General features: G+C 71.8%; 52 protein-coding genes and 1 pseudogene (2 of these 53 cut by a window edge). 31 read left to right on the top strand and 22 right to left on the bottom strand.

Features of this window, described 5'->3' with window-relative positions; translation table 11 throughout:
• Together RMT89_RS13865 and RMT89_RS13860 are read right to left on the bottom strand one after the other, a co-directional pair.
• Positions 1-1,546, bottom strand: the 5' portion of a protein-coding gene (locus RMT89_RS13865; protein WP_315884042.1) for a phospholipid carrier-dependent glycosyltransferase. The gene continues 119 nt to the left of window position 1, outside the view; 1,546 of the gene's 1,665 nt are visible here — the first part of the coding sequence; the start codon lies at positions 1,544-1,546; its stop codon lies off the left edge, out of view.
• Positions 1,547-1,641: 95 nt separating this feature from the next.
• The gene (locus RMT89_RS13860; RefSeq protein ID WP_399498097.1) at positions 1,642-2,175 is read right to left on the bottom strand and encodes a hypothetical protein; all 534 of its coding nucleotides are present in this window, start codon (positions 2,173-2,175) and stop codon (positions 1,642-1,644) included.
• Positions 2,176-2,513: 338 nt separating this feature from the next.
• Between RMT89_RS13860 and RMT89_RS13855 the strand changes: the two genes are divergently transcribed.
• A complete protein-coding gene (locus RMT89_RS13855) occupies positions 2,514-3,635 on the top strand; it encodes an ROK family transcriptional regulator (protein WP_315884032.1) in 1,122 nt (373 codons plus the stop codon).
• 61 nt (positions 3,636-3,696) lie between these two features.
• Here RMT89_RS13855 and RMT89_RS13850 read toward each other — a convergent pair whose 3' ends face one another.
• Entirely contained in the window at positions 3,697-3,846 is a 150-nt protein-coding gene (locus RMT89_RS13850; RefSeq protein ID WP_315884031.1) for a hypothetical protein, read from the bottom strand.
• 60 nt (positions 3,847-3,906) lie between these two features.
• On the opposite strand from RMT89_RS13850, the gene RMT89_RS13845 reads away from it, so the two are divergent.
• The 5 genes from RMT89_RS13845 to RMT89_RS13825 all read left to right on the top strand — a co-directional run bounded on the left by RMT89_RS13845 (position 3,907) and on the right by RMT89_RS13825 (position 9,348).
• Positions 3,907-5,238, top strand: coding sequence for an extracellular solute-binding protein (locus tag RMT89_RS13845; RefSeq protein WP_315884030.1), 1,332 nt, complete (start codon positions 3,907-3,909; stop codon positions 5,236-5,238).
• 152 nt (positions 5,239-5,390) lie between these two features.
• Positions 5,391-6,368, top strand: a complete 978-nt coding sequence (locus tag RMT89_RS13840) for a sugar ABC transporter permease (protein WP_315884029.1) — start codon at positions 5,391-5,393, stop codon at positions 6,366-6,368.
• Positions 6,369-6,404: 36 nt separating this feature from the next.
• Positions 6,405-7,283: a carbohydrate ABC transporter permease gene (locus RMT89_RS13835; protein WP_315884028.1), complete on the top strand. Its 879-nt coding sequence runs from the start codon at positions 6,405-6,407 to the stop codon at positions 7,281-7,283.
• Between the two features lie 6 nt (positions 7,284-7,289).
• Complete coding sequence (locus RMT89_RS13830; protein WP_315884027.1) at positions 7,290-9,119, top strand: hypothetical protein; 1,830 nt, start codon at positions 7,290-7,292, stop codon at positions 9,117-9,119.
• 22 nt (positions 9,120-9,141) lie between these two features.
• The gene (locus RMT89_RS13825; protein ID WP_315884026.1) at positions 9,142-9,348 is read left to right on the top strand and encodes a hypothetical protein; all 207 of its coding nucleotides are present in this window, start codon (positions 9,142-9,144) and stop codon (positions 9,346-9,348) included.
• A 783-nt stretch (positions 9,349-10,131) separates the two neighbouring features.
• Here RMT89_RS13825 and RMT89_RS13820 read toward each other — a convergent pair.
• The 5 genes from RMT89_RS13820 to RMT89_RS13800 form a co-directional block, all read right to left on the bottom strand.
• A complete protein-coding gene (locus RMT89_RS13820; RefSeq protein WP_315884025.1) occupies positions 10,132-10,353 on the bottom strand; it encodes a hypothetical protein in 222 nt (73 codons plus the stop codon).
• 233 nt (positions 10,354-10,586) lie between these two features.
• A complete protein-coding gene (locus RMT89_RS13815) occupies positions 10,587-11,072 on the bottom strand; it encodes a glycosyltransferase (protein ID WP_315884024.1) in 486 nt (161 codons plus the stop codon).
• A 111-nt stretch (positions 11,073-11,183) separates the two neighbouring features.
• Positions 11,184-11,477, bottom strand: coding sequence for an SHOCT domain-containing protein (locus tag RMT89_RS13810; protein ID WP_315884023.1), 294 nt, complete (start codon positions 11,475-11,477; stop codon positions 11,184-11,186).
• Positions 11,478-11,489: 12 nt separating this feature from the next.
• Positions 11,490-11,933 carry a DUF6325 family protein gene (locus tag RMT89_RS13805; RefSeq protein ID WP_315884022.1) on the bottom strand — a complete coding sequence of 148 codons (444 nt, stop codon included), beginning with the start codon at positions 11,931-11,933 and terminating at the stop codon, positions 11,490-11,492.
• Between the two features lie 4 nt (positions 11,934-11,937).
• Complete coding sequence (locus RMT89_RS13800) at positions 11,938-12,678, bottom strand: nucleoside/nucleotide kinase family protein (protein ID WP_315884021.1); 741 nt, start codon at positions 12,676-12,678, stop codon at positions 11,938-11,940.
• 467 nt (positions 12,679-13,145) lie between these two features.
• Here RMT89_RS13800 and RMT89_RS13795 point away from each other — a divergent pair, with 467 nt between their 5' ends.
• The 3 genes from RMT89_RS13795 to prcB all read left to right on the top strand — a co-directional run bounded on the left by RMT89_RS13795 (position 13,146) and on the right by prcB (position 16,514).
• Positions 13,146-14,645 (top strand): hypothetical protein, encoded by a 1,500-nt coding sequence (locus tag RMT89_RS13795; protein WP_315884020.1) that lies wholly within the window; start codon positions 13,146-13,148, stop codon positions 14,643-14,645.
• Positions 14,642-15,586 (top strand): lysylphosphatidylglycerol synthase domain-containing protein, encoded by a 945-nt coding sequence (locus RMT89_RS13790; protein ID WP_315884019.1) that lies wholly within the window; start codon positions 14,642-14,644, stop codon positions 15,584-15,586. The genes RMT89_RS13795 and RMT89_RS13790 overlap by 4 nt, the downstream gene beginning before the upstream one ends.
• A 73-nt stretch (positions 15,587-15,659) precedes the next feature.
• Entirely contained in the window at positions 15,660-16,514 is an 855-nt protein-coding gene (prcB, locus tag RMT89_RS13785; protein WP_315884018.1) for a proteasome subunit beta, read from the top strand.
• Positions 16,515-16,516: 2 nt separating this feature from the next.
• On the opposite strand, the gene RMT89_RS13780 is transcribed toward prcB, so the two are convergent.
• From RMT89_RS13780 to sthA, 3 genes are all read right to left on the bottom strand, one after another.
• Positions 16,517-17,476 carry a hypothetical protein gene (locus RMT89_RS13780; protein WP_315884017.1) on the bottom strand — a complete coding sequence of 320 codons (960 nt, stop codon included), beginning with the start codon at positions 17,474-17,476 and terminating at the stop codon, positions 16,517-16,519.
• Between the two features lie 11 nt (positions 17,477-17,487).
• Entirely contained in the window at positions 17,488-18,960 is a 1,473-nt protein-coding gene (locus RMT89_RS13775; RefSeq protein WP_315884016.1) for an APC family permease, read from the bottom strand.
• A gap of 346 nt (positions 18,961-19,306) precedes the next feature.
• On the bottom strand, positions 19,307-20,710 hold the full coding sequence (gene sthA, locus RMT89_RS13770; RefSeq protein ID WP_315884015.1) for a Si-specific NAD(P)(+) transhydrogenase: 1,404 nt from the start codon (positions 20,708-20,710) through the stop codon (positions 19,307-19,309).
• A 120-nt stretch (positions 20,711-20,830) separates the two neighbouring features.
• On the opposite strand from sthA, the gene RMT89_RS13765 reads away from it, so the two are divergent.
• Positions 20,831-21,961, top strand: coding sequence for a sulfite oxidase (locus RMT89_RS13765; RefSeq protein WP_315884014.1), 1,131 nt, complete (start codon positions 20,831-20,833; stop codon positions 21,959-21,961).
• A gap of 16 nt (positions 21,962-21,977) precedes the next feature.
• Here the strand turns inward: RMT89_RS13765 and RMT89_RS13760 are convergent, their stop codons facing one another.
• Entirely contained in the window at positions 21,978-22,181 is a 204-nt protein-coding gene (locus RMT89_RS13760) for a hypothetical protein (RefSeq protein WP_315884013.1), read from the bottom strand.
• A 192-nt stretch (positions 22,182-22,373) separates the two neighbouring features.
• On the opposite strand from RMT89_RS13760, the gene RMT89_RS13755 reads away from it, so the two are divergent.
• Positions 22,374-24,614 (top strand): MMPL family transporter, encoded by a 2,241-nt coding sequence (locus tag RMT89_RS13755; protein WP_315884012.1) that lies wholly within the window; start codon positions 22,374-22,376, stop codon positions 24,612-24,614.
• Between the two features lie 2 nt (positions 24,615-24,616).
• Here the strand turns inward: RMT89_RS13755 and RMT89_RS13750 are convergent, their stop codons facing one another.
• The 3 genes from RMT89_RS13750 to RMT89_RS13740 all read right to left on the bottom strand — a co-directional run bounded on the left by RMT89_RS13750 (position 24,617) and on the right by RMT89_RS13740 (position 27,012).
• On the bottom strand, positions 24,617-25,573 hold the full coding sequence (locus tag RMT89_RS13750) for a beta-1,3-glucanase family protein (RefSeq protein WP_315884011.1): 957 nt from the start codon (positions 25,571-25,573) through the stop codon (positions 24,617-24,619).
• 5 nt (positions 25,574-25,578) lie between these two features.
• Complete coding sequence (locus RMT89_RS13745) at positions 25,579-26,514, bottom strand: GNAT family N-acetyltransferase (RefSeq protein WP_315884010.1); 936 nt, start codon at positions 26,512-26,514, stop codon at positions 25,579-25,581.
• Between the two features lie 72 nt (positions 26,515-26,586).
• Complete coding sequence (locus RMT89_RS13740) at positions 26,587-27,012, bottom strand: OsmC family protein (protein ID WP_315884009.1); 426 nt, start codon at positions 27,010-27,012, stop codon at positions 26,587-26,589.
• 209 nt (positions 27,013-27,221) lie between these two features.
• Here RMT89_RS13740 and RMT89_RS13735 point away from each other — a divergent pair, with 209 nt between their 5' ends.
• Both RMT89_RS13735 and RMT89_RS13730 read left to right on the top strand, forming a co-directional pair.
• On the top strand, positions 27,222-28,121 hold the full coding sequence (locus RMT89_RS13735) for a GNAT family N-acetyltransferase (protein WP_315884008.1): 900 nt from the start codon (positions 27,222-27,224) through the stop codon (positions 28,119-28,121).
• Between the two features lie 67 nt (positions 28,122-28,188).
• Entirely contained in the window at positions 28,189-28,512 is a 324-nt protein-coding gene (locus RMT89_RS13730; RefSeq protein WP_315884007.1) for a hypothetical protein, read from the top strand.
• A 10-nt stretch (positions 28,513-28,522) separates the two neighbouring features.
• On the opposite strand, the gene RMT89_RS13725 is transcribed toward RMT89_RS13730, so the two are convergent.
• Positions 28,523-29,404 carry a Gfo/Idh/MocA family oxidoreductase gene (locus RMT89_RS13725; RefSeq protein WP_315884006.1) on the bottom strand — a complete coding sequence of 294 codons (882 nt, stop codon included), beginning with the start codon at positions 29,402-29,404 and terminating at the stop codon, positions 28,523-28,525.
• 238 nt (positions 29,405-29,642) lie between these two features.
• On the opposite strand from RMT89_RS13725, the gene RMT89_RS13720 reads away from it, so the two are divergent.
• The 10 genes and pseudogenes from RMT89_RS13720 (at position 29,643) to RMT89_RS13675 (ending at position 40,789) form a co-directional block, all read left to right on the top strand.
• A complete protein-coding gene (locus RMT89_RS13720) occupies positions 29,643-30,548 on the top strand; it encodes an alpha/beta hydrolase (protein ID WP_315884005.1) in 906 nt (301 codons plus the stop codon).
• A gap of 103 nt (positions 30,549-30,651) precedes the next feature.
• Positions 30,652-32,145 (top strand): annotated as a pseudogene (locus RMT89_RS13715) (LuxR C-terminal-related transcriptional regulator); the annotation flags it as partial.
• Between the two features lie 211 nt (positions 32,146-32,356).
• The gene (locus RMT89_RS13710) at positions 32,357-33,634 is read left to right on the top strand and encodes a helix-turn-helix domain-containing protein (protein WP_315884004.1); all 1,278 of its coding nucleotides are present in this window, start codon (positions 32,357-32,359) and stop codon (positions 33,632-33,634) included.
• A gap of 195 nt (positions 33,635-33,829) precedes the next feature.
• Positions 33,830-34,612 carry an ABC transporter ATP-binding protein gene (locus tag RMT89_RS13705; protein ID WP_315884003.1) on the top strand — a complete coding sequence of 261 codons (783 nt, stop codon included), beginning with the start codon at positions 33,830-33,832 and terminating at the stop codon, positions 34,610-34,612.
• Positions 34,609-35,409 carry an ABC transporter ATP-binding protein gene (locus RMT89_RS13700; RefSeq protein WP_315884002.1) on the top strand — a complete coding sequence of 267 codons (801 nt, stop codon included), beginning with the start codon at positions 34,609-34,611 and terminating at the stop codon, positions 35,407-35,409. Before RMT89_RS13705 ends, RMT89_RS13700 begins: the two co-directional genes overlap by 4 nt.
• The gene (locus tag RMT89_RS13695) at positions 35,406-36,302 is read left to right on the top strand and encodes a branched-chain amino acid ABC transporter permease (protein WP_315884001.1); all 897 of its coding nucleotides are present in this window, start codon (positions 35,406-35,408) and stop codon (positions 36,300-36,302) included. Before RMT89_RS13700 ends, RMT89_RS13695 begins: the two co-directional genes overlap by 4 nt.
• Entirely contained in the window at positions 36,295-37,425 is a 1,131-nt protein-coding gene (locus tag RMT89_RS13690) for a branched-chain amino acid ABC transporter permease (RefSeq protein ID WP_315884000.1), read from the top strand. Before RMT89_RS13695 ends, RMT89_RS13690 begins: the two co-directional genes overlap by 8 nt.
• On the top strand, positions 37,422-38,693 hold the full coding sequence (locus RMT89_RS13685; protein WP_315883999.1) for an ABC transporter substrate-binding protein: 1,272 nt from the start codon (positions 37,422-37,424) through the stop codon (positions 38,691-38,693). Before RMT89_RS13690 ends, RMT89_RS13685 begins: the two co-directional genes overlap by 4 nt.
• 185 nt (positions 38,694-38,878) lie before the next feature.
• Entirely contained in the window at positions 38,879-39,736 is an 858-nt protein-coding gene (locus tag RMT89_RS13680) for a nuclease (RefSeq protein WP_315883998.1), read from the top strand.
• Between the two features lie 15 nt (positions 39,737-39,751).
• A complete protein-coding gene (locus tag RMT89_RS13675; protein ID WP_315883997.1) occupies positions 39,752-40,789 on the top strand; it encodes a hypothetical protein in 1,038 nt (345 codons plus the stop codon).
• A gap of 120 nt (positions 40,790-40,909) precedes the next feature.
• Here RMT89_RS13675 and RMT89_RS13670 read toward each other — a convergent pair whose 3' ends face one another.
• The 3 genes from RMT89_RS13670 to RMT89_RS13660 are packed head-to-tail and all read right to left on the bottom strand — an operon-like array spanning position 40,910 to position 42,856.
• On the bottom strand, positions 40,910-41,578 hold the full coding sequence (locus RMT89_RS13670; protein WP_315883996.1) for a peptidoglycan DD-metalloendopeptidase family protein: 669 nt from the start codon (positions 41,576-41,578) through the stop codon (positions 40,910-40,912).
• Positions 41,579-41,587: 9 nt separating this feature from the next.
• On the bottom strand, positions 41,588-42,322 hold the full coding sequence (locus RMT89_RS13665) for a peptidoglycan-binding protein (RefSeq protein WP_315883995.1): 735 nt from the start codon (positions 42,320-42,322) through the stop codon (positions 41,588-41,590).
• 45 nt (positions 42,323-42,367) lie between these two features.
• Positions 42,368-42,856, bottom strand: coding sequence for a hypothetical protein (locus RMT89_RS13660; protein WP_315883994.1), 489 nt, complete (start codon positions 42,854-42,856; stop codon positions 42,368-42,370).
• 244 nt (positions 42,857-43,100) lie between these two features.
• Between RMT89_RS13660 and RMT89_RS13655 the strand changes: the two genes are divergently transcribed.
• Together RMT89_RS13655 and RMT89_RS13650 are read left to right on the top strand one after the other, a co-directional pair.
• Positions 43,101-43,904 (top strand): BTAD domain-containing putative transcriptional regulator, encoded by an 804-nt coding sequence (locus RMT89_RS13655; RefSeq protein WP_315883993.1) that lies wholly within the window; start codon positions 43,101-43,103, stop codon positions 43,902-43,904.
• The gene (locus tag RMT89_RS13650; protein ID WP_315883992.1) at positions 43,823-44,719 is read left to right on the top strand and encodes a peptidoglycan-binding domain-containing protein; all 897 of its coding nucleotides are present in this window, start codon (positions 43,823-43,825) and stop codon (positions 44,717-44,719) included. The genes RMT89_RS13655 and RMT89_RS13650 overlap by 82 nt, the downstream gene beginning before the upstream one ends.
• A 145-nt stretch (positions 44,720-44,864) precedes the next feature.
• Here the strand turns inward: RMT89_RS13650 and RMT89_RS13645 are convergent, their stop codons facing one another.
• The 3 genes from RMT89_RS13645 to RMT89_RS13635 all read right to left on the bottom strand — a co-directional run bounded on the left by RMT89_RS13645 (position 44,865) and on the right by RMT89_RS13635 (position 48,569).
• Positions 44,865-45,326 carry a hypothetical protein gene (locus tag RMT89_RS13645; RefSeq protein WP_315884044.1) on the bottom strand — a complete coding sequence of 154 codons (462 nt, stop codon included), beginning with the start codon at positions 45,324-45,326 and terminating at the stop codon, positions 44,865-44,867.
• A 42-nt stretch (positions 45,327-45,368) separates the two neighbouring features.
• The gene (locus tag RMT89_RS13640) at positions 45,369-46,985 is read right to left on the bottom strand and encodes a phospholipase D-like domain-containing protein (RefSeq protein WP_315884041.1); all 1,617 of its coding nucleotides are present in this window, start codon (positions 46,983-46,985) and stop codon (positions 45,369-45,371) included.
• 372 nt (positions 46,986-47,357) lie between these two features.
• Positions 47,358-48,569, bottom strand: a complete 1,212-nt coding sequence (locus RMT89_RS13635) for a DUF2235 domain-containing protein (protein WP_315883991.1) — start codon at positions 48,567-48,569, stop codon at positions 47,358-47,360.
• Between the two features lie 186 nt (positions 48,570-48,755).
• Here RMT89_RS13635 and RMT89_RS13630 point away from each other — a divergent pair, with 186 nt between their 5' ends.
• The 6 genes in view from RMT89_RS13630 to RMT89_RS13605 are tightly spaced (at most 40 nt apart) and all read left to right on the top strand, a layout consistent with a single transcriptional unit that may run on beyond the window.
• On the top strand, positions 48,756-49,979 hold the full coding sequence (locus tag RMT89_RS13630; RefSeq protein WP_315883990.1) for a hemopexin repeat-containing protein: 1,224 nt from the start codon (positions 48,756-48,758) through the stop codon (positions 49,977-49,979).
• 8 nt (positions 49,980-49,987) lie between these two features.
• Entirely contained in the window at positions 49,988-50,326 is a 339-nt protein-coding gene (locus RMT89_RS13625; RefSeq protein ID WP_315883989.1) for a hypothetical protein, read from the top strand.
• A gap of 29 nt (positions 50,327-50,355) precedes the next feature.
• Positions 50,356-51,429, top strand: a complete 1,074-nt coding sequence (locus RMT89_RS13620) for a PQQ-binding-like beta-propeller repeat protein (RefSeq protein WP_315883988.1) — start codon at positions 50,356-50,358, stop codon at positions 51,427-51,429.
• A 5-nt stretch (positions 51,430-51,434) separates the two neighbouring features.
• The gene (locus RMT89_RS13615) at positions 51,435-54,332 is read left to right on the top strand and encodes a DUF6603 domain-containing protein (RefSeq protein WP_315883987.1); all 2,898 of its coding nucleotides are present in this window, start codon (positions 51,435-51,437) and stop codon (positions 54,330-54,332) included.
• 40 nt (positions 54,333-54,372) lie between these two features.
• Positions 54,373-56,895 carry a hypothetical protein gene (locus tag RMT89_RS13610; protein WP_315883986.1) on the top strand — a complete coding sequence of 841 codons (2,523 nt, stop codon included), beginning with the start codon at positions 54,373-54,375 and terminating at the stop codon, positions 56,893-56,895.
• Positions 56,896-56,926: 31 nt separating this feature from the next.
• Positions 56,927-56,938: the 5' end (the start) of a hypothetical protein gene (locus RMT89_RS13605; protein ID WP_315883985.1), read on the top strand. The gene runs 5,997 nt beyond the window's last position; only the first 12 of its 6,009 coding nucleotides appear in the window; its start codon is at positions 56,927-56,929; its stop codon lies off the right edge, out of view.

Here is a 56,938-nt window from a genome sequence, read left to right as displayed (position 1 = left end):
CGCGTACCTCCCGAGCCGGCACCGTTCGCGGATCGGCGGCCTCGATGCCGTAGAAGGACGGCACACCACTGCCCTTGTACACCAGCCAGATCCGCTCGCCCTCGTACCGCTCCCGCAGCCGGTCCGCCAGCCGGCCCAGGTCCTGCCCCCAGTCCACCGCCGCGTCGTGCAGCCGCTGATGGGTCTTCGCCGGCCCGCCGAACGCCTCGTTGGAGTACGGCAGGTAGTAGGGAAACGTCCGCAGCGAGCTGACCGCCACGAATGCCACCAGTGCCGCCGTCACCACCGCGGCGCGCACCCGCACCCGGCCGCTCCCGGCCACCAGTACACAGCCCGCCGCCACCGCCAGGAACATCGGCACGAACACCGCGTACCGCGTCCCGAAGTCCCGCGACCCCTGCATGGCCGCGGCCAGCAGCACCGCCGTGGGCACGAGCAGATACGGCGCCGCGGGCCGCAGCCGCCGTACCGCCAGGACCGCCACGGCACCCGCCAGCCACAGGGCCGACATCCCGAGCGGGGTCTTCACCAGCAGCGCGGCCGGCAGGTAGTACCAGAGCGAGCCGGTGTAGAGCCGCCCGAACAGGAACCCCTGCCACGGCTGGTCCTCGAAGGCGAACTGGATCCGCATCCCGTCCCGGTACGCCTCCGGGAAGGGCAGCAGCTCGACGGCCAGGCCCCGCAGTCCGTGCACCGAAGGGACTTCCTGCTCCGGCGCCCAGCGCAACCGCGGATCGACCACCAGATACGTGGCCCAAACGACGGCCACCGCGACCAGCGCCACGACGGCGGCGCCCGCGGCGGCTCGCCGGAGCGCGAGGCGCCGCCCCAGCCCCGACGCACCCCACCACACCGACACCGCCGCAAGACTCATCAGCACCGGCACCGCGGGCAGCGCGCTCATCTTCGTGGCCAGCGCCGCCCCGAGCGCCGCCCCGGCGAGCGGGAGGTACAGGCGTGGCCGCAGACGCGCCCGCCACAGCAGCCACACCGACGTCAGCACAAAGCCCGCCGCCGGTACGTCCAGCGTGGCCAGCGAGCCGTGCGCGATGAGGTCGGGGGAGAAGCAGTACAGGGCCAGGGCGGTCAACGCGGCCGCCCGCCCGGCCAGTTCGCGCGCGAAGGCGAAGACCACCAGCCCGAACAGCAGCGTCAGCACGATCACCGGCAGGCGCGCGAACAGCATCAGCCGCCACGGGTCGTTGCCCGACTCGTACAGCAGATGCCGCCCCACCTGGCCCTGGTCACCCTCGAAGGAGGCGTCGTAGCGGGGATCGGCGAGCGCCACTCCTGCTCCCACGACCAGCTTGCCCAGCGGGGGATGTTCGGGGTTGAGGCGCAGGCTGCGCTCGTGGAGATAGACGGCGGCCGTACCCACGTACACGGGCTCGTCGATGGTCGGCGTCTGCTGCACGGCGGTCGTCACCATCGCCACGGCCATCTGGGCGAGCAGCACGACCACCAGGAGCGGCACGAGCCAGGGCCGACGCAGCGGTTGCGGCGACGCAACGGCCGCGCGGCGGGTGTCCAGGAGTTCGCGTGCCATCATCCGCCCCGCGGTGCGACCGGCCGCGCGGTGGCGGGAGGGGTGCTGCGGCGACTCATGCGCCCACTGTGCACCAACTCCCGCCACCAGAGGCGTCACCGCTTCAGGAGTCGTACCGACAGACCTTCCGCCGTGTAGACGGGTACGGCGCGCAGGTGGCCGGAGTTCAGCTCGATCCGGTCGAACCGGCCGCGCAGCGCCGCCGCGTGCAGCACCGGCACCGTGCTGCCCACGGCGGCGGCCGTTCGGACGGAACCGGCGCCGGCCACGAGACCGACGCCCTTGTCCAGGCCCGCGGCGGGGACGAGCAGGTCGGCGTCGCCCACGACCAGCGCGGGCGCGTCGAAGTGCAGTTGCAGAGCGGTACGGATCCGGGCGCACTGGCGCGGTGTCTCGCAGGCGTGTCCGCCCACCGCCACGGCGGCCGGGCGCCTGCCGCCCGGCAGGGCGTCGGCGACCAGCGCGGCGAGCCAGCCGGCGGCGGCCACGGGGTCGTGGGGCCGCCGGCCGCTGCTGGCGCGGACACGGTCGGCGACCAGGTCCGCGTCCGCGACGGCGCGCAGATGCGTCTTGGTGCCGCCCACGTCGATGCCGACCACGAGCGGGGACAGAGGAGAAGCGTCCCGCACGGATTCTCCTTCGTCGTTGCCGTCAGCTGCGACGGCGGGCGAACCGTGCCTGGACAGGGGGAATCGGCACCTGGCGAAGGGTGCCACGGGCGAGGCGCGCGCACCGCGTCGAGCGGTGGCGCATCCCCGCGGGATGTCGGTCGGGAAGCCTCGGGACAGGCCTCTGACGAGTGCGGCAGGCGAGTACCGCCGGAGTTCGTTAGGAAGTTAACTAACGAAGTAGGGTGCGTCAAGAGGCGCGGAAATCCCGGTGCTGATTGCCCGATCACCCGACGCCGAACGATCCTTGCGGCCGGACGGATCCACACCGGACGGCCACCGCACGACCTGGGGAGACCATGGACCTGAGCGAGAGCGCCCGTGCGGTGTTCGCCGTGCTGGCCGGGGCGTCCGTCGCCACCCGGCCCCGGCTCGCGGCGGACGCGGGACTGTCGAAACCGACCGTGTCCTCCGCCGTCGCCGAGCTGGAGGCCGTCGGCCTCGCGGCCCACTCCGGCACCGCCTCCGGGGCCACCGGCCGCTCCGCCGCCGTCTACCGGCTCGGCCCCGCCGCCGGCGCCGTCCTCGCCGTGGACCTCGGCCCCGACCGGACCCGGGTACACGGCTGCGCCCTCGACGGCACCCCGCTCGCCGAGGGCGACGGCCCCCGCGCCGAGGCCGCCGACACCGTGCGTACGGCCCTTGCCGCGCTCCCCGCCGACGCCCCGCTGCGCGCCATCGTCGTCGCCATCGGCGATGTCACCACCCGCGACCGGGACGGCACCGGCATGCGGCCCGCGACCGCCAAGGCGGGTCCCGTCTACGACGCCATGGCCGTGGCCCTGCCCCCGGGCGTCCCCGTCCACCTGGAGAACAACGTCAACTGCGCGGCGCTCGCCGAACTGCACGAGGGTGCGGCCATCGGCCGCGACACCTTCGGCTACCTGCGGATCGGCGTCGGTATCGGCCTCGGCATCGTCATCGGCGGCCGGGTGCTGCGCGGCGCGAACGGCGCGGCCGGTGAGGTGGCCCGCCTGCCCTACCCCTGGGACCAGGGCCGCGAACCGCGTCGCGAAGCCCTGGAGGAGCACATCGGCGTGCGGTCCCTGCTGCGTCGTACGGCCGAGGCCTGGGGGGAAGCCGACGGGCCCTGCCCGCGCACCGCCGAGCGCCTCTTCGCCCTCGCCGACGAGGGCCACGGCACGGCACAGACCGTGGTGGCCCGGCACGCCGCCGACATCGGCCGGCTCGCCGCCGCCGTGGCCGCCGTACTGGATCCGGGCCTGATCGTGCTCGGCGGTGCCGTCGGCGCGCACCCGCAACTCCTGTCCGGTGTCCGGGCCGAGCTGGACGAGCTGAGCTGGCCCACCGAGGTCGTGAGCAGTGCCCTCGGCGACAACGGCACCGTCGTCGGGGCCACCCGGCTCGCGGTGGCCCGCGGAATCCAAACCGTGACCGGTGGGGGCACGGGCAGGCATTGACGGACTCCGGCCGCTTCTGCCAATGTCCGGACAAGCGCTTTCTGAACCGGCGGGACCCGGTTCAGGGCGGGGCACCGAGCCGTACGACAGGTACGGCGAGCCGGACGAGGGCGTGCTCGTCCGGACACGGCAGGGACGACGGCCGTGCACCCCCGCCCGCCAGGGCCGCGCGACCGGGCGAGGTCGCGGCAAGCCGGAAGGTGCCATCCACAAGGATCCCGAGCCGCATCGGCCGGCGGGCGATCCGTCACGCACATCCAGGGAGGACCCGGTGGGTCACCAGATCTCGCGCAGAACCCTCTTCCGCACCGCGAGCGGCCTCGCTGTCGCCGGCACCCTCGGCAGCGCCCTCAGCGCCTGCGGCGGCGGCACCGGCGCCGGCAGCACCAGCAGCGACCTGACCATGACCTGGTGGGGCAGCGACGACCGGCACGCGGCCTACAAGAAGGCGCTGGCCTCCTTCCAGAAGGACAACCCCAAGATCAAGATCCGGGAGACCTACTCCGGATACGACGGGTACTTCGACAAGTTCAACACCAACATCGCCGGCGGCAGCGCCCCCGACCTGCTCCAGATGGACACCGCCCTGGTCGCCCAGTACGCCCGCAAGGGCGTCCTCGCCCCGCTCGACTCCTACGTCGGCAAGTCCCTCGACCTCACCGGCTTCTCCAAGACCCTCCTCGCCGCCGGCACCGTCGACGGCAAGCTCTACGGCGTCCCCTCCGGCATCGGCGTCAACCAGCTCACCGTCAACCGCAGCGGCCTGGAGGAGCTGGGCCTCACGCTCCCCGACCGCGAGTGGACCTGGGCCGACCTGAAGAAGATCGCCACCGACGTCTACAAGAAGAGCGGCGGCAAGACCTACGGCGTCGACGACGGCGGTGGCGGCACCCTGCAGGCCTTCGAGGTCTTCGCCCGCGAACACGGCGAGACCTTCTTCACCGACGACGGCAAGAAGCTCGGCTTCACCTCCGACACCCTCCAGCAGTGGTGGGAGTACTGGGCCGAGATGCGCAAGGCCAACGCCTGCCCGCCGCCCGCCATCACCTCCGCCGCGCACAACGACCTCACCAAGAACGCGGTCGTCATCGGCAAGGCCCTGTTCACCTTCGACTCGGGCGTCTACGGCGCGGGCGGCTCGATCACCGACGCGCAGCTGGACTTCCTGCCCACCCCGCAGGGCGACCTCTCCGGCGCCCGCGAGGGCAACTTCGTCAACGGCGGTGTGCTGCTCAGCGCCACCAGGGCGAGCAAGAAGGTCGCCGACTCGGTGAAGATCATGAACTTCTTCGCGCAGTCCGAGACCGCGATCAAGGACATGCAACTGCTGCGCGGCATTCCGCCGACGGAGAAGGCGCGGAATCTGATCGCCTCGGGGCTGACCGAGACGGACAAGCTGAACATGGAGAACGCGGACTACATCGCGCAGCGGGTCTCCAAGGCGAGCAATGCGCTGCCGGCGCCGGTGCCGCCGCCGCAGGGGGCCGATCAGATCTGGGATCTGCTGTTCCAGTCGAACCTCGCGATCGCCTTCGGCAAGAAGTCGATCAAGGCGCAGTTGGGTGAGTTCTTCGATCAGGCCGCGGGGATTCTCGGAGGTTAGTGCCTCGGTAGGCCGTCGTTCGTGTGCGGTTTCGTTGTGGCTGGTCGCGCCCACGCGGCAGAGCCGCATATTGACACGGCCCCGCGCCCCTGACGGGGCGCTGCGGTGCCCTGCGTCGAGAGATACCGGGAGAGGGTCAGGGAGAGATGAGTATGACCACCGCGAAGACCGATGTGGTCGTGAAGGAACCGCCGGTCCCGGCGACCGCCTCCGACCAGCGGGAGCGCGACCGTATGCGCCGGCGGCTCGCCAGGCGGCGGGGCGGGGGCTGGTGGCCGTACCTCTTCCTGGCCCCCTGGTTCGTCGGGCTGTTCGGGCTGACGATCTACCCGATGCTCGACTCGCTGTATCTGTCCTTCACCGACTTCGACCTGCTCACGCCCGCGCAGTGGGTCGGGGCGGACAACTACGAGCGGATGTTCACCGAGGACCCGGTCTTCTGGGACTCCGTGCACGCCACGCTCGTGTACGTCGTGGTGTCCGTGCCGCTGAAGCTGGCGCTCGCTCTGGCCGTGGCGATGCTGCTCAACCGGGATCTGAAGGGCATCGGCCTGTACCGCGCGGCCTTCTATCTTCCTTCGCTGCTCGGCGGCGCGGTGGCCATCGTCATCGTGTGGCGGCAGGTCTTCGGCGGGGACGGCCTGTTCAACGACTTCCTCGGCTGGTTCGGCATCCAGGGCCAGGACTGGATCTCCAGTCCCGACACCGCCCTCTACACGCTCGTCCTGCTGGCCGTCTGGCAGTTCGGCACCCCGATGGTCATCTTCCTGGCCGGTCTGAAGCAGCTGCCGAAGGACGTGTACGAGGCGGCGGCGATCGACGGCGCGAGCCCGGTCACCCGCTTCTTCCGCATCACCCTCCCGCTGCTCACTCCGATCGTCTTCTTCAATGTGGTCCTCCAGATCATCGACGCGTTCAAGACGTTCACCCCCGCGTTCGTGATCAGCAACGGCTCCGGCGGACCGCTCAACTCGACCATGCTGTACTCGCTGTACCTGTACAAGAAGGGCTTCACCGACCTCCAGATGGGATACGCCTCGGCGCTGGCCTGGGTGCTGTTCCTGGTCATCGCAGGCTTCACGGCGGTCAACTTCATCGCCGGCCGCTACTGGGTCCATTACGACGACTGACGCCGCCCGACGTCTGAGCGAGGAGTCCTTCACCCCATGTCCGCCATCACCCCGAACGCCTCGCCGCTGGCGAAGCTCCGCTCGGCCACCGGCAGCCGCCGTATCTTCCTGCACACCGTGCTCATCGGCGTCGCGGTCGTCATGCTCTACCCGCTGCTGTGGATGCTCAGCAGCTCCCTCAAGCCCGACACCGAGATCTTCACCCAACCAGGGCTCATCCCGAACGCGCTGCGCCCCGAGAACTACTCGGAGGGCTGGAGCGGCTCCGGCAACTCCTTCTCCCTCTACATCACCAACTCGCTGATCGTCACGATCGGCGCGGTGATCGGAAACGTCATCTCCTGCTCGCTGGCCGCCTACGCCTTCGCCCGCTTCGAGTTCCGTGGCAAGAAGATCTGGTTCGGCCTGATGCTCGGCACCCTGATGCTGCCCACCCAGGCGGTGCTGATCCCGCAGTACACGATCTTCTACAACCTGACCTGGATCAACACGTTCCTGCCGCTGATCGTGCCGAAGTTCCTCGCGGTGGACGCCTTCTTCATCTTCCTGATGGTCCAGTTCATCCGCTCCATCCCGCGCGAGCTGGACCAGGCCGCGATGATGGACGGCGCCAACCCCCTCCAGATCTACTGGAAGATCGTCCTGCCGCTGATGAAGCCGGCCCTGATCACCACGACCATCTTCACCTTCATCTGGACCTACGACGACTTCCTCCACCAGCTCGTCTACCTCCAGCAGAACGACAAGTTCACCGTCCCCCTGGGCCTGACCCTCTTCCTGGACCAGACGAGCGGCTCCTCGTACGGCGCGATGTTCGCGATGTCGACACTCGCCCTCCTGCCCACGCTCATCTGCTTCCTCATCTTCCAGAAGAGGCTGGTCGAAGGCATGGCGACGTCGGGAATGAAGGGCTGAGAACAGATGCATCTCCCGCACCAGCGCGGCCCGTTGCACCACCTGCCGGACACACCGGAGGCCTACGACGCGGTCCTCGCCGGCGTCACGGAGCAGGCCCTGGCGCGCCTCACTCCCGAGGGCAACCTGGAGCACCCCGACTGCGTCGACGACATCGGCGACACCTCGCTCGGGGTGACGTCGCTGCTGGCCCTCGCCCACCGGCGCACCAAGGATCCCCGCCTGCCGGAGGCGGTCCTGCGCAGCCTCCGCTTCCACCTGCGGGAGCGGGTGTACACGCAGGACAACCCGGGCTACCCGAACCTGAAGGTACGCAACCGCGGTCTCCCGTACGCCCGTTACGTCCTGGAGCCCGGGGCGCACCCGATCGGGGACTGGCCCAGCACGGTGTGGGCGCTGCTCCAGCTGGTGAACGTGCTGGAGACGACGGACGACCTGATCGACGACGAACTCCGCGCGGAACTCGTTGAGCTGGGCCATGGCTACTGGCGCTGGCTGACGGAGGCGACGTTCTTCAACCCGCAGGAGGCGGGGAACCAGGCGATCGGGTGTGTGGTCGGCGGCCTGATGCTGGCGGGACACCTGCCGTCGCCGGAGGCCGAGACGGTCCGCGACCGCGCGCTGAGCCTGTACGCCGACGAGATCCGGGCCCACCGGGTACCCGACCGAGGCGCACTGCTGCCTCCCGAGCACGGCGGCGCCTACGACAACAACTACGGCCCGATCTCCCTGTCCTTCCTCGCCCAGGCCCACCGCGTGAGCGGCGAGGACGTCTTCGGGGAGGACGGCGACACCCTCGCCCGCTACATCGACGCCCGCCTGACGACCGGCGGCTTCGACATCGGCGGACCGCGCTACAGCGAGCAGCACTCGGGCTTCGAGTCGGTCCTGGGCCTGCGCTACTTCGGCCGCCGTATCGGCGCGGACATCGGCCGCTACCGAGGAGACACCCGGTGGGGCCGCCACGCGGTGAAACCGGACGGCGGCCTCGACGGTCACTTCGCCTTCATGCTGGTGTGGCAGATCCAGGACACGACACCGTGGCACCGCGCACCGTCCGGGACCCCTTCCCGCCACCAACTCCGCGCGGGAAACGTGTCGGTGGCCTTCGACACCCGTATGACCCCCTCGCTGATCGAGGCGGCGAACACCTACATCCTCCCGGCCGCGGTGAACCGACAGCACGGCTTCGGCCCGGTGATCGACGGCTTCCTGCTCTGCCGCCCGATGGGCGAGGTCCGCGTCCGGGACGTACACGCCGAGGGGCTGACGGCGAAGCTGGTCACCAAGCCGGTCGTGGGACGGGACCATGTCCTGCGCCATGTGCGGTCCTTGTACGTCACCGACGGCACGAGCCTGTGGATGACAGTGGCCGTGGAGAAGCTCCCGGGGACGCCGTACCTGCTCGCGGGCCTGCCGTACGCCGCGGACGACGGTGACCGGGTGCGCAGGACGGCGACCGCGCAGGTGACGGCGGCGGGCGAACTCCGCCTGACCCACCCGGAGCCGGACCGCCCGGACCACTTCGACGCCCGCACGGACACAACCCAGGAACAGGCGGCCTTCGCACTCGCCGCCGACCCCCGCGGCCACGGCAACCCCGACGAAGGCTGGCGTCACCTGGTCGCGTCGACGGCACTGGAGGCGGGACCGGCTCCGGGGGCGCCCGCGGACCTGCATGTGTTCGCGGTGCGGTACGGCGGGGTCGGCCCGTTCACACCGGAGTTCGGGCAGACACGGGACGGTTTGACCGTACGCACGGAGAGCTTCACGGCGACGATCGGCGACCCGGCGGGCGACGCGACGGGCGAGCCGCCGCTGACGCTGGGGGGATGAGTCAGTCGCTGACTCCGGGGGCGTGAGGTCACACGGGGAGGCCGAGCAGCCCCCACCCCCGCCGCTCGGCCTCGCCCACGACAACGGCCCTCTGGCACACGAGGGCGGCGAACTCGTCGAAGTCGGCGACCCACCGCCCCGGGCGCGCCGCACGGGAGTCGTAGACCTCACGAAGCTCCCCTGGCAGCGGCTCGGCCAGGGCCCACCGGGCGCTCAGGACCGGCAGTGAGGCCGGGGACGGACGAGTGTGGGGGTGGGCGGCCGCCAGGGCTCGGGGTCGGCAGGGAAGAGACCGGGCTCCGAGTCGTCGTCCGCCGCGTCCGGGTCAGCTCCCCACCGGATCAGACCGGCGAGAAAGCCGTCCAGAGGCTCGCGCAACGCGGGGGGTGTGGTGTTCTGGAACTCGTACCGCCCGCACCACGGCACCCGCGGCGACGCGGGAAACACTCACGGACCCTCGCGATCACCATGGGGGAACCCTAAGGGCCGCTTGGGGGGACGGTCGCATCGGGGGAGGAAAGCGTCCCTGCCAGGGGACCAGCCGGCGATGCCGGACGGCCCGCATGACCAGCGGGGCCCGCCCCAGCCGTCCGTGACGTCCTCGATGCGAAGGCGTAGGTATGCCCAGCGCAACGCACCAGGCCGACGGGTGCGCGAGGTGCGGGTGCCGGGAGGGGGCGGAAACTGAGACGGCCGCGCTCCTCGCGCCGCAGCACTGGAGACGCAGCCGACCAGCTGTGGAGATCACCGTCGCTCGTGAGAGCTAGGCAGCCTCGGGCCGCTCCGCACGCATGCCCGAGGGAGGCCCCTGTACATCGTCGGGCCCGAAAGTCTCGTCCTCCCCGAAGTCCGGGGTCTGGAAGGGGTTGGTGGTCGGAGGCGGCGATGCTGCGGTGGAGCAGCGGGGCTGCCCTTCCAGAGCGGAGAACAGCGACGTCAGGTCGATGAGAGGTCTCTCTTTCGGTACAGGTCCCCGAAGGGGCCTGGCGTGCCGTAACCGGGCACGGCGGTCCTACAGCTTGGTCATCTTGGCGTACGGGCTCAAGATCCGCATTTGCGCTGATCCGAAATCCACGAGTGCCGCGATGCCGTCCTCGATGCCGATGACCCGGCCGAGGCCGTACACATCGTGGGTGACCTGGTCGCCCACAGCGAAGTGCTTGGGAGCCGGGGCGACCGGGGCCTTGAAGGGGCTGGTAGGCAGATGACGCTTAGGTGCAGCATGCTTTGTCATTGCTCCCCAGTATGCACCTAGGACGGCCGTCGGAAGTGCTCTAGGTTGGCTCACGTGGGCGTGCGGGGGCGGACTTGTCAGTATGTGGGACCGATCGACCTGAAAACTGCGGCCGGGCCTGGCAGCGGCGGCAGAGCGTGCGCGAGGACGACTTCGCCTGGGTCCTCTGCGACAGCGATCTTCCTGAGTGAGTCCCGAGCGAACGGTCCTGGGGACTGCACGCTGCGCATTGTTCACGCGGACACCGGCAGCCCGCCGTGCCCGACGCCGTCCAGCAGCAGCTTCGCCGCCACCGTCGCCCCGTCGGTGCGGATCGTTCCGGCCACGGCGGTCGCGCGGGCCTGGGTCTCGGGGGTCAGGACCGCCTTGAGCGCCGTCGACAGGGACTCGGTGCTCGGAGAGGGATCGTCGTGTACCGCGCCGATGCCGAGGTCGGCCACGCGGCCGGCCCAGTACGGCTGGTCTCGGGCGGCGATCAACTCGGCCGCACGCTGCGCCAGCCCCGCCGCCGACCCGGGCGTCACCATGGTCACCACCGGCCGTACCGCCCGACCGGCCGGCACCCTCTCCAATCCGAGGCCGGCGAGCCGCTGCGCGAACTCCTCGTCCGGCGGCGCGCACACTCGTACCTTGGCGCCGAGCTCCCGCAACCGCACCGCCATCGCCGCTATCGGCTCGACGCTCCCGCGCGTCCCGTACGTCGAGAACACCACACGCATTCCGTGACCCCCCGTTTTTGTGATCTTGGCTCAGGCCGGTGATTCTGCGGCATGACCCGGGCCTTGCCGCAAGCCCCCCGGTGCGTTATGTGTTGATCATGGAGGGGCCCGTCAGGCTTCCAGGACCCGGCGCTTCTGCTCCTCGAACTCGGCCTCGGTGAGCACCCCTTGGGCCTTGAGGTCACCGAGCTGCTTGAGCTGTTCGATCTTGTCCGTCATGTCGGGGGCCGCCGCGGCCGGCGGCGGCTCGGTGTAGGAGGCCGGGGGAGGCGGGGCCGCCTCGTACGGGTACCGCTCCTGTGCCGCCCATCGGCCCTGCTGGCGGCGGGACACACGGTTGGACACGGCGGTCGCCGTTCCGGACACGATGGCGGTGCGCGCGACTCCGCGGAGAAGGCCTGGCATGACTGTTCCCTTTCAGCGAGCGGCGTCGGCCGCGTCGAGGGCGGCGACAAGGGCGGGCACGGGAATCCGCCCGGAGGCGACGAGCTTGGCGCCGCCACGGCGCAGGGCGGCGGCGAAGGGCGCGGCCCACCGGTTCTCGTAGACCAGGATTCCGGCGGAGCTGCCCGGCTCCAGGGCGTTGGCCGCCTCGTCGAGGTCGTCCTGGCCCAGCAGGCCGGACGACGCGCCCTCGAAGACGGACAGGTCGAGTCTGCCGTCACCGGTGAGGTCGGCGATCTCCATGCCGCTCACGGATCCGTCGTCGTCCTTCCTCACGAACATCAGATCCAGGATCCGGATGATGCCGCGGTCCACGAGGCCGACCAGGAGAGGGAAGCCCTCGCCCGTCATGCGGTTGCCGGGAAACTCGACGACCAGATAGTCGATCGGGCCCACTTCTTCGAGTTCGTCGCTCACGGTGTCACTCCTGGTCCTCGCGGCTACCCCCAGTGACGCCCCCTCGCGTCAATTGCAGCACCGGGCCGCCGCCCTCGCACCTCAAGCCCCCACATCCACCCCCCGGCACAGCCCCCACCGGCACCACCAGATCCGCCCGCCCGCGCGTCCCCGCCACCAGCTCGGCGTTCGGCTGGTCCGTCCTCATGACCCACGCCACCGCCTCCTCGTGGCTCTTGCCGAACTCCTCGTGGCGGGCGATCAGGCGGCGCAGGCGTTCGTCCTCGGGCGGCGCGCAGAACCACACCTCGTCGAGCTGGGGGCGTACGCGGGCCCAGGCGCCGGTGGTCAGCAGGAGGTAGTTGCCCTCGGTCACCACCAGGCGGGCTGTCGGCGGCACCGGGATCGTGCCCGCGATCGGCTGTTCCAGGACCCGTTCGAAGCCCGGCGCGTACACCACGTCCTCGTCAGCTTCCTCGCGCAGGCGCCGCAGCAGGGCCGCGTAACCCGCCGCGTCGAAGGTGTCCGGCGCGCCCTTGCGGTCGCGGCGGCCCAGCCGGTCCAGCTCGGCGTCGGCGAGGTGGAAGCCGTCCATGGGGACGTGGGCGACCCATGGGTCCGCGGAGCCGTTCAGCTCCCGTACCAGGTGTTCGGCGAGTGTCGTCTTGCCCGCGCCCGGGCTGCCCGCGATGCCGAGGATCGCGCGGTGCCCGGAGGCGGTGAGGGATCGGGCGCGGGCGAGGAGGTCGTCGAAGGTCTGCGGCACGGACCGAGTCTGTCATCCGCGGTGCGCCGCACAGCAGGCCGTTGCGATGACTTCCGGCCGTCCGGGCAGTCGCCATGGTGGGGGAGGAAGGGGCTGCCCCATGCCCGACGACGAAGCCCGGATCCGCGCACGGATCACGTTCGACGTGCCGCCGCCGCACGAGGAGCCTTCACGGACCGGACGTCTACGGCGCCACTTGGCAGGCCCAGGGTGCCGCCTTCGAGATCGATTCCCTCGGCATCACCGCGGGCACCGAAGTCGCCTACGCGGCCGCGCCTGACCCTCGGCCTGCGCACTCGTTCCCACATGACTGACCCCGTCAGGCAGCTGGCCGAACTCAACGCTGCGCCCCCGCACCAGCCGCGTTAGTTTGTCCCTGTTTTCTCCGTTTTCCTGGCTGCCGGCTCCGGCCCGCCGGGCTGTCGGGTCGTAGCAGCCCTACGACACGTAGCGGTAAGGGGTGGACGATGGCCCACGGCACGAACGCCATGCTCGTCGGTATGCGGCGACGCGAAGAGGCGGCCGTGTCCGGCAGGTCCTGGCGGATGCGCGGCAACGCCCTGCTCGCGGCCGTGGCCGGCGCCTTCACCGTCGCACAGCTCGTCCTCGTGCCCCCGTCCATGGGCCTCGGCTGGGACGAGGCGGTCTACGTCAGCCAGGTCGGCGACCAGGCCCCGGCCGCCTTCTTCAGCGCCCCGCGCGCCCGGGGCGTCTCCCTGCTCGTGGCGCCGGTCGCTTCCTGGTCGTCCTCCACCGGCCTGCTGCGGGTCTATCTGGCCGTCCTGTCCGGGCTCGCGCTGTTCCTCGCCCTGCGTGCCTGGCGCGGACTCTTCCCCATCCGCGTCCTGGCCGCGGGCGGCGCCCTGTTCGCCTCCCTGTGGGTGACCCTCTTCTACGCCCCCCAGGCCATGCCCAACCTCTGGGTCGCCATCGGCGCCCTGCTCGTCGTCGGCTGCTTTCTGCGCGCCCGCGCGGCGGGCCGCCCCGACCGGCGGGCCCTGTGGGGCGTGGCCGTCGGTGCCGCCCTCATGGCGGTGATGCGCCCGACCGACGCCGTCTGGGTCGCTCTTCCCCTGCTCGTCACAGCCCTGGTCGTACGGCACTGGCGGCTCGGCCTCGTCACCGCGGCGGGCCTCGTGGCCGGGGCCGTCCCCTGGGTGGTCGAGGCGTACACCTCGTACGGCGGTCTGCGCGAGCGGCTCTCCGAGGCCTCCCGGGTCCAGGGCGGCCTGGGCTGGCACTTCGCCGTCGACGACCAGATGCGCGGCCTGGTCGGACGTACCCTGTGCCGGCCGTGCACGGGTGCCATGCCCAACCCGGTCGTCACCGTGTGGTGGGTGCTGCTGCCGCTGCTCGCCGTCCTCGGGCTCGTGGTCGCCGTACGGGCCCGTCGCACCGCGCGCACCCTGATCCCCCTCGCCTGCGCCACCACCGCGGCCGTCCCGTATCTGTTCCTCATCGGCTACGCGGCGCCCCGCTTCCTGCTGCCCGCGTACGCCCTGCTGGCCGTCCCCGTCGCCGATGCCCTGCGGCATCTGGTCACCACGCCGAGCGGGCGGTGGCGGCCGCTGGCCGCGTCCCTGCTCGCCGTGGGCCTTGTCGGGCATCTCGCCGTGCAGTACGCCGTCCTGGACCGCACCGTCGACCGCACCGCCGCCGACCGCCGCGCCTGGGCCCGTACCGCCGACGCGCTGCACGGCCTGGGTGTGCGTCCGCCCTGCCTGCTCACCGGGCACGAGGCCATCCCGCTGGCCTACTACGCCGGCTGTTCCTCGGGGCAGATCCGCGGCAACAACGCCAACACCACCACTGCGGAGATCCTGCGCACCGCGCGCCAGGAACCGGTCGCCGTCCTCAGCGTGCCCGGCGGCCGACCGCCCTCCTACGCCCGCGGCTGGGAGCTGCACCGCCTCGACGGGGTGGACGTGCGCCTCGCGCCGGCGGTCCGCGCAGGCGGCCCCGTATGACGCCTGAGCCGCTGGCCGCCGCCCCCACCCGCAGACGGGCCGCCTACTGGCACACCGCGCTCACCCTCACCGTCCTCGTCGCGGCGATCTGGCTGGCCCGGCGGTACTGGGCGGTGCTGGAGACCGGTGCGGTGCGGCTGGCCGTGGCCGATCAGGGCTGGCTGCTGGTGGCGGGGACGGCGGCCATCGGTACCTGGCTGTGCGCCGCGCTCGCGCAGCAGGGCGCGGTGCCCGAGCGGCTGCCCCAAGGGCGGCTCGTCGCCGCGCAGTTCGCCGCCTCCGCCGCCAACCATGTGCTGCCCGCCGGTCTCGGCGCGGGCGCGGTGAATCTGCGTTTCCTCATGCGCTGTGGACTGTCGGCCGCCCGCGCGGCCACCGGCGTGGCCGTCAAGGGCACCGCCGGTGTGATCGTCCGGGCCGTCCTGATCGCCTCGCTCGCGGTCGTCTGCCCGGGGGTGCTGCGCGTTCCGGACGTCTCCCCGGTCGCCCTCGGCGCGGCCGCCGTCGCCGTAGTGGCCGTCGCGCTGCTGGCCGGCCCGCTGCGCCGGCGCTGCCGGAGGCTGCTCGGCACGGCCCTCGCGGACATCAGGACCCTGCACGCCCGGCCCCAGCGGGCGGCCGCGCTGTGGGGCGGCTCGCTCGCCTTCGCCGTACTGCACTGTGTGGTGCTGATCGCGGTCACACAGGCCGTGGCCCTGCCGCTGCCGCCGCTGCGGGTGGCGCTGCTCTACCTCGCCGCCAGCAGCGCGGCCGCCCTGCTGCCCACGCCCGGCGGCCTCGGTTCCCTCGACGCGGCCCTCGCGCTCGCCCTCACCGCCGCCGGGGCGCCCGCCGCCGGGGCCGCCTCCGCCGTCCTCGGGTACCGGCTGCTGACGGTGTGGCTGCCGCTGCTGCCGGGCCTGTTGGTGCTCGGGGTGCTGATCCGGCGCAAGGCCCTGTGACCCGGGCGGAGTTTTGGGCCCGCACCGATCAGGTAGGACTCCCGTTGTCGGCCCGGAGACAAGGGGGAGTGCCATGACGCGGGGCGAGTACGGCGGGGGCCTGGGCGAGGAGTTCTTCACCCCGGGGTCGTCGTCCTTCAGCGAGTTCCTCGCGGCCCATCGCCCGGAACTGCTCAGCACGCGCCGCGTGTTACCGGACGGCGTCCGGGCCGCCCCCGACCAGGTGCCGCACGGCACCACCGTGCTCGCTCTCGCCTACCGCGACGGTGTGCTGATCGCGGGGGACCGGCGGGCCACCATGGGCAACCTCATCGCACAGCGCGACCTGGAGAAGGTGCATCCGGCGGACGACCTCAGCGCCGTCGCCTTCGCCGGTACCGTCGGTCTCGCGCTCGACATGGTCAAGCTCTACCAGGTGGAGCTCACCCATTTCGAGAAGATCGAGGGCACGCCGATGACCCTCAACGCCAAGGCGCGCCGCCTGGCGGGCATGATCCGCGACAACCTCGGCCAGGCCATGCAGGGACTCGCCGTCGTCCCCCTTCTCACCGGCTACGACCCGTCGAAGCCGGAGGGAGAGCGCGGCCGCATCTTCAGCTTCGACGTCGCCGGCGGGCTGTACGAGAAGCGGGACTTCCAGGCCGAGGGGTCCGGATCGCCTTACGCGCGGGGCGCGTTGAAGAAGCTGTTCCACCGGGGCATGTCCCGCCGCGAGGCGGCACTGACGGCGCTCCAGGCGCTCTACGACGCGGCCGACGACGACTCCGCGACCGGCGGTCCGGACATCAACCGCCGGATCTTTCCCATCGTTTCGGTGATCACGGAGGACGGTTTCGAGCGGCTGCCCGAATCCGAGACGGAGGAGCTGAGCCGGGAGATGGCCGAGCAGCGCAGCAGCCGACCGGACGGGCCGACCGCCACCCCGTGAGCTCAGCCCGGCGGACTGAACTCCTTGTGCCACTTGGCCAGTTGCCTGACCGGGTCCCCGGTGTACGACCACGGGGTGCGGGTCGCCCGCCGGCCCGCCATCCTGAGCAGGGCGGCGGCGATGTCGGGGAGCCCGGCGAGACAGGCGGCGTGCGTCAGGTAGTGCAGGTCGCGCAGTTCGCCGGGGGCGACCGTGCCCGCGGTGCGGCCCACGATCCAGCGCTGAAAGGTCCGCCGTACGTCCGCGATCGCGCCGTCGTGGTCCCAGTGCTGGCCGAGACGCACGGCCCCCGACTGCCCGTGGGCCGCGTCCAGGGCGTAGCGGTACTCCTCGACGCGGGCGTACTGGACGAGGACCGGCAGCGGGCAGCCCGGCGGGGCCACGCCGGCCGCGTCCCGTGCGAAGTCGTACATCAGGCCGTGCGTGCCGTGCCAGCGCGCGGAATAGTAGTGCAGCACCTGGAGGTGCCCCTCCACGCTGAACGGGTCGCGCCGGTGCAGCTCGTCCCACCAGCGCGCCAGCTCCTGCCGCCGCACCCCCTTCGGGTACAGACGGGCCACCGAGATCAGCGAGATCCACGGGGTGGGGTCGTCGACGTACGCCTCGGCGGCCCGCAGACAGGCCAGTACGGCGGTGTCGATGCGCTGCTGGTCGATCGGTACGCCCCGGCCCGCGGCGATGGCCAGGTTGAACGCCCGGGCCGTCTCGGTGGCCGCCCGCAGCACCAGCGCGTCGCCGCTGTTCGGCTCGGCGGCCAGCCAGGACTCCATCGTCGAACTGCTCGCGCAGGCCTGGGCCAGCGTCCGCACCCGGTGGCCCCGGGAGAGCCAGTCGGGTCCGGTGATCCGCAGCAGATCGCGCAGTCCCTGCCAGCGGCCGATGACGATGTCCTGTCGGGCGGAGGTGAGGGGCGCGTCCCCGCAGTCGGGGTCGAAGTCGGGAGTGAATCGGTCTCGCGCCATCGCGGGCCCCCTCAGAAGTCGGTGGGGAGGCCCTCGTGGGCGCGGACGTGCTCGGGCGGGCGGCCCGCGGGGACGTAGTAGGTCTCGATTGTGTGGGTGGCGTCGAGTTTCGCGGGCCGGTAGTAGTCGCTGCCCCGGCGCCAGTACCAGAGCATCGGGACGAGTCCCGCGGCCAGTCCGCCGACGCCGATCGCGATCGCGGCGGGCGCCAGTTCGCCGAGCGACTCCACGAACACCCAGAACATGAACAGGGCGCCGAACAGCGGCCACAGTCCGCCGAAGAGGAAGTTGGCGGGGGACTTCAGCAGCATCTTGCGGTAGGCGACCACCACCGCGAGACCGGTCAGGCCGTAGTAGACGGCGATCTGCAGGCCGATCGCCGAGATGGCGTCGGAGAGGATCTCGCCGACCGAGCCGAGCGCGTTGGAAGCGACGAACATCGCCAGCGCCACCGCGCCCACCACGGCGATGGCCACCCACGGCGTGTTCCAGGTGCGGTGCACCTTGCCCAGCGCGGCCGGCATCGTGCGGTCGCGGCCCATCGCGAACAGGGAGCGCGTGACCTGGATGAGCGTGGTCTCCAGAGTGGCGACGGTGGACAGCATCACCGCGACGATCAGCAGCTTGCCGCCCCACCCCGGCCAGATCTCCTCACCGAGAACGGCCAGCACATTGGCCTCGTTGGCACGGATCTGGTCCGAGGAGAGGATGACGTTCACCGCGATGGTGAACACCTCGAACAGCAGGAACACCACACCGACCCCGATCAGGCCCGCGAGCCCTGCCGTACGGCGGCTGTTGCGGGTCTCCTCGCTGAGGTTGCCGGTGACGTCCCAGCCCCAGTAGTAGAACGCGGCGATCAGTGCGCCCGAGGCGAAGCCCGACACACCGTCGAACTGGCCGAGGCCGAGCCAGGACCAGTCGAAGACGCGGGCGTTGTCCGTGTGGAAGACGGCGAGCACCGCGAACAGGGCGAGCAGGGCGAGTTCGACCCCGGACATGATGAGCTGGGCGCGGACGGTGAGCCGGGCGCCGCCGAGCACGACCAGCAGCATGAGCAGGAACCATGCGGCGCCCACCACCGTGGACAGCGCGGTGTTCTCGGCGAGTTGCTCGTCGAACAGGGCGAGCGTCATCGACCCGGCGGGCAGCGAACCGGCCACCATGAAGATGGTCGCCGACACCACCAGCGCCCAGCCGCTCATAAAGCCCAGGAAGGGATGGAGAGTTCGGCCGACCCAGGAGTAACTGGCGCCCGCGTTCACATCGATGCGGCCGAGATAGCTGTACGCCAGGGCGATGCCGAGCATCGGTATCGCGCAGTACAGCAGCGCGGCCGGACTGGCCGTCCCCACCGCGCCGACCAGGACCGCGGTGGTCGCGGCGAGCGAGTACGCCGGAGCGCTGCCCGCGACCGCCATCACCACCGTGTCGAACGTACCGAGGGCTCCCGCCTGGAGTCCTCTGCCCCTGTTGTTGCTCATGGCCTGTGCTGCTTTCCGTCGTGCACGTCGCCAGGACACCGACGGGCCCGGACGGCGTAAGAGGGGGGTGGGGGGTTGCACCCGCTCCGGGCCGTGGAGGGATGGCCTCGGGCCCGGAGCGGCGAAAAGTGTTGGTGAGCGGGCGGGGTCGTGCAGCCGCAGAGTCGGCATACGATCACACCGCGTGTGCACGTGATGAGTGATGATAGCCCTACCCGCCCACCGCTCAAGACGGAGCCGGGGATCGGCGGCGGGGCAGGGCGAAACGCTGTTCGGACCAGGCCTGTTGCCCGGGCCGCCGGACGGAGCGGAATATTCCGTCGGGCGGCCCGGGCGGTGCTGTCGGCTAGTCGTCCATCCGGTCGACCTGCCGGAGCCGGTTGGTCGCGTCCAGGGCGGCGACCTTGTAGGACTCGGCGAGCGTCGGGTAGTTGAACACCGCGTCGACGAGATAGTCGACGGTGCCGCCGCAGCCCATCACCGACTGACCGATGTGGATCAGCTCGGTCGCGCCGGAGCCGAAGCAGTGCACGCCGAGCAGCGTGCGGTCCTCGGGTGAGACCAGCAGCTTCAGCATGCCGTGCGAGTCGCCGATGATCTGCCCGCGGGCCAGCTCGCGGTAGCGGGAGATCCCGACCTCGAACGGCACCCGGTCCTCGGTGAGCCGGTCCTCGGTGCGGCCGACGAAGCTGATCTCCGGGATGGTGTAGATGCCGATCGGCTGGAGGTGGTGCATCCGGCCGACGGGCTCCCCGAAGGCGTGGTACGCGGCCGTACGACCCTGCTCCATGGAGGTCGCGGCCAGCGCCGGGTAGCCGATCACGTCGCCGACGGCGTAGATGTGCGGCACCTCGGTGCGGTAGTGCTCGTCGACCGCGATCCGGCCCCGCGGATCCGCGGACAGCCCCGCCTTGTCCAGGTCGAGTTCGTCGGTGAGGCCCTGGCGGCCCGCCGAGTACATCACCGCGTCGGCGGGGATCTTCTTGCCGCTCTCCAGGATGGTGAGCGTGCCCCTGGGGTGCCGCTCCACCGCGGCGACCGTCTCCCCGAAGCGGAAGGTCACCGCCAGGTCCCGCAGGTGGTACTTGAGCGACTCCACCACCTCGACGTCGCACATGTCGAGCATCCCGGCGCGCTTCTCCACCACCGTGATCTTGCTGCCGAGGGCGGCGAACATGGAGGCGTACTCCATGCCGATGACCCCCGCGCCGACGATGACCATCGAGCGCGGCACCCGCTCCAGGGCGAGGACATTGTCCGAGTCCATGATCGTCCGTCCGTCGAACTCGACGGTGGCCGGCCGCGCGGGCCGGGTACCGGTGGCGATGACGATGTGCTCGGCGCTCAGGAGCCGTTCGTGTCCGGTGATTTCGCGCAGGGCGACGGTGTGGTCGTCGACGAACCGGCCGGTTCCGGCGAACAGGGCGACGTGGTTGCGGGAGAGCTGATTGCGGATGACGTCCACCTCGCGGCCCACCACGTGCTGGGTGCGCGCGATCAGGTCGGAGACGGTGATGTCCTCCTTGAGGCGGTAGCTCTGGCCGTACAGATCGCGCTGGGTGAGGCCGGTGAGGTACAGCACCGCCTCGCGCAGTGTCTTGGAGGGGATGGTGCCGGTGTGGATGGAGACCCCGCCGACCATGTCGGGGCGGTCGATGACGGCCACCCGGCGGCCCAGCTTGGCCGCGGCGATGGCGGCCTTCTGGCCGCCCGGACCGGATCCGAGGACGAGCATGTCGAAGTCGGGCACCCTCAGGAGTCTGGCAGCCGGAAGACCGTTTCCGAAAGGGCGGACCGCGAACGCGCCACAGGCGCAGGGAAGTTACCGGCCCGGCGAGCCACGGCAGCCGGACGGCGCGACAATGGCGGCATGGGTGCTCGACTCGGTGACGCGAGCGCACCCGCCCGGCTCGCCGGGCCGGACGAGGCGATCGGCCCGGACGAACTGGCGCTCGCCACCAGAAACCACGGCCTGCCGCTCGAAGCCCTGCGCTACGACCTCACCCCGCCGGGCCTGCACTACGTCCTGACGCACTACGACATCCCGTATGTGCCGGACAACGCCCCCTGGCACCTCACCCTCACCGGCCGCGTCCGCCGCCGGCTCCGTCTGGAGCTCGCAGAGCTGCGGGCGTTTCCCCAGGTCACCACGCGGGTCACGGGGGAGTGCGCGGGCAACGGCCGGGCTCTGCTCACGCCCCGCCCGGTCAGTCAGCCCTGGCTCGTCGAGGCCGTCGGCACCGCCGAGTGGACCGGCGTACCGCTGCGGCTGCTGCTCACCGAGGCCGGGGTCCGGGGCGATGCCGTCGAGGTGGTCTTCACCGGCGCCGACCACGGCGTGGAGCGCGGTGTCGAGCAGGACTACCAGCGCTCCCTGCCGCTGGACGTGGCCCTGGGCACCGAGCCCGAGGTCCTGGTCGCGCACGCGATGAACGGCGCCCCGCTGCCCCCGCAGCACGGCCGCCCGCTGCGTCTGGTCGTCCCCGGCTGGTACGGCATGGCGCAGGTGAAGTGGCTGCGGGAGATCCGCGTCGTCGACGAGCCGTTCGCGGGTTTCCAGCAGCGCGTGGCCTACCGGATCCGGGAGCGGCCCGACGAGGACGGCGTGCCCGTCACCCGGACCGCTCCGCGGGCGCTGATCGTCCCGCCGGGCTTCCCGGACTTCATGTCCCGGACCCGGGTGGTCCCGCCAGGCCCCGTCACGCTGGACGGCCGGGCCTGTTCGGGCCTCGCCCAGGTGGTGCGGGTCGAGGTCAGCGTGGACGGCGGGCACGGCTGGCAGCCGGCCGAGCTGGCCGCCGAGGGCGGACACCGGTGGGCGTGGCGGCGCTGGCGGTTCGGGTGGACCGCGACGCCGGGCGAGCATGTGCTGTGCGCACGGGCCACGGACGCGGAGGGACACACCCAGCCGCTGCGCCGGCCGTGGAACCGCGGCGGGTTCGCCAACAACCTCGTCCAGCGGGTCCGGGTCGTGTGCCCGGACCCGGCAGGGCTTCGGTGAGCGGCTGTCCGTCCGCTCAGGGGAGCATCTTGTCGAGGGCCGCGGGTCCCTCTGCCTCCAGCTTCCGCCTGGCCCATTCCAGATTGCGCGGGCTGATGTCCTTGCCCGAGGCAAGGACCAGGTCCTCCGGCGACACTTCGGTGCCGGTGCGGGTGTGGAGCAGGTCGTCCGGGGTGGCGCGGTCCTCGGACGGCCCGGACGCGGGCTGTGACGTCGGCATGATCTCTGCTCCTCGGGTCCGGATCGCTAGGTGCGGTCCCGGCGCTCTCGCGCAAGGGGTCCGCTATCACCATTCAACGCCTTGGCGCGCCGTGCATCCGGAGGAGCCCCGGGCCCGGAAATGAGGCGGTGATCGCAACGGCGTGTCATGGTGGCAAGGCATGTCTCGGGCCTACCGAAAGACACCAAGCTCATGTCACCGACTCGCGCCGACGAGGGGGAAGGCGAAGGGGCACCGCCGGTACGGGGGCTGCGGCGGCTCGGGGAGGCGTGCGCCCGGCATTTCGTGATCGTCATCATCGCCTGGCTGGTGGCCCTGGCCGCCCTCCAGGTCCTGAACCACACCCGCGGCGGCGAGTACTCCGACGATTTCTCGCTGCCCGGCGCGCAGTCCCAGCAGGGCCTGGACGTGCTGAAACAGCACGATCCCGCGGCCGGCGGCTACAGCAGCCAGATCGTCGTGCACGACGCGCAGAAGTCCCTGACCTCGCTGGACTCACAGATGTCCACCACGGTCGGCGACCTGCAGAAGCTGGACCACGTCCTGGCCGTCCAGAACCCGCTCACCAGCACGTCCTCCAGCAGCCGGCAGCCGAACGCGGGCCCGCTGTCCTCCGACGGCAAGACCGGCTACATCACCGTCCGCTTCGACGTCCAGCCCTCCACCCTCGGGGACAGCTACCTCGACGGCGTGGACGACGCGGTGCAGCCGCTGCGCGGGGCCGGCGCGCAGGTCGAGTACGGCGGGCCGCTCGGCGAACTGGCCCGGCCGGCCGCCGATGACCGGGTGAGCGAATTGATCGGTTTCGCGGTGGCGATCGTCGTGCTGCTCGTCGGCTTCGGCAGTGTGCTCGCGGCCGGAATCCCTCTGGTGACCGCTTTGATCAGTGTGGTCGGCGGCCTTGCCTGCCTCGGCCTGCTCGCCGCCGCGTTCACCTTCGCCACCGTCTCACCGACCCTGGCCACGATGACCGGGCTCGGCGTCGGGATCGACTACGCCCTGTTCCTGATCACCCGTCACCGGCAGAACCTGATGGACGGCGCCGACCCGGTCGGCGCCGCCGGACGGGCCGCCGCCACCAGCGGCCGTGCCGTGCTGGTCTCCGGCTGCACGGTGATCGTCGCCCTGGCGGGCCTGTCCGTGTCCGGGGTGTCCTTCATCAGCAAACTCGGCCTCGCCGCGGGCGTGACGGTCGTGACCGCGGTCGCGGGCGCCCTGACGCTCGTACCGGCCCTGCTGGGCCTGATCGGCACCCGCATCGACCGCTACCGGGTACGGCGCCCTGTCGCCGAGACGGACGCCGAACCGGGCGCCGCACCGCACGGCACCTGGCACCGGTACGCGCAGCGCGTGGCCCGTCGGCCGGTACGCTATCTGGCGGCCGGGCTCGCGACCGTGGCGGTCCTCGCCATCCCGCTCTTCTCCATCCAGCTCGGTCACATCGGCGACGGCGCCGACCCCACCTCCTTCACCGACCGGCGCGCCTACGACCTGATGACGGACTCCTTCGGCCCCGGCTCCAACGGCCCGCTGACGGTCGTGGTGGACCAGACCGAGGTGCCCGGCTCCCAGCGCTCCGACCTGTCCTCGAAGGTGCAGAAGAGCCTCGACGGGGTCTCCGGGGCCGCCGCGGTCACCCCGCTCACCCCGACGAAGGACGGGGACGTCCTGCTGTCCACCGTGTACTCCAAGACGTCCCCGCAGGACGCCGGCGCCACCGGCCTGACCAACCGCCTGGTCGACGACACGCTGCCCGACGCGCTCTCCGGCACCGACGCCGAGGGCTATGTCACCGGGACGACGGCCGCGCAGGTCGACTTCCGGGACATCGTCTCCAGCCGACTGCCGCTGATCATCGGCGTGGTGGTCGCCCTGGCCTTCCTGATCATCCTGGCCGTTTTCCGCGGCCTCCTGGTCGCCCTGAAGGCAGCCGTCCTCAACGTCCTGTCGATCGCCGCCTCCTACGGCGTCGTCGTCGCCGTCTTCCAGTGGGGCTGGGGCGGGCCGGCGCTCGGCGTCAACGGCAAGGTGCCCATCGAGAGCTATGTGCCCATGATGATGTTCGCGATCATCTTCGGGCTGAGCATGGACTACGAGATCTTCCTGCTCTCCCGGGTGCACGAGGCCTGGCTGCGCACCCAGGACGCCAAGGCCTCGGTGGCTCACGCGCTGGAGATCACGGCCCGGGTCATCACCTGCGCCGCGCTGATCATGGTGAGCGTCTTCGCCGCTTTCATCGTCAGCGACAACGTCGTGGTCAAGATGCTCGGACTGGGGCTCGCCGTGAGCGTGTTGATCGACGCGACCGTCGTCCGGCTCCTCATGGTGCCCGCGGTGATGACCCTGCTGGGGCGGCACGCCTGGTGGACACCCCGCTGGCTGGACCGGATCCTCCCGCACATCGACGCCGAGGGGGAACACCGGCGGGGCTGAGCTCAGCTCCCGAACGGCGTGAGCGTCAGGCGGATCCCCGTCGGGGCCGTGTCCTGGAGGTAGGAGGCGAAGTCGGCGACGTCGTCGAAGGCGAAGCCGTACGCCCGCCCGTCCTCGGTGGCCGCGTGCAGCGCCGCCGCGTAGTGGTTGGTGAGCGAGCCCCGGTAGAAGGTGGCGGGGTCGGTCGTCGGCTGGGACGGGTGGGAGACGAGCGTCGAGCGGTTGAACCCGGCGCCGACGACCGCCGCGACGGGGCCGGTCGTCCCGTAGTTGGGCGCGGCGAGGGCCCCGTCGCAGAAGAGCACGTCCCGGGTCGAGGGCCGGGCGAAGGAGACCGCGGCGGGCCCGGCGAAGGTCAGCCGGTCACCGCGCACCCGCCCCGTGAACGCACCGGCGTTGGTCGTGACGAGGAGATCCCGCCCGGTGTACGTGCTCCACACCTCGTCGATGTACGGCGCGAAGCAGTCCTTCGGGAACAGCCCGGCGTCCAGCCCGTGCCCGGGCGCCAGCACCCGCGTGTCGTCCACCACGAGCCGCGCGAAATCCGCGTTCTGCCGCACGGCCGCGAACACGGATGCCCGCCCGCCGGTGCGCAGGGTGCCGGTCGTCTGGTCCCGCGCGCCGGTCAGCCGGATGCTCAGCGGCACGCTGAACATGTCGACCATCGTGGTGTTGCAGAACATGCCCGAGGAGTTGTAGGTGAACTCGGCGCAGTCGTGCAGCACCGGGTAGTTGGGATCCGAGGTCACCCACCCTGCCGGGTACTGGAGCGCCGCGTTGCCGTTGCCGTCGGCCACGGCCTTGAACTTCAGCTTCTGCGCGTCGAACTCGCGGCCTGGCTGGTCCGGTACGCCCCCGACCGCCTGCGCGCCCTGGACGTACCGGATGAACTCCTGCACCGCGTACGGCTGACAGGACTCACGGGGCCCGCTCGCCGGGAGGACCCGCACTGTCCCCACCGCTCCTACTGAGGGGAGGTCAGGACCGTCTCCCACGTGTCCACCGCGTAGTGCACCGTCATGCCATGGCGGGCGTACAGACCGGGCGCCCCCGTGGTGTTGCCGGTGTCCACGCCGAGACCCACCGTGTCCCGGCCGCGGGCGGCGAAGGCGGCGAAGGCGTGGCGCAGGAGGAGGCCGCCCAGGCCGAGGGCGCGGGCTTCGGGCAGGACTCCGATGGTGCGGATCCAGCCCATGGCCTCGCGGTCGTCGCGGGCGAGGAGGAAACCGACGTCGCCCTGGTCCTCGGTGCTCACGATCCAGACCAGGGACCAGTCGAGCCGGTCGGCGTGCACGTCGTGCAGCCACTGCTCGTAGGCGCGTGGCTGGAAGTCGAAGTGCTCGGCGAAGGTGGCCTGGTGGAGTGCGTGGACGCGCTTGCGGTCCGCCTCGTCGGCGCAGGCGCGCAGCTGTACGCCCGGTGGCGTCCGCGGGGTGCGGTCCTCGGCGGGATCCACGGGGCGGCGCAGCACGTGGTAGCGCCGTACGACGGACCAGCCCCGCTTCTGGATCAGCGAAGTGTCCAGCGTGGGCTCGCTGTTGAGGTGGAGATGGACCACGGCCCGCTCCGCGCCGTTCGCGCGGGCCCTGGCCAGGGCCCTGGCCTCCATCGCCTCGAACAGCCGCTGCCCGGCCTCCTGGTGGTCGGGCAGCACATAGTGGTCGGTGTCGATGCGCTCGCCGTTGGACTCGTCCCACAGCAGCGCGTAGGCCACCAACCGGTCCTCGTGGAAGGCCAGCCAGGAGTCCTGGGACAGGTCGGCCTCGGGATGCTGGAGCTCGGCCTCGACGGCGTGGAGATCGGTCTCGGGGCGGCCGATCTCGATCAGATCGACCTGGTTGAGCAGCTCGGTGATGGCCGGCGCGTCGCTGAGACGGGCGGGGCGGAGGACATAGGGCATGCGGCCAGGGTCCGGGGGCGGCAGGGGCGGCCGCAACGGGATTTCGGCGAGGGCGCGCGACGCCGGCGGGCCCTACGCGTCCTCGATGGTGGCCGTGACCGGCGTGCCCGTCTCGATCGTGCGGCTGACCGTGCAGAGCCGGTCGTGGGAGGTCTTCACCGCCCGGGGGAGGATCGCGCGGGCGCGGTCGCCGCCCTCTCCGTCCGGGAAGGCGACGGAGAAGGTGATCCGCAGGTCGGTCAGCCGGTTGCCCTGCTCGTCGCTGACCTTGTGGCCGGTCACGGTGACGGTGAAGCGGTCGGGTTCCGCGTGGCGGGTGGTGGCGACGTCGACGTCGGCCATGGTGCAGCCGCCGATCGCGGCGAGCAGAAGCTCGACGGGGGTGAAGTCGGCGCCGTCGGTGCCGAAGTCGATCGTGCCGCCGCGGGCGTTGACGGCGGTGAAGTGGCCGGTGCCGGCCCGCTCGACGGTGACGGAGCGCAGGGAGTTGTCGGTCATGCCGCAGACCCTAATCGCGCACCGGCCCCGAAATTGTGTGGACGCACCCGAGGAAGATCCCCTACGGTGTGATCACGCCTTGAGACGACGGAAGGAGGCGAGTGCCGTGCAGTTCACCATCACCAGCGCTCCCTTCACCGCTGTCCCGGCGTGTTTCGTGTGATCCGACCGGGAGCGCTGTCCGCAGCTTGTATCCCGGAGGAATCCCCATGACCGATCTGGTCATCCGTGCGCTCGACGAGAGCGACGCTCACCTCTTCGACGCCCTGCCCGACCCGCTGGGCGCGAGCGAGGCACACCGCACCACCCGGCACCGCCCCGACTGGAAGCGCGTCGCTCTGCGCGACGGCAAGGTCGTGGCGCGCGGCGCCTGGTGGGGCGGCCCCGACGACTCGGAGCCGCTGAACATCAACTGGTTCGACGTGGCCGAAGGGGAGGAGGAGGCGGGGGCCGAACTCCTGCGCTCCGCCCCCTGGCAGGTCGGCCTGGAGTTCAATCTGCCCGCCGGCCGGCGCGAGAAGCCGGCCGTGCGCGCCGCCGCCGACACCGCCTTCGCGGCCGCCCGCGCGGCGGGCTACGAACTCCTCGTCGAGCGTTACCTGTACCGGTGGACGCCGGCGTGCGGGCTGCCCGAGCGGCCCGGACGGCTCGTCTTCGAACCCGAGCCCGACGACGTCGTGTTCTTCGACGCGCTGCGCCGCATCCACTCCGTCACGCTGGACGCCCATGCCCTCAAGGCCATCAAGGAGGGCGGCATCGACCAGGCGGCCCAGGAGGAGATGGACTTCTTCCACTGGTGCCCCTCGCCGCGCGAGTGGTGGCAGATCGCCCGCACCCCGCAGGGCGAACCGGTGGGCATCCACATCCCGGCGCGCAACCAGACCGCGCCGATCATCGGCTTCATCGGTGTCCTGCCGGAACACCGCGGCCACGGCTACGCCTACGACCTCCTCGTGGAGTGCACGCGCTTCCTGGCCGGGCAGGGCGCCGAGTTCATCAGCGGAGCCACCGACCGGGGGAACTTCCCGATGGCCGCGAACTTCGCCAAGGCCGGCCACACCGTGGTCCGCGAGCGGATCGACTTCCACATCCCGGGTGGCACGCGGTAAAGGGCGGACTGTCAGTGCCGGATGACATGCTGAACGGGCACTGACAGTGACGGCGTACGGAGGCACGGTGGGATTCGACGGCACGGTGTGGCACATCCGCAGCGGGGGCGAGGCGGTCGGGGAGATCACGATCGACCAAGCCGACTTCCCCTGGCTGTGGGGCCACTTCACCCCCGGTCCCGCCTATGCCTCCGTGCGTGACCTCTTCGCCCGCGAACTCGCCCTGGTGGAGCGGGTCGACGAGGACGTGGAGGAGTGGGAGGCGGCCTACGACGAGATCCGCAGACGCGTCTCCCTTTCCTCACCGGACGGACCCGTGGCCGAGTACCTGCTGCACATCGAGGGGGACCGGGCCTGGTTCCGGTGGAGCGACGAGCCGTTCGAGGAGTGAAGGACCGCTCTCAGCCGTTCAGCAGGGCGTCGGCCTCGGTGAGGATCTCGGTGACCCGCAGGCCGAACGCCGCGTCGCACGGGTGCGGTTGCCCGGTTCGGGCGGCGGCGAGCAGGGCGTCCGTCGCCCGTGCGAAGGCCGGCACCACGCCCTGCGTACTCGTCGGAAGGTGCGTCACCCCGGCCTCGCCGCGCAGCTCCACGGCGGCCCCGGCGGCCGCCGACGGGGCGGTCAGGCTCAGCGCCAGCGCGCTGGACGCGCCCCCGGCGTGACCGAGGACCAGGTGCACGGTGTCCCCGGGCCCGTGCGCGGCCGCCGCGGTCTCGCGCACATCGCCCAGAACCGGCAGCAGCACGGACAGGGCATGGGGTCCTACGTCCCACAGGGCGCCCTTCTCGCGCCGCCACGGCGAGTTCGCGAAGGGGCTGTCGCCGCCGCTGAACACGGCGCCCAGCCACTGGGCGTGCGCGGTGAACCAGCCCTGCGCGGCGGACTGTTCGATGATCCACTCCTCGGTCTCCGGCTGGAACCGGGTGGTGAAGAAGACCACCGACGCGACCCCGGCCTCCTCGGCCGCCCCGACGACCGCCCGCCCCTGCTCGACCGTCGTCGCCAGCGGCTTGTCCAGCAGCAGATGACATCCCGCCCGCGCGGCCCGCACCGCCAGCTCGGTCTGGACGGACGGCGGCAGGGCCACGGCGACCGCGTCCACGTCGGCGAGCAGGGCGTCGACATCGTCGTAGGCCCGGATGTCATGGCGTCCCGCGAGGTCTTTCGCGGCGTCGGCGCGGCGGCCCCACACGCCGACGAAGTCGACTTCCGCGTGCCCGCTGAGGGCCGGGGCGTGGGCCATCTGCGCCCACGGGCCGGTGCCGAGCAGTCCGATGCGCATACCGTCGCCTCTCCATGCTGCCGTAACGGATGACGATCGAGCGTTTCACACCGACCCGGGCCCCGAGCAAGCCGGGCCGCGTACGGCACGGCCGAAACCGGGCGCACGAGACCGGTGACTTTGCCGGTCCCCGGCGCCGGACCCGCCGCCCACAGTGGCACCGCCAGTCCAACGGCGGCGCCCGCCGGCGCGGTGCTCCCGTGCTTGCCGTCCGCCACGACAGAGAGGACGACTCGTCGTGCAGGTCCACCCCCACACCAGGCGGCCCCGCAGGGCCGCAAGACTCGCCGCAGCCGCGGCGGCCCTCGCCGCGGTCCTCGGGCTCGGCACCCTCGCCGGGCCCGGCGCCCAAGCGGCGGACAACCCCTACGAGCGCGGCCCCGCGCCGACCACGGCCAGTATCGAGGCGGCCAGCGGCCCGTACGCCGTCTCCCAGACGTCCGTCTCCTCCCTCGCTGTCACCGGGTTCGGCGGCGGCACGATCTACTACCCGACCAGCACCAGCGACGGCACCTTCGGCGCGGTGGCGATCTCACCCGGCTACACCGCCTACGAGTCCTCGGTCTCCTGGCTGGGCCCGCGGCTGGCCTCCCAGGGCTTCGTGGTGTTCACCATCAACACGACCTCCACCCTCGACCAGCCCGACTCGCGGGGCCGCCAACTCCTCGCCGCACTGGACTACCTGACGCAGCGCAGCTCGGTGCGCGCACGCGTCGACAGCACCCGGCTCGGTGTGATGGGCCACTCGATGGGCGGTGGGGGCAGTCTGGAGGCCGCGAAGTCCCGCCCGTCCCTCCAGGCGGCGATCCCGCTCACGCCCTGGAACCTCGACAAGTCCTGGCCCGAGCTCAGCACACCCACGCTGATCGTCGGCGCCGACGGCGACACGATCGCCCCGGTCACCAGCCACTCCGAGCCGTTCTACACCAGCCTGTCGTCCGGCCTGGACCGCGCCTATCTGGAGCTGAACAACGCCACCCACTTCACGCCCAACTCGTCGAACACGACGATCGCGAAGTACAGCATCTCCTGGCTCAAGCGGTTCATCGACAACGACACCCGCTATGAGCAGTTCCTGTGTCCGCTGCCCCGCCCGAGCCTGACCATCGAGGAGTACCGGGGCAACTGCCCGCACACCGGATGATGTTGTGCCCCCGCACGGCCGCCGCCCGGAAACTCTGGGCGGCGGCACAGTCCGTTCCCCCCCCCACTTCGCGCAAAACCGCAGGTCACCTGCGCCATTTGGGGCGGCCGGGGCGCGGGTAAGCGCCTTCCGTACGGCGTTACGCGAAAGTAACCTCGCGGGAATGATCGGTGACACGAGCGTGCGGGCCATGGAGCACGGGCGGGCCGAACTCGCCCGTGGGCGGGTGCAGTTAGGGGACGGGCCCGTCGACGACGCCCGGGAGACCCTGCTGCTGGCGGCCTCCCTGCTGGCGGTCGAGGAGCCGGAGCAGGCCGAGGCCGCACGGCTCGCCGCGGCGGACGCGGCCTGGGCGGCCGGCGATCTGACGGCGTGCCTGAAAGCCCTTGGGGAACCGGCCGGTTCGGCGGAGTGCGCTCTCACCGGGGACTATCGCGCCGGGATGCGGGCCCTGTTGGAGAGACGTACCGATGTGGCGGTGGCGGCGCTGCGGCGCGTGATCGACCACGAGGACGACCGGCCCGAACACCTGCTGCGCTGCGCGACAGCCGCCCTGCTGCTCGGCGACGTCGTCGTCGCCCGCCGGGCCGGCGCCCGCGCCCTCGCCGCCGCCCGGAACTCCGCCTCGCTCCAGGCGCGGGCTCTGGAGTACCTCGCCTACGCCGAACTGCGCGCCGGACGGCACGCCCAGGCGCGCGCCCACGCGGAAGAAGGGGTACGGACCGCGCACCGGGCCGGCCGGCGGAACACGGCGGCCCACCACCAGGCCATGCTGGCGCTGGCCGCGTCGATCGTCGGCGAGAGCGCCACCGTCGCCGCGTATGCCACGGCCGCCCTGGCCACGGCCCGCCGGCACGGCCTGGCGCAGGCGGCGACGCTGGCGCAGTGGGCGGTGGCCCGGACCGACCTGGGCTGCGGCCGCCCCCTCGACGCCGCCGACCGGCTCGGCCCGCTGGTACTGCCCGGCGTGCGGCGCGGTCATTTCGCCGTCTGGATGCTCGCCGTGCCCTGCTTCGTGGAGGCCGCGGTGCTCGCCGGGCGGCCCGAGGACGCGCGGGCCGTCGTGGAGGACTTCGCCGCATGGGCCGCGCTCGGTGCCGATCCGCATGCTCCCGCCCAGCTCGCCCGCTGCCGTGCGCTGCTCGCCCCCGCGGAATGCGCCGACGGGCTGTATCAGCGGGCGCTGGCCCTGCACGACGAGACCGGCGGTGATTTCGAGCGGGCCCGGACCGAGCTGCTGCACGGGCGATGGCTGCGGCGCAGGCGGCGGCTGCGGGAGGCGCGGGTCCGGCTCGGGGCCGCGCTGGTGGGGTTCGAGCGGTGCGGGGCACGGGCGTGGGCGGAGCAGACGCGGGGGGAGCTGAGGGCGAACGGGGCCGCCGGGCACGAGGGGGCGGGCGGTGAGCTGGCGCGGCTGACGCCGCAGCAACTGCGGATCGCCCGCCATGTCGCCGAGGGCGCCACCAACCGGGAGGTGGCACTGCGGCTCGCCGTGAGCACCCGCACCGTCGACTACCACCTGCGCAACGTCTTCGCCACGCTCGGCGTGCGGTCCCGGATGGAGCTCGCGCGCATGGTCGATCAGCAGGGCCGGTGACGGCCGACGTGCGGTTCTGTGGGAGGGGGGAGGAAAAAGAGCGGTGCACAACCCTAGGGACCGACCGGACGGTATGTCATCCTTCGGGGCAGGACGAGTCGGGCGGCCGCCGCCGCCGTACGGGCTACGCCGGCGACACGGCCGACCGGACACCGCTGAGTCTCCCGGCACGGTCGCACCGCCGGGAGTCCGAGGTTGTGGGAGGACCGCGATGCATCCTGCCGTACGGACACGCACGATGATCCGCACCGGGCCGATGCCCGTTCCGCAGCGGCCGACCGGGCGGCGCGGGCGGTCGCTGATCGACGCCGACGCGTTGCGTGTCCTGCACCACGCCGCGCGCGTCCTGCTGGAGGACCTGCCGGACCTCACCGACCGGCTGGTGGCCCTCGTGCAGGAGCAGGAGAACGCCTACCGGACCGCGCTGGACAACGACTACGCGGGCACCTGGCAGGAGGTGCACCGCTCACTGCGGCACAGTGTGATGTCGCTGCTCGACCCGCGCGGCAACCGGGACGCGGCACGCCGCTGCTCCTGGAAGATCGGTGTGCGCCGTGCCGAGCAGGGCGTGCCCCTCGACGCCCTGCTGCACGCGTTCCGGCTCGGCGGGTCCCTGGTGTGGCAGCGGCTGGTGGAGGAGACCTCCCGGACGGCGCCCGAGGACGTACGGCTGCTCGTCCATGTGGCGACCGACGTGTGGAACTTCGTCGACGAGCACTGCACCCTCGTCGCGGACGCCTACCGGCAGGCCGAGCGGCAGCTGGCCTGGCGGCGCGAGAACCGGGTACGGCTGCTCGCGGCCGCCCTCCTCGACGGCACCAGCCGCATCGCCGACCTGCCCGAGACCGCCGAGGGCCTGGACCTGCCGGAACACGGCCGGTACCTCGTCGTCGCGGTCGCCGGCGGACGGCCGCAGGGCCCCTCGGGCGCCCGCGCCTCCGCCGTACCGCCCGGCACGCGCGTGCACTGGCACACAGGAGGGGAAGTGGACTACGGCATCGTCCTGGTCGGCGACGAGGATCCGGAGGGCGACGACGACCCGCTGGAGAGCCTGGACCTGGCCCCGGGCAGCAAGGCCGGCGTCGGCAGCGTCGTCACGGGCCTTGCCGCGGTGGGCGACGCCCGGCGCCTCGCGGATCTCGCGCTGAGCATCTGCCCGCAGGCGGGCGGCACGGTCCGGCTGACGGAACACCTCCCGGAGGCCCTGGTCGTCTCGTGCCCCGAACTCGGCGCGACCCTCGCCGACCAGGTCCTCGGCCCGCTGCTCCGGCTGGAGCCCGCGGACCGGGACGTCCTTCTGGACACCCTGTCCGCCTGGCTGTCGTGCGACGGCTCCGCCCAGCGGGCGGGCGAGCGCCTGTACTGCCACCGCAACACGGTCCTGAACCGCCTGCGCCGCTGTGAACAGCTCACGGGGCGGTCCCTGGCCCGCCCGCTGGACGTGGTGGAGATCAGCCTGGCACTGACGGCCCGGCGACTGCTGCGCTGAGGAACTGCCCGCGCTGCCCCCCCGGCAATCCCGATCCACTCCCACCCTGGGCACCGGCACAACCCCCGCCCTCCCCGGTTGGGACCACGCAGCGACCCGGCCCCCAGCCCTGTTCCGCCCGCCCGCGCCCGTGCTGTCGTGAGCTCCCCTTCCCCCGAAGCCCGTGCCCGAGCGGCACGGATCCGAGGAGCCGTGATGCCCGAAGCACCACCGGACGAGGAGCCGGCCCTGCACGTCGAAGCCCTCGACGTGACCTACGGCCGCGCCCTGTCCGCCCTTCGCTCCGTGACGCTGAGCGTCCCGCACGGCGGCGTCGTCGCCCTGCTCGGCGCCAACGGCGCGGGCAAGACGACCTTGCTCCGGGCGGTGTCGGGCACCCTGCGCCTGCACCGCGGCGCGGTCACCGCCGGCCGCATCCGCTACGGCGCCACGGAACTCGACGGCCGCGACCCCGTCGCCGCGGTGCGCGCCGGGGTCGTCCAGGTCCCGGAGGGCAGGCGGGTGTTCGCCGGGCTCACGGTCGACGAGAACCTCCGCACCGGCGGCCTCGGCCTCGGCCGCCGCAGCCCCGTCCTGGTGCGCGAATCCCGCGACCGGGTCTTCACCCTGTTCCCGCGCCTCGCGGAACGCACCCGCCAGGCCGCCGGGCTCCTGTCCGGCGGCGAACAGCAGATGCTCGCCATCGGCCGCGCCCTGATGGCCGCCCCACGGCTGCTCCTGCTCGACGAGCCGTCCCTGGGTCTCGCCCCGCAGATGGTGGCCCGGATCGCCGACGTCGTGAAGGAGATCAACACCCAGGGCACCGCCGTGCTCCTGGTCGAACAGAACGCCGGCATGGCGCTCTCCCTCGCGGACAGCGCCTACGTCCTGGAGGTCGGCGAGATCCGGCTGTCCGGGGCGGCCGACGAACTCGCCCGCACGGACGCCGTACGCAGGCTGTACCTGGGAGAGACCGCCGACGGTCAGGGGGCCGCGTGAACGACCGCACCACCGCACCGCCCGTGCTCGACGTACGGGACGTCACCGTCCGGTTCGCCGGGCTCACCGCTCTGGACTCCGTGTCCTTCACGGTCGTCCCGGGCACCGTGCACGCCATCATCGGGCCCAACGGCGCCGGCAAGTCCACCTGCTTCAACGTGCTGTCCGGCCTGTACCGCCCCGCCTCCGGCACCGTCCGCCTCGGCGACACCGAACTGACCCGCCTCGCCCCGCACCGCATCGCCGCCCTGGGGATGGCCCGCACCTTCCAGAACATCGTCACCACCGAAGGCACGGTCGCCGACAACCTGATGCTCGGCCGCCACATCCTGTCCCGCGCGGGCTTCACCGCCAGCGCGCTGCGCCTGCCGAGCGCGGTGCGCGAACAGCGCGAGCAGCTGGCCAGGGCCCGCGAGATCGCCGAACTCACCGGCCTCGGACCGCACTTCGACTCCCCGGTCGCACTGCTGTCCTACGGCGACCGTAAACGCGTGGAGTTCGCCCGCGCCCTCTGTCTGGAGCCCAGTGTGCTGCTGCTCGACGAACCCGTGGCCGGCATGAACGCCGCCGAACGGGCTCGCACCGCCGAGACGATCCGCGCCGTGCGCGCCGAACTCGGCCTGTCCGTGGTGCTGGTGGAGCACGACATGGGCCTGGTGATGCGCCTCGCCGACGAGGTCACCGTCCTCGACTTCGGCCGCGTCATCGCCCACGGCACCCCCGACGAGGTCCGCGGCGACCCCGAAGTGCTGCGCGCCTACCTCGGCACCGAGACCACGGGGGAGGACGCGGCATGACCGGCTTCCTCGACAACGTCCTCAACGGCCTCGCCCTGGGCTCGGTCTACGCCCTGGTCGCCCTCGGCTTCGTCATCATCTTCAAGGCCTCGGGCGTCATCAACTTCGCCCACGGCTCCCTGCTCCTGCTCGGCGGCTACCTCACCGCCGTACTCCACGACGACCTCGGCTTCGCCGGCGCCCTCGCGGTCGCCGTGCTGGTCACGGCGGGCGTGGCCGGGCTCATGGACCGGTTCCTGCTCCAGGCCGGCGGACAGGATCCGCAGGCCGCCCATGTGCAGACGATCGTGACGATCGGCATCGACATCGTCATCCTGACCGACCTGTCCCGGCGCATCGGCGGCGACCTGCTCACCCTCGGCGACCCCTGGGGCGACTCGGTCAGCGGCCTCGGCCCCATCACGGTGGCCGACAGCCGCCTCGCCGCGATCGTGGTCTCCACCGTCGTCATCGCCGGAGTGTTCGCGCTCTTCCGGTACACCAACTGGGGCCTGGCGCTCAGGGCTTCGGCGGAGGACATGGAGGCCGCCGCGCTGATGGGCGTACGGCTGGTGCGGATGCGTACCCTCGCCTGGTGCCTGGCCGGCGGACTCGCCGCGCTGGCCGCGGTGTTCCTCGCCGCGTTCCCGGCCCCGGGCCTTGAGCGTACGACCGGACAGATCGCCCTGAAGGCCTTCCCGGCCGCCATCCTCGGCGGCATGGCCTCCCCGCCCGGCGCCCTCGCCGGCAGCCTGCTGATCGGCCTGACCGAGGCACTCGTCGCCGGATACCAGACCGAACTGCTCGTCCTCGGCGAAGGGTTCGGCGATGTCGCGCCGTACGCCGTGATGGTCCTCGTCCTCCTGGTACGGCCCAACGGGCTGTTCGGCGCGAAGGGAGCGGCCCGTGTCTGACTTCCTGCGCCGCTACCGGGCCTGGACCGTCCTGCTGGTCGTCCTGCTGTGCGCCCTGCCCTTCTACCTGGACGCCTTCTGGCTGCGCATCGGCCTGTTCTCGATGGCCGCCGCCGTCGGCGCCGTGGGCCTCGGACTGCTGGCCGGCACCGCCGGTCAACTCTCCCTCGGCCACGCCTTCTTCCTCGCCGTCGGCGCCTACGGCTATGTCTGGCTGGCCGGCGAACCCGGCCCGGGCCTGCCGCCCGCCGTCGCCGTCGTCCTCGCGGTGCTGCTCGCCGGGGCCGCGGGCGGCCTGTTCAGTCCCGTCGCGGGCCGGGTGCGCGGGATCTACCTGGGCGTCGCCACCCTCGCCCTGGTCTTCCTCGGCCACCATGTCCTGCTCACCGCGGACTCGATCACCGGCGGCTTCAACGGCCGCTCGGTGCCGCCCCTGGAGCTCGGCGGCTTCTCCTTCACCGCCTCCGACCCCGAGATGACGCTGCTGGGCGTGCCCTTCGGCGCCGAGGAACGCCTGTGGTACCTGGGCCTCGCCCTGTTCGCGCTCACCTGGTTCACCGCCCGCGGGCTGCGGCTCGGACGGCCTGGGCGCGCCCTGGTGGCGCTGCGCGACAGCGAGACCGCGGCCGCGGTGATGGGCGTGCACGTCGCCCGCTACCGCTCGGCGGCCTTCGTGCTCTCCTCCATGTACGCGGGCCTGGCCGGGGTGATGCTCGCCCTCGCCTTCCGCCGTGTCGTACCGGACTACTTCTCCCTCGCCCTCTCGGTCGACTACCTCGCCATGATCGTCATCGGCGGTCTCGGCTCGGTCGCCGGAGCCACCGCGGGCGCCGTCTTCGTCACCGCGCTGCCCCTGCTGATGACCCGCTATGCCGACCAGCTGCCCCTCGTGGCGGCCCCCGGCACCACCGACGGAGCGGTCGGCCCCACCGAGGCGGCCCGCTACCTGTACGGAGCGGCGATCGTCCTGATCCTGCTCTTCGCCCCCGACGGACTGCACGGACTGGTCCGGCGCGCCCGCGCCCGGATCCAGCGCCGACGGGCCACACCCAAGGACGCGGACCCCGCGACCGAGACCCCATCACCCGCCTCAGCCGTACGAGCCAAGGAGCCGACACCGTGAACCACCCTACGCACCGCACCAGGACGGTCCTGGCCGCCGCCCTGACGGCCCTGCTCCTCGCGGGCACCGGCTGCAGCTCCAAAGCGGACGGCGACAGCGCCGCGGACGGCGCCGACGGCGTCAAGGCCGGGCCCGGGGTCACCGACAAGACCATCAAGCTCGGCGCCCTGACCGATCTGACGGGCCCCTACGCCACCCTCGGCAAGTCCATCGTGCAGGCCCAGCAGATGTGGGCCGACGAGACCAACGCCAAGGGCGGCATCTGCGGCCGCAAGGTCGAGATCGTCGTCAAGGACCACGGCTACGACGTGCAGAAGGCGGTCACCGCCTACGCCGACATCGCCCCGGACGTGGTGGCCCTGCCCCAGGTCATCGGATCGCCGGTGGTCGCCGCCCTGCTCGACGACATCGAGCGGGACCAGGTGCTCACCTTCCCGCAGGCCTGGGCGGCCTCCCTGCTCGGCAAGGACTCCGTGCAGGTGCTGGGCACGACGTACGACGTCGACATGATCGCCGCCGTCGACTTCCTCACCCGCACCAAGGGTCTCAAGAAGGGCGACACGGTCGGCCACGTCTACTTCGACGGGGACTACGGAGCCAACGCCCTCGAAGGCTCCGAATGGGCCGCGAAGAAGGCCGGGTTGAAGGTCGTCGGGCAGAAGATCAAGGCCACCGACACCGACCTGTCCGCCCAGGTCTCCGCGCTGCGCAAGGCGGGCGTCAAGGCGATCCTGATCAGCGCGGGACCCGCCCAGACCGCCTCGCTGGTCGGCGTCGCCGCCTCCCGCGGCCTGAAGGTCCCCGTCGTCAGCAACGCCCCCGGCTACGCCCCGCAGCTGATGAAGACGCCCGCGGCGGCCGCCCTGGAGGCCATGCTCAACGTGGTGAGCGCCGCCCCGGCCGTCAGCGCGGACATACCCGGCGTGAAGAAGATGGTCGCCTCCTACCAGAAGAAGTACCCGGGCGCGCTGGTCGACTCCGGAGTGCTCTCCGGCTACAACGCCGCACAACTGATGGGCGCCGACCTGAAGAAGGCCTGCGAGGCGGGCAGCCTCGCCCGGGCGGACGTGGTCGCCGCGCACCGCTCGCTGAAGAACGCCGACGCCGGACTCGGCACCGCGCAGGACTTCTCCGACGTGGCGCAGCCCGCGAGCCGCTCCACCTATGTCCTCAAGCCCGACGCCAAGGCGGTCGGCGCCATGGTGAACGTCGAGGAGGCGCGGGAGGCACCCGGAGTGGAGGAGTACCTGGCCTCGAAGGGGTCCTGACGGTACGTCACCCAGCCCGCGGTGCCCTGGTGGTACCGCGGGCCGGGGCGCGACGGTACGGCCGGGGAACGCCGTCACCGCTCCGCCTCTGCGCGCAGGTGCGGAACCCCCGATTCGGGTGCACCATCGGAATCGGGGGGCATTTCGGCGGACATCGAGCACCGTTCCACGGTTGAGGAGTCGCCATGCCCATGCTTCTGATCCAGGGGTTCTACAACATCACGGACTCGCAGCCGGACGGGGACACGGTGCATTTCACGGCCGCCGACCCGACCGTGTGGACCCTCGTCGGCGGCGGGCGCGGGCGCTCCGTCAAGCACAACGAGGGCCGCGCGAAGCTGCGGCTGGACGCAATCGACGCGCCCGAGACGCATTTCGGCCCGGACCGCGTCCACCAGCCGCTTCAATCCGCCCAGGCCGCGCGTGACGAGCTGCTGCGCTGGCTGGGCTTCACCGACGTCCAGCGCCGCCCCGACGAGACCGTGACCGCGACCACCCCGGAGACGGTCCCCGGCTTCGTGCTCACCCGTGGTGCCGACGTCCACGGCCGCTGCATCGCGCTCGCGGGACGCGGAACGGCCCCCGGCACCAGCGGTCTGGAGATCGACGTCGACGAAGCCGTGCTGCGTACGACCGTCAACCACCATCTGCTCACCCAGGGCCTGGCGTACCCGACCTTCTACCGCACTCTGTTCACCAGCCTGCGGGTCGAGTTGGCCACCGTTTCGAAGCAGGCCCGGGACGAGGGCCGGGGCCTGTGGCCGAGCGACGCCACCTTGAGCGGCGCGAAAATCACCGGACTGGCCTCCCTGACGGATGACGTCCTGGTTGTCCCGAAGCTGTTCCGCCGACTGGTCGACTACCTCCGCCTCGGCATGCCGATGTCCTGCTCTCCGGCCTTCCTGGCCGGTGTCGGGGACCGGTACTCGGTCCTGTCCACCGGTGAGCGGTGCGTGGGTCTGCATCGTGTCGTAGAGGTGACCAACGGCCAGACCGTCCGGATGACGCGTCCTCCCGAGGACCTGCTCTTCGAGGACGCCTGACACGAGGGACATGCCATGCCGTGGGGACTGCGCGAGGCGGTCGGGCTGACGAATGAGGGCACCCAGTGCCCCAACCACGCCGCGGACCAGCAGCAGGTCGCCGAACTCCTCGACGCGGTCGGACTGCCGGCCGGCGGCACGGCACTGGACGCCCTGCCGCCGATCGCGGACGGCCACGCCTCGAACGAGCTGTGTGAGGCCGTACGGGACTTCCAGACGGTCCAGGAGGGCCTCGTCGCGGACGCCAGGGTGGATGTGGGCGCGGGCACCTGGAACCGCCTGATGGCCCTGGTCGATCCGGCCGGCGCCCCGGTCGAGGCGGCCACCCCGCTGCTGCTCGCCGTCTCGAACTACGACGTCTTCGAACTGCCGGAGAACGCCGCGCCCTGGCCCTCCCTGAGCTACACCCTGCGCGGACAGGTCGCCGAATGGGACGGCCCCGGCATCCACATGGAACTCTGGGTGAACGGGCCGCTGAAGGTGTCCTGGAGCCACGAGGCCTACACCCTGGGCTGCGAGGTGTCCCCCGACTTCAAGGCCCTGGAGGAGGCCGTGGCCTCCGGCAGCGCCCGGGCCATCGGAGGAGTCGCTCTGGACCAGCTCTGCTCCCGGCTGCGCACGGAGTCCCAGGACGCGATCGGCTCGTTGTTCGCGGCCGCCAGCGTCAGCACGGGCCTCGACGTGAGGACGGGCAAGTACAGCGGCGACCCCCTTGTCCTTGCAGGCGCGCTGTCCTTGCAGGCGCGCGCCGGCGTACGGCCGACGAGTCCGTCCTCCGCCTCGTCGCCCGGGGCGAACAGCGCCGGCATCACCCGCACGCAGGGGCAGTTGACCCACGCACGGCCGGCCTGCGCGAAGCCGGCTTCCGGTTCACCGCTCCCGCGGCCTGTACGAGCCGGCGTCCCCGGGCTGCGGCAGCGCACCCCCGTCGAAGTACGCTCAACGCCAGCCCTCGGCCGGCCCGTCGGCGTTTCCCGCGGTGGCGCCCTCGGCCCAGGCGTGCATGAAGCCGGTGTGCCGAACGCTCGGTGCGGCGAGCACGTCCGGCGGTGAGCTGGTTCCCGCGTCGTAGCCCTTCTGCCACCCCCTGACCTCGGCGGGAACGATCGTGCCGGGCTCCTGCGGGACCGGGCGGGGATTGCGCTGTGTCATTCCGGCGCCTCTTTCGCTGGTTCACCAAGTGGGCTTCGCGACCCTGCCGTAGGACCAGGAGGAGCCCTTCGACATCTCGAAGTGCAGGTGCGGCCCGGTGGAATTGCCCGTGCTGCCCACCCTGCCGAGCTGCTGACCGGCATTGACTCGCTGACCGGCTCTCACCTGGCGTTGTGAGAGGTGGTTGTAGGTGTAGACATGGCCGTTGTCCGCGGCGAGGCCGATCCACTGGCCGTACGCGCCGCCCTTACCGTTCGACCAGGCGATCTTCCCGCCGCGTACGGCGACCACGGGTGCACCGGACTTGGCGGCGAAGTCCTGCCCCGTGTGCCGGCCCACCCCGTCGGGCCTCCAGGAGTAAGGGCCGCGCTGGAAGAACCCGAAGGTGACCTTGTGACCGGGCACAGGTGAGGCGACCTTGCCCTTGCCGCGACGCGTCGGCTCGCCGTCGACGCGGAACAGGCCGGTGATGCGGCCGAGGTTGGCCAGGGAGGTAGGGCCCGGTATGCCGTCGGCGTCGGCTCCTTTGAAGCCCTGCTTGCGTTGCTCGGCCTCGTACGCCTCCTTGGTCTGGCGGCCGAAGTAGCCGGTCACCTCGTCGATCCTGTGGCCCCGCCTGATGAGGGCCTTCTGCACGATGCGCACGTCGTCGTTCTTCTTGCCGAACCGGACGTTGGAAACAGCGACCATGGGGGACTCCTAATACCAGTGGGGCGCCCGGCGCGGATCGGCCTGCTGGACGCGGGCGGCGAAGTTCGAGCCGGACTGGTTCACGTGATAGCGGTCGCGCACGTAGTTGAGCGTGGCGCACATGCAGGCGACCACGTCGTACGGCGTGGTGGCGGTGCCCGCCTGGTGGTAGGTGGCGAACGTGGCCGGAATGCACTGCGTGGCACCCCGGGAGCAGTTGAGGGGGTATCCGTCGGCGACTTTCCGGCCACGCGCGTTCATGTCCGTGGTGTTCACCCGGAACCTGGGGTGGTTCGAGGCGGACTCGCGCTTCGCGATGGTGGCCAGCGCCGGAACGCCGAACTCCGGGTCCATGCCGGTCAGTTCGCACGTCTTGCGGGCATAGGCCCGCATGGCCGCCTCGCCGGAATCGTCGTCGGGATCACGGAAGGTGACCTGGGCGACAGTGAGCTTTCCCGCGCGGCCCGCCGGCACGGACTCGTCGTCGAGGCGGAACAGGCCGCTGCGGCGTCCGAGTTCGGCCAGGGAGGCGGGGCCCGGTATGCCGTCGGCGTCGGTTCCCTCGAACCGCTGGGCGAGTTGCTCGGCCCGGTAGGCACGCTTGGTCTGCTCACCGAACAGGCCGGTGGCGCCGTCGGGGATCTCGCGGCCCCGCTTGATGAGGGCCTTCTGCACGATGCATACGTCCTCGTTCCGCTTACCGAACCGGACGTTGGACAACTGGACGTTGGGCAAAGCGACCATGACCGCTCGCTCCCGGTCTTCCCTTGTTCCCCGCCGATCGGATCGTCAGTCGACGTGGTAGTTGACGTAGTAGAAGGAGTGCTCTTCCTCCGAGTGCGCGAGCTTCGACAGCGGGCCCATGCCGCGATCGTCCTCGCTGATGGTCACGGAGCCCAGCACGTCGTCGTCGGAGCCGAACAGGCCGCCTTCGTCCTTGTCGAACAGGAAGATGTCCTGGCTGTCCACGGTGATCGGGACGCCCACGGGGATGCGGTCACGGGCCGCTGCCTGGACCGGATCGCCGCTGGGCCGGATCGCGTTCTCCATCCCGGAGGACTCGGTCGCCGTGACGTACAGATCGTCCGGTTGCTCGTTGACGGCGTCGCTGATCATCTGCTCCACCTGGGCGATGTCGGCGAGCCTCTCGAGGACGCTGCCGCCGGGCAGGGCGAAGACGGGCTCCAGGAGGCTCTTGACCACTGTCTCCAGGTCGAAGTCGGTCGATGTGGCCGGTCGCCGGCACACGACGTCGTCGATGGTCGCCGTGGCTGTCATGGCAGTCCTCCTCGGCTGTGCTGTGTCGGGCTGTCGCGGGCTGCCGGAACCGTGACGGGTCCGACCGATCGCCGTGTTCGAAGCTACGGAAACGGTGTCAGCGCGGCGTCACCGCGCCGTCATCGACGCGTTCGCGGGCAGGTGTTCGAGTTGCATGGTGTGCACGCGGAGCTGAAACTGGTGACGACACGCCCTGTCGGAGGGCGCGCCCGGGCGGCACACTGCTCGTGAGGCGGTCAAGTTGGTGTCTGCTCCTCCCCAGCTGCGATTGCTCGGCCAGTTCCGTCTGGAGCTGGGCGCCGAGCCCGTGGAACTGTGCCGTAACGGCCAGCGGTTGCTGGCCTTCATGGCGCTGCGGGGGCGGGTGTCCCGGACGATCCTCGCCGGCACCCTGTGGCCCGAGGTCACCGAGGGGCACGCCAGGGGCAGCCTGCGCACCGCCCTGTGGAAGCTGCCGCGCGGCGAGCCGCCCCTCGTCGGTTGCTGCGGGGACGTTCTGCTGGCCGCCCCGACCTTGCGGGTGGACGTGCACGCCCTCACCCGGACCGCCCTCGGTGTGGTGGAAGGCTGCGGCCCGCCGCTCGAGGTCCGTCCGCCGCTGGGCCTGCTGACGGGAGAGGACCTGCTGCCGGGCTGGGACGAGGACTGGGTCCTGATGGAGCGTGAGCGGCTGCGGCAACTGCGTCTGCACGCCCTCGACGCGCTCGCCGAGGCCCTGGTACGACAGGGCAGACCGGCCCTCGCGATGGAGGCGGGGTGGGCGAGCGTACGCGCGGAACCGCTGCGGGAGAGCGCCCACCGGGCCGTCGTGGCGGCGCATCTCGCCGAGGGCAATATTGGTGAGGCGGTGCGCCACTACCAGGCGTTCAGCCGTCTGCTGGAGGAGGAGCTGGGCGTCGAGCCCTCACCCCGGTTCGCCCGGATGCTGCCCGTGCGGTCAGGAAATCCGGACAGGAAGGCGCCATCATGCATCAGAGCGTTCGCGACTACTGGATCAGCTTCAACGACCCGCTCGAAGGGCGCGTCAACTTCATGTACCTGGATGTGAAAGGGTACGTGAGCACCGGCATCGGCAACAAGATCGACCAGACGGCACGGGACAACTCCGCGCCGACCGCGCAGGAGCGCGCCGAGTCACTGGCCGCCGCGGGCAGGCTTCGCTGGCTGGTCAACGACACGGGCACGGAGGCGACGTCCGAGGAGGTCGCCGCCGAGTGGGACACGGTGAAGTCCCGTATGGACCTCGCGCCTCTCGGGCACGGCCGGTTCGCGCCGCCGCTGACGCGTCTGCACGTCGACAATGACGAGATCGACCGGCACGTCTTCGAGAAGCTCGACGAGATGGAGTCGGTGCTCCTCGGCCGCGTCGACACCTCCGGGCGTCACATCTTCGGGGAGTTCGCCTCCTGGCCGGCCAACGCCCAGCTGGCCACGCTCAGCATGGCCTGGGCCATGGGCCCGAAGTTCCGCTTCCCCAAGTTCCAGGGCCATGTGGCCAGCCGGAACTGGGTCGGCGCCGCCGAAGAATGCCACTTCACCCCGGACGTCGGCACCATCGTCATCCGCAACAAGCTCGACCGGGCCCACTTCCTGATGTCCCGCGACGTGGAGGACCAGGGCCTGCCCCTCGAGCAGATCGCGCTGGACGTCTCGGACGTGTTCGGCGTCCAAGGGGCACTGCTCGCCCTGGGCTTCACCCCACTGTCGCAGGACGGCGTCGACGGCCCGCGCACCCAGGGCAAGGTCAAGGAGTTCCAGTCCGCGAGCGGCCTCGGCGAGAACGGCGCCTTCGACGACCCGGACACCGTGGCGGCCCTCGCTGCCCAGCTCTCGGGCCTCGGTTTCACGGTGTTCGGAGCCTGAGCGACGACAAGGCACCGAGGGAGCGGCATGTCCGCCTTCACCATCGAATCTCGGGGCACTTCCCGTCCGGCACCGGCGCCACCGACCTCGGCGGCCCCAACATCGGCGGCTACCAGCCGCCGCACCGGTACGCGCACATCACCCGTCACAACCCGCACCATCCCGCCGCGGACACACGCAAGGTGTACGGGGCCCGGTCGTTCATGCCGGCGCACAACGACATGCGGGGCGCCTGCTTCACCCACATCACCGGAGTGCCGCCCGGGCTGACCGTCGGCTCCTCGGTCAGCAGAGGCGACGCGCTGGGCGCCGTCTGCCGCAGCGGCGCGACCGCCACCCATCCCCACCGGGCCCTGGTCGATTCATCGGCGGCGCGCCGGGCGGCCAGTACCGGGGCGTCGACCTCAACGGGTTCCTGCTGGGCATCACCGGAACCGACACCGTCACCCCCGTGACCTTCGCGCAGGACGGCACACCGCCGGTGCCCGGAGGGGACGTCGGTCCCAAGGTGTACCACCTGGTCATCCTGCGGGGCTTCCAGGAGGGCCTGGCGGTGCTCGACACCCTGCTCGCGCTGGCAGCCGCCCTGCAGGCGAAGGGATTTCAAGTGGCCGGAGTGCAGGGTGCGGCTCTCGGCTCCCTGGCCTTGTCAGCAGACGGTGTGCGGGTTGAGCAGGTTGCGCAGGAAGGACTCCGGGTTGGGAATGGCGTCGGCGAGAACGCCGAGGTCCATGTCCGGCACCAGGGTGAGGGGGAGCGACAGGGGTCCCAGCACCACCGGTGCCAGGAGTTGCCAGTTCTCCATGTGCTGGATCGTGCGCAGCAGTTCCCTTACCGTCTCGCGCCAGTCCACGGCGGGCACCTGCGCGGGCACGGGGAAGCTGACCAGGTGGCCGGTCTTGCCGCCCGCGATGGGCATGCGCGCGAGGCCCGCCAGCGCGTCCTGGTGCAGGGCCGGGTCCTCGTTGAGGTGCTCGCCCCAGATCTGCGCGCGCAGGTCACGAACGGACACACCCACCCGGCGCGGCGCGCCCCCCATGGTGCCGTCCGCCAGGTCCGTGTCGAAGACCCCGAGGTGCAGTTCTGAATCCGTGGTGTGGGAGCGGAAGTTCAGATTGGCGCTGCCCGCGGCGACGTACTGGTCGTCGACGATCATCAGCTTCGCGTGGACATAGATCTGCGCCGAGCTTGCCGCCTGCTCCAGATGGAAGCAGTGGACATTCGCAGGGGCGGCCGAGGCGATGCGCTGGAGCGCCTCCGTGCGCAGTGCCTCGTGGGCGTCCTTGAGCCCCGGCGCGTCGAAGTCGCGGGCGGTGACCAGGATGAGCTGGACGCCCCGGCCCGCGGCGTCCCGCAGGTCCTCGACGAGGGGAGAGGGCCACAGGTACTGGTCCTCGATGTAGATGTAGTGCCGCGCCCGATGCAGGGCCTTGCGGTACGGTAGGCGGCCGTGACGGTGAACTCGCCGCCCGGCAGGAAGGAGTAGACGCCCTTGCAGGTGAGGGTGCGCAGGACCTGCACCGCCTGTGTGCCGGACCGGGTCGGCGGCCCGGGTGCCTCGGACTGCGGGATCGGGGCGGGCGTGGCGTCGATACGGCTGGGCCGTGTCGGGTCGTTCCAGCGCTCGACGAGGCTCTGCCAGATCTGGCCGACGGCCGGCCCGAACACCGCGCACTGCACGTCGTGCCAGCCCGGCAGGGAGATCCTCGTTCCCAGGAAGTCCGGCTCCCGCTGCCGTACGGGCGGATCGACGTGGGCGCCGTTGTCCCACCGGTCGAGGCACACATCGATCCCGCCGAGGAACGCGCACGGCCCCTCGGCGGCACCCTGCACCACCGCGCACTTCTGATGGTGGGAGCCGAAGTCGCCCACCCTGGCGTCGAGGATCGCCTCGGCGCCCCCGTCGACCAGACCGGTGCGGAAGTCGAAGTTGTCCTTGGACGGCAGCGTCGGCACCCGGGGCCTGCGCACGGGAAGCGTGGAGAAGTGCGAGCCGTACAGCAGGGCCCGTACGACGATGCCGTCGGCGCGGAGCTTGCGGAGCCGGTCGAGGATCCCCGGGGAGCCGGCGACCGTCGGGCGCAACAGCTGCTCGGGCGAGAACCGCCAGCCGGCGAACAGCACCCGGTCCCCGGCGAGCAGGGCGTCCAGGCGGTCGGCCAGCAGGTTGTAGTACCCCTCGGCGTCGACGAAGAAGTCGACCACGTTGTCGCGGGTGAAGGCGGGGGAGCGGAAGGGGCCGACTTCGGCGTCGGTCAGCAGCCATTCCTCGGGTGTGACGCTCGGCGCGGGCGGGCGTTCGGCGGCGGCCTGCAGTTCGTCCAACTTGCGGACCGTCAACGGGCCGACGTCGTCGATCACCGGCGGCGGGACGCCCAGCACCTCGATCTTGAAGCGGGCCACCGCGCCGGCCGTCTCGTCGCCGTAGTCGCCGTCCGCCCCGAACCGGGGCAGACAATTCGGGTCCCGGTCGAGCAGCGCGATCTGCACCTTGCGCACGGCCGGATCCCTCCGGTTCCGGGTCCGCGAGATCCGGTCCTGGTCGTTGGCGATCGACTCCAGCAGCGCGTCGCCGGCGAAGAGCGTGCAGGTGAGCATCCCGGATCTCCTTACCTCTCGGGCGTGCCGGACCGGGGTGTCACGGGGTCCGGGGCAGCTCTTCGGGCGGCTGCGGCGCTGCGGTCTGCGGCCCGGAGGGCACGGGGGGTATGGGCGGCAGCCCGGCGGCGAGGTCCGGCAACAGCACCGGCTCAAGGCGTACTCGCTCCTGGGCCGAGAGATACCGCTCCAACTGCGGCGGGCGGTAGCCCGTGTCGCGGTCGTACCGCTCCTTGGCCGGCACCGCCAGGAACTCGTTGCCGTCGAGTTCGCCCTTGTCGTTCGCCGCCTGTCCGATCGGCCGGTGCAGCGGCTTGGCCAGGCGGTACATGCCGGTCCGGGAGGAATGCAGCGGCCCCGAACTGTCCGGCCGTACGCGGAAGTCGGTGCTCTCCTCGGGCCGCATCACCTTGGGTCCGGCCTCGCTGAGGGTGTCAGGGTCGAAATCCAGGCCGTACCTGCGGGCCTGATCGACCATCCAGAGCAGGGCGATGTCGGACAGCCCGGTCTCCTTGTAGCTGCCACCGACATCGGAGTGCACTCCGGCGAACCACACCTGCTTCAGCTCCTGGCCCTGCTGGTCGGCTCCGGGCTGCTGGTGCCACAGGGCCGGCCGGAACGCCGAGCGCTGCTCGTCGACGGCCAGCGCGTGGAAGGCGGCGCGGACCCAGCTGCTCAACTCCGTGTTGTGGAACGCCCAGCGGCGGTTGAACCGCGTCGCGTACGACTGGAGCCACGGCGCGCTGGGCATCGGGATGCCCAGCGACCCGACCGTGTCCCACACCCCGATGAAGCGGATCTCGGTCTCGCGCGCGTAGGAGCGGCGGAACAACGTGGCGGCGGCGCCGTTGGGTTGCTCGATCCGGTCCCGGTACAGAGCCCAGGCCTCAGGGATCCGGTCGGCGTGGTCGCGGCGCAGGATGCCGCCGTTGCGGATCAGCCCGGCCAGGCTGCGGGCGGTGAACGCGCCCCGGCTGAAGCCGAAGAGGAACAGCTCGTCGTCGGGCTCGTAGGTCTCGACGAGGAAGCGGTAGGCGTCGACGACGTTCCGGGACAGGCCCAAGCCGAACGCGCCGCCCCGCACCCGCTCGCGCCGGTGGGTGCCGACGCCGCTGTGGTAGTAGACGCGCTGCTCCTTCCCGGCGGCGGTCCCGGGGCGCAGCGACAGGGCGACCTTGGCGACGTTGGTCTTGCTCGGCTGATCGGCGAAGTTCCATGTGCCGTCGCAGCAGACGACCAGACGCTTGGCCATGAGCATCCCCTCTCACGAGAGCGGAGCGGCCGGCACCACTTCCATGCTGGCACCACTTGGAAAGCCACGCCATGCGACCGCCACGGACCGGATGCTCGTCCCGACGCGGCCCTTCCCCTACTCTCATGACGGTGCGTTACGCGACGGTCGCCGACTGCCACACGAACGCCCGGGGAAGGAACCACCATGGCGCAGGTGCGAACGGCGTTCTTCTTCCGCGGCGGCAAGTACGTCCGCTACGAGATCGACCCGGTGACCGGCGCGGAGACGGTCAACCACGACTTCTACCCGCGCGGCGTCGCCGAGGCCTGGACCGCGATGCCCGCCTCCTTCACCCAGGGCATCGACGCGGTGGTGAACTGGCCCGACGGATTCGTGTACTTCTTCAAGGGCTCGCAGTACGTCCGCTGGGACGCCACCAACGACACGGTCGACGCGAGTTTCTACCCCCATGACACGGCCTCGCAGTGGCCCGCGCTGCCCGCGTCCTTCGCCGCCGGAATGAACGCGGCGATCAACTGGGGAGACGGCCGGGTGTTCTTCTTCAAGGGCTCGAAATACGTCCGCTACGACCTCGGGACCGACTCCGTCGACCACACCATCTATCCCCGGGACATTTCCGAGGGCTGGCCGGACTTCCCCGCCGCTTTCAAGTCCGGCGTGGACGCGGCCGTCAACTGGGGAAACGGGACGGCGTATTTCTTCAAGGGCGGCCAGTACCTGAACTACGACATCACGAACGAGAAGGTACGCCCGGGTTACCCCCTGCCGATCACCGAGCCGGGAAAGTGGCCGGAGCTGGTCCGGGCGGGATTCACCGGCCCGATCGACGAGGTGATCGAGTGGCCGCAGGCCGATGTGGCGAGCGTGGACATTCCGGCTAGGCTGGTGAGTTGCAGCAAGCGCACCCAGCCTGACGTGCGCTGCGGCGGCGAATTCGAGATGCATGCGCTGTTCGCCGACGCCGATCCGTCGATTCCCGCATGCGGCGAATACCGGCAGTACATCCGCGGTGAGCTCGAGGTGAACGGCCAGCCCGTGCGCTTCATCACCAAGGAGAACGGCGTCCCGACGCCCCGTCTGATGCGATCCCGGCCGGGACAGGGCTCCGCCGACGACCACTTCATCGAGGACGGCCAGGCCGCGTCCAGCCCGGCCAACCCCTTCCATGTCGACCTGGACTACGGACACCGCAACGCCGCGGTCGGCAACGGCAACCTCAACGACATGTACCTCGTCAAACGACGCTCCGGAGAGCAGTACGCCGGCCGGGACACACCCGGGGGCGCCGGAGCGCCCGGCACCTTCTTCAAGATCGATGTCGACTTCCGCGGACAGCTCATCGACGTGTGCAACGGCGGAAGGGTCCTGTTCACCCGCGAGTGGACCGTCGACTGCCAGGTGCCGTGAGGAGCCCCATGAACGACGAAACCCCCCGACTCGCAGGCGACTTCTGGGTCTACCCGTCTCTCCACGAGGTGACCGGCACGTCGGTGCGCGTCAACGTGGCCATCGCGGTGGAACAGCCCTTCGACCTCCAGGACACCGACGTCGCCGTCGAACTCGTCGCCGGCGGACAGTCCCTGAGCATCGCGGAAGCGCCCGTCCCCGGCCCGCTGCCCGCCATCCAGATGACCGGCGCCAACGCGTACGCCCTGTACCGCTTCGACAACCCGGACGGTCTCGCCCCTGAGTCGGTCACGGTCACCGTGCGCGGCGGCAGCGCGACGTTCGACGTCTCTCTGCCCGTCGGCTAGGCACATTCCGGCATGAGGAGGAACCGGTCATGAGCGAGCCCGGTACCGTCGCGCTTCGCGCCCCACAGGACGGCTCGGTCCAGGCCGTCGCCTTCAGCCCGGACAACAAGCGCTTCGCCACCGGCGGCAGCGGCACCCAGCTGCGGGTGCGCTCGATCGGCATCGGGGCACCGCCGCTGGAGGTGCCCACCGACGGATCCGTGTCCGGCATTGCCTTCAGCCCGGACGGCACCAGGATCGCCGTGACCGACTTCGAGCAGGTGTTCCTGCGGGACAGCGCCACCGGCACGGCCCTGTGGCAGGGACCGCTCGACCCGGGCAACTCGGTGAACTCCGTGCGGTTCGGCCCGGACGGGCGGCTGATCGTGGCCACCGACACCCTGGTCGCCGTACTCGATCAGGCCTCCGGGGAGATCAAGCAGCGCATTACCGTCGACCCGCCGCTGATCGCCGATCTGGACCTGAGCCGGGACGGCACCCGGATCGCGCTGGCCGTCGACGAACGCCACGGCGGGAACCACCGGCTCGCCGGATCCGCTCGGGTGCACGACCTGGCCACCGGTAAGCAGGTCTCGCGGCTCACCCCGAAGGATGCCGTCTTCGCCGTCGCGTTCAGCCCGGACGGGCTGAACGTGCTGTGCTGTGCCGCGGACGACACCACCCGGATGTTCGAGGCGCAGACCGGCAAGCAGGTGTGGCCCACCCCGGAGGACATCGACGACCAGGTCACCGCCCCGAACTGCCTGGCCTTCGACCCCAAGGGCAAATGGACCGTGGTCGGAGGCTCCGACGGGTTCGCCCGGGTCCTGGACGCGGACACCGGCGTCGAGCGGGGCCGGGCACCCAAACTGAACCCCGGCAACCCGGAGGAACAGAGCTTCGGGGCCGTCACGCATGTCGCGTTCAGCCCGAACGGCAAGCACGCGGCCAGCGCCTCAATCGACAACGTCGTACGGCTGTTCAACATCGAGGGCAAGGAGCTGTACACCGTGTCCACGGACGAGGTGCTGGCGCTGCGGTTCAGCCCGAACGGCCGCTGGCTGGGCGTCGGCACCATGAACGGCGCGCTGGTGATCGACAACGGCGAAGCCGACCAGGGGTGAGCGCCATGGACCCGCACGCACTCCTCCAGCAGGTCGCCGGCGAACTGCGCGCGCTGGCCAAGGACGCCGTCGACGGCCTGGTCCGCTCCCTGCCGGAACTCGGCGAGGACCCCTCGGCCGCCGGGACCGTGCTCGCCGGGCGGCTGCTCGCCGTGCACGACAAGCTGCCCCCCGGCAACTCCCTGGTGGAGCTGGTACGGGAGACGCTCGGCGACCTCGACGCCGCCTCGCCCGTACGGCTGCACGGCTGGCGGCGGGCCCCCGGCGCGCCCCTCGGCGTGGCCCTGGTGCTCGCCGACCCGGCCGGAGCCGCCGGCGGACGCGCCGTGCTCGGAGTAACCCCGGACGGACCGGTGTTCGACGTGGTGGTCACCCCAGGGGCGGCCCTGACCCTGCCCCAGACCGTCCACGGGCCGTGGAGCGCGGAGGCGACCGTCACCGCCGCCCAGGGCTGGGACGCCGCCTTCGGGCCGGGCCTGCCGCCCGCGCCGCCCGGTGGCAGCGCCGCGATCCGGCTGCGCCGCACCGGCAGGCTCACCGCCGGAATGACCGACGGCCCGGGCGTGAGCGTCGACGGCATCGGTCTGGCCGTGACGTCGGAGCCGGGCACCCCCGCGGCCGTCGAGCTGGAGTTGCAGGGGTTCACCGCCGCCGTGCTGCCGGCCGCGCTCGCCCGCCTCCTCGGCATCGGCGGTGCGAGCCCGATGTCCGGTCCGCCCGCGCCCGTCGTCCTGCGCGCCGACCGGGCCGAAGGCCTGCGCTTCGCCGGCACCGGCGGCCTCAACGTCCCCCTCCCGCTCCGGCTGAACGCCCCGGGGGTCTCCAGCCGGGGCGCCGCCCTGGAGCTGACCTCCGCCGGGGGCGAGCCACGGCTGGCCGTGTCGGTGTCGGCCAGCGCCGGGCTTCCGGGCCTGCCCCTGAGCGTCCATCTGGAGCGCGCTGGGATCGAGCTGCCCGTCACGTTCGCCCCGGCGAACCGCCCGGGCCTCGACCCGAGCCGACTGCGCGAGCTGTTCCCCGACGGCATCGGCACCGATCTGAAGGTGCCGCCCATCTCCGGCGGCGGCCTGGTCCGGCGCACCCCCGACCAGGGCTACGGCGGCCTGATCTCCGTCGACCTCGGGGTGCTGCGCGTCCAGGCGGTCGCTCTGCTCCGGCTGCCCGACGGCAAGACCCCCACCAGCTTTCTAGTGCTGCTCGCCGCCCAGTTCCCGGCCCCCGGCATCCAACTCGGCCTGGGCTTCGCCCTGGACGCGGTCGGCGGTCTGGTCGGGGTGAACCGGCGCGCCGATGTCACCGCCCTGCAGCAGCTCGTCGGTGATGGCAACGCCGACCCTGTGCTGTTCCCCGACCGCGCGGTGGAACGCGCCCAGGAGATCATCGGCTCGCTCAGCTCGGCGTTCCCGGTCGCCGCCGGGCGCATCCTGGTCGGGCCGATGGTCCGCCTCAACTGGGGCGGCCGGATGGTGTCCCTGTCCGGGGCGCTCATCCTCGAACTGCCCGCGCCGGCCCGCGCTCTGCTGCTGGGACGGCTGCTGGTCGGGCTGCCCGACCCGGCCGTGCCGCTCATCCGCCTCCAGGCCAGTGTGCTCGGCCGGGTCGAACCGGCCGTCCCGCTGGTCGAACTGCTGGTGTCGCTGTCCGGCTCGTGGATCGTCGGGCTCGCCGTGCGCGGCGAGCTGTATCTGCTCGTACGCGGCGGCCGGCAGCCGGAGTTCGTCCTGTCCGCCGGCGGCTTCCACCCCCGCTACACCCGCCCCGCCCGGGTGCCCGCGCTGAACCGGCTCCAGGTGGACCTGGCCCCCGGCCAGGGCTGGGGACTTCGCATGGAGGCCTATTTCGCGGTCACCTCCAACGCGGTGATGTTCGGCGGCCAGGTCCAGCTGGACGCCACGATCGCCGGCTGCGGGGTGACGGGCTGGCTGGGTCTGGACGCCCTGTTCGTCTTCGACCCGGTGTTCGCGTTCTCCGTGCACGTACGCGCCGGAGTGGCGGTGCGCGCCTTCGGGCGCCGGCTGGCCGGGATCGCCCTGGACTTCACGCTGGAGGGGCCCGCCCCCTGGCATGCCTTCGGCACCGGCAGCATCTCGGTGCTGTTCTGGGACGTCGAGCTGGACTTCGACGTCCGCTGGGGCTCGCCGCCCGCCGTCCCGCCGAAGGCCGGACGCGATCCGATCGAGGCGCTGACCCCCGAACTGGCGCAGTCGAAGGCCTGGGCGGCGGAGCGGCCGGCCGCCGAACGCACCGCGCTGGTCTTCACCAGGGAAGCGAACGAGCAGCTGAACCAGGGAACCCTCGTGCACCCCGACTCCACCCTGCGCGTCTCCCAGCGCGTGGTCCCGCTCGGCGTGCCGATCTCCCGGTTCGAGCGGCGGCCGGTGCCGGCGCAGACCTGGACGATCAAAGAGATCACCCTCGGCACCACCCAGCCCGCCGCCGGACTCCCCTCGCTGTCCGAGCGGTTCGTGCCCGGAGAGTACTTCGACCTCACCGAGGACGCCCAACTCAGCGAGCCCGCCTTCGTCAGCCGCGCGAGCGGAGTGCGGGCACGCAGCGACGGCATCGTCGTCGGCGCCGGCCACCGCGTGGACGACGGCTATGAGACGGACTACGAACCCCCGCTGAGCGAGCGGGAGTTCTTCCTGTGGCCCGGGCTGTTCCGCCTCGAGTCCGTCTTCGGGGGCAGCGCCGCCGAACGGCTCGAGCGGTGGCGTACACCGGAGGCGGCCATCAAGGTGCGCTCCGCCACGCTGAGCGTGGCCGCCACGGATTCGCTTCAGCCACTGCTGGACGACGTCACCCTGGTCGACGCCACCGCCGACGCCTGGGAGGCGATGAGCGGCCGACTCGACCAGCCGCAGGAGGCGTTGCGGCTCCTCGAGAGCTGGGAGGTGGGCCGATGACCGCGCCCCGCACCCCGCGCCGACCCGTCGTGAGCGTCGTATGAGCACGCGTTGGTTCTTCTCCTCCGCGCGGGTCGGCGCCGCCGCCTCCGCCGACGGACAGGCGCTGCGCACCGCGGTGCGGTTCTTCCGGGACATCGACGGCCGCCGCGAGGAACCGGAAGTGGCGGGACCGACCCTGTCGCTCGTGGGACCGGGCGAGGTGCTCGGCTTCGACCGCTCGATGGTGCTGCGCGAGGAACCGCCGCCCGGCACACCCGACGCGGCGGAGAACGTGCTGGCGAGCGTGGAACTGGCCCACGCCGACCTGCCCTGGCTGCTGTCCCCGGGGATGGTGGGCACCGCGGGCGGACCCACCCCGCAACCCTGGATCGCGCTGATCGTGCTGGCCGAGGACGAGGCCGCCCCACCCCGCCCCGGGCACCCGCTGCCCGTCCTCACCGCCCCGGTCGCCGCGCTGCCCCCCGTGGCCGAACGGTGGGCCTGGACCCACGTGGAGGCACGGCTGCCCGACGAGGTCACCGACCTCGACAGCGCCCGGCGGCTCGTCGAACAGGGCGTGCGCAACCACTCGGCGGGTGTCGTCGGACGGCTGCTGTGCCCGCGCCGGCTGGCCCCGGGCCGCGGCTGGATCGCCGCGGTCGTGCCCGCCACCGCGGCGGGGCGGGACGCGGGCCTGAACGTGACGCCCCGCGCGGCGGCCACCGCGGACGCCTGGCCCGTCCCCGGCCGGGACACCGTCGACCTGCCCGTCTACCACTGGTGGACCTTCCGTACGGGGAAGGCGGGCACCTTCGAGGAACTCGCCCGTCGGCTGCGCTTCCGTCCCGCCGCCGAGTCCGGACTCGGCACCCGGACCATCGATGTCGGCCGGCCCTGGCCCGCCGAGGAGGCCGTCGGCCCGGCCACCGTCGCCATGGACGGCGCCCTGCGGCCGCCCGGCACGGCGGCACCCGAGACGTGGTCCGACCCCGCGGCCCAGGAACGGTTCCGCGCCCTGATCCGCGCGCGGGTGGACGCACCGGCCCTGCTGCGCGCCGAGCCCGTGCCGGAGGGGGACGGGGAACCCGCCGAGGACCGGGACGTCGTCGCCGTGGCCCCGCCGCTCTATGGCAGCCACCACACCGGCGAGCAGACCGTGCCGGCCGAGCCCGGCGTCTGGATGAGCACGCTCAACGTGGAGGTCCGCCGTCGGGTCGCCGCCGCACTCGGCTGCCGCTATGTGCAGCTGGAGCAGGAGTTCCTGATGGCACGGGCCTGGGAACAGGTCGGCGAGATCCGGCAGGCCAACCGGCTGCTGGCGGCCGGCGAGCTGGCGGCCGTCGCCGCCGAGCGGGCCCAGCGCAAGCACCTCGACCCGCTGGACGCGGCCGACCTCGTCACCGTCATGGCGCCGGTGAGCGGGCGGGTGCCCGTGTCCGCCACGGCACCGGACGCGGAGCCGACCACCCTGGCCGCCAAGCTGGCCGCGGCCAGGGAGGACCTGCCGGTCGGCACGGCCAGCACCTCGTTCGTCCGGCTGACCCGCGCCAACGGCGCGCTGGCCCGACGGGCCCACCTCGGCACGGACGGCGAGGCCACCGAGTCGTTCCTCGCCGGAAAGCTGAAACTGATGGGGATGGTCAGCGACGACGCGCCGGAGGCCGGCCTGCCGGGCGAACTGCGCGCCGGCCTCAGCCCCATGCGGCTGCAACTCCTGCGTCTTGCCGACCGCGTCCCCGCCGACTTCTGGGCGCAGCGCACGGAGACCGACGACCGCCCGCTGCGGCCGATCATGGCTCACCCGAAGTTCACCGTGCCGATCGCCGAGGAACTGCTGGCCCGCTGGCCGGAATGGGCGCTGCCCGGCATCGGCGCGATGCCGCAGGACTCGGTGACCCTGCTGGAGACCAACCCCGAGTTCATCGCCGCGCTGCTGGTCGGGCTGAACCACGAGTTCAACCGTGAGCTGCTGTGGCGGGAGTTCCCCACCGACCAGCGCGGCACCCCGTTCGCCCGGTTCTGGCCCGGCGACAGCGCCGACGTCGAGGAGATCGCGCTGTGGCCGCCGGACGCCCCGCTGGGGAGCCAGTTGCGCACCGGCGGCGAGGGCGACCTGGCGCTGCTGGTACGCGGCGATCTGCTGCGCCGCTTCCCCGGCACCGCCCTGCTCGCCGTACCCGCGGTGGACGGCAGGCTGCCGCCCGCCTTCGACGGCGTACCGGCCACCGCGCTGGCGCTGGACGAGTCCACCGTCCTGTACCTGTTCCCCGACCTGGACGCGGAGCGCGCCCGCGCCGAGGACTGGTTCTTCGTGTTCCGCGAACCCATGCGGGGCACCCAGTTCGGATTCGACACCGGCGACCAGCCCGCCGAGATGAAGACATGGGCCGACCTCACCTGGCAGGGCGTCCGCGTGGAGCCCACCCGATGCGTCCAGCTCGGCCAGGTGCCCGCCACGCCGACCCGGCTCACCCAGCCCGACCCGCCGGCGTGGGCCCGGGACGCGGCCGACATGGCCCGCATCGCCTTCCAACAGCCGTTCCAGCTGGCTTTCCGGGCCACCGCGTTGCTGGGCGGCTGACCACCGTGCCGAGGACAGGAGCACTGGCGACATGACCGACGCC

Source organism: Streptomyces sp. P17, assembly GCF_032436805.1.
Classification (GTDB): Bacteria; Actinomycetota; Actinomycetes; order Streptomycetales; family Streptomycetaceae; genus Streptomyces.
Note: the sequence above shows the minus strand (reverse complement) of the source record. Positions and strands in the feature narration are given on the sequence as shown.

Coding starts and splice junctions, on each gene's coding strand:
- RMT89_RS13855 (WP_315884032.1), top strand. CDS start 2,514: ATGGACCTGAGCGAGAGCGCCCGTGCGGTGTTCGCCGTGCTGGCCGGG.
- RMT89_RS13840 (WP_315884029.1), top strand. CDS start 5,391: ATGACCACCGCGAAGACCGATGTGGTCGTGAAGGAACCGCCGGTCCCG.
- RMT89_RS13835 (WP_315884028.1), top strand. CDS start 6,405: ATGTCCGCCATCACCCCGAACGCCTCGCCGCTGGCGAAGCTCCGCTCG.
- RMT89_RS13830 (WP_315884027.1), top strand. CDS start 7,290: ATGCATCTCCCGCACCAGCGCGGCCCGTTGCACCACCTGCCGGACACA.
- RMT89_RS13820 (WP_315884025.1), bottom strand. CDS start 10,353: ATGACAAAGCATGCTGCACCTAAGCGTCATCTGCCTACCAGCCCCTTC.
- RMT89_RS13815 (WP_315884024.1), bottom strand. CDS start 11,072: ATGCGTGTGGTGTTCTCGACGTACGGGACGCGCGGGAGCGTCGAGCCG.
- RMT89_RS13810 (WP_315884023.1), bottom strand. CDS start 11,477: ATGCCAGGCCTTCTCCGCGGAGTCGCGCGCACCGCCATCGTGTCCGGA.
- RMT89_RS13795 (WP_315884020.1), top strand. CDS start 13,146: ATGGCCCACGGCACGAACGCCATGCTCGTCGGTATGCGGCGACGCGAA.
- RMT89_RS13790 (WP_315884019.1), top strand. CDS start 14,642: ATGACGCCTGAGCCGCTGGCCGCCGCCCCCACCCGCAGACGGGCCGCC.
- prcB (WP_315884018.1), top strand. CDS start 15,660: ATGACGCGGGGCGAGTACGGCGGGGGCCTGGGCGAGGAGTTCTTCACC.
- RMT89_RS13780 (WP_315884017.1), bottom strand. CDS start 17,476: ATGGCGCGAGACCGATTCACTCCCGACTTCGACCCCGACTGCGGGGAC.
- RMT89_RS13775 (WP_315884016.1), bottom strand. CDS start 18,960: ATGAGCAACAACAGGGGCAGAGGACTCCAGGCGGGAGCCCTCGGTACG.
- RMT89_RS13765 (WP_315884014.1), top strand. CDS start 20,831: ATGGGTGCTCGACTCGGTGACGCGAGCGCACCCGCCCGGCTCGCCGGG.
- RMT89_RS13760 (WP_315884013.1), bottom strand. CDS start 22,181: ATGCCGACGTCACAGCCCGCGTCCGGGCCGTCCGAGGACCGCGCCACC.
- RMT89_RS13755 (WP_315884012.1), top strand. CDS start 22,374: ATGTCACCGACTCGCGCCGACGAGGGGGAAGGCGAAGGGGCACCGCCG.
- RMT89_RS13745 (WP_315884010.1), bottom strand. CDS start 26,514: ATGCCCTATGTCCTCCGCCCCGCCCGTCTCAGCGACGCGCCGGCCATC.
- RMT89_RS13740 (WP_315884009.1), bottom strand. CDS start 27,012: ATGACCGACAACTCCCTGCGCTCCGTCACCGTCGAGCGGGCCGGCACC.
- RMT89_RS13735 (WP_315884008.1), top strand. CDS start 27,222: ATGACCGATCTGGTCATCCGTGCGCTCGACGAGAGCGACGCTCACCTC.
- RMT89_RS13725 (WP_315884006.1), bottom strand. CDS start 29,404: ATGCGCATCGGACTGCTCGGCACCGGCCCGTGGGCGCAGATGGCCCAC.
- RMT89_RS13710 (WP_315884004.1), top strand. CDS start 32,357: ATGCATCCTGCCGTACGGACACGCACGATGATCCGCACCGGGCCGATG.
- RMT89_RS13705 (WP_315884003.1), top strand. CDS start 33,830: ATGCCCGAAGCACCACCGGACGAGGAGCCGGCCCTGCACGTCGAAGCC.
- RMT89_RS13695 (WP_315884001.1), top strand. CDS start 35,406: ATGACCGGCTTCCTCGACAACGTCCTCAACGGCCTCGCCCTGGGCTCG.
- RMT89_RS13680 (WP_315883998.1), top strand. CDS start 38,879: ATGCCCATGCTTCTGATCCAGGGGTTCTACAACATCACGGACTCGCAG.
- RMT89_RS13675 (WP_315883997.1), top strand. CDS start 39,752: ATGCCGTGGGGACTGCGCGAGGCGGTCGGGCTGACGAATGAGGGCACC.
- RMT89_RS13670 (WP_315883996.1), bottom strand. CDS start 41,578: ATGGTCGCTGTTTCCAACGTCCGGTTCGGCAAGAAGAACGACGACGTG.
- RMT89_RS13665 (WP_315883995.1), bottom strand. CDS start 42,322: ATGGTCGCTTTGCCCAACGTCCAGTTGTCCAACGTCCGGTTCGGTAAG.
- RMT89_RS13660 (WP_315883994.1), bottom strand. CDS start 42,856: ATGACAGCCACGGCGACCATCGACGACGTCGTGTGCCGGCGACCGGCC.
- RMT89_RS13650 (WP_315883992.1), top strand. CDS start 43,823: ATGCATCAGAGCGTTCGCGACTACTGGATCAGCTTCAACGACCCGCTC.
- RMT89_RS13640 (WP_315884041.1), bottom strand. CDS start 46,985: ATGGCTGCTGACCGACGCCGAAGTCGGCCCCTTCCGCTCCCCCGCCTT.
- RMT89_RS13635 (WP_315883991.1), bottom strand. CDS start 48,569: ATGGCCAAGCGTCTGGTCGTCTGCTGCGACGGCACATGGAACTTCGCC.
- RMT89_RS13630 (WP_315883990.1), top strand. CDS start 48,756: ATGGCGCAGGTGCGAACGGCGTTCTTCTTCCGCGGCGGCAAGTACGTC.
- RMT89_RS13625 (WP_315883989.1), top strand. CDS start 49,988: ATGAACGACGAAACCCCCCGACTCGCAGGCGACTTCTGGGTCTACCCG.
- RMT89_RS13620 (WP_315883988.1), top strand. CDS start 50,356: ATGAGCGAGCCCGGTACCGTCGCGCTTCGCGCCCCACAGGACGGCTCG.
- RMT89_RS13615 (WP_315883987.1), top strand. CDS start 51,435: ATGGACCCGCACGCACTCCTCCAGCAGGTCGCCGGCGAACTGCGCGCG.
- RMT89_RS13610 (WP_315883986.1), top strand. CDS start 54,373: ATGAGCACGCGTTGGTTCTTCTCCTCCGCGCGGGTCGGCGCCGCCGCC.